This is a genomic window from Candidatus Planktophila versatilis, from assembly GCF_002288105.1.
In the GTDB taxonomy this organism is placed as follows: Bacteria; Actinomycetota; Actinomycetes; order Nanopelagicales; family Nanopelagicaceae; genus Planktophila; species Planktophila versatilis.
In genome coordinates this window covers 857,537-915,207 of record NZ_CP016774.1, presented here as the reverse complement: position 1 = coordinate 915,207, position 57,671 = coordinate 857,537, and the positions used below count along the sequence as shown (strand labels likewise).

General features: G+C 49.1%; 55 protein-coding genes, 2 tRNA genes and 1 pseudogene (2 of these 58 running past the window's edge). 51 read left to right on the top strand and 7 right to left on the bottom strand.

Translation table 11 applies throughout. The features are described 5' to 3' along the window. The 4 genes in view from ettA to A1sIA79_RS04650 are tightly spaced (at most 12 nt apart) and all read left to right on the top strand, a layout consistent with a single transcriptional unit that may run on beyond the window. Window positions 1-596: the end of an energy-dependent translational throttle protein EttA gene (gene ettA, locus A1sIA79_RS04665; protein ID WP_190277040.1), read on the top strand. It extends 1,072 nt beyond the left edge of the window; only the last 596 of its 1,668 coding nucleotides appear in the window; its start codon lies beyond the left edge, outside the window; its stop codon occupies window positions 594-596. After that, window positions 596-1,003 (top strand): acyl-CoA thioesterase, encoded by a 408-nt coding sequence (locus tag A1sIA79_RS04660; RefSeq protein WP_095675052.1) that lies wholly within the window; start codon window positions 596-598, stop codon window positions 1,001-1,003. The genes ettA and A1sIA79_RS04660 overlap by 1 nt, the downstream gene beginning before the upstream one ends. A 12-nt stretch (window positions 1,004-1,015) precedes the next feature. Next, entirely contained in the window at window positions 1,016-2,278 is a 1,263-nt protein-coding gene (locus tag A1sIA79_RS04655) for an MFS transporter (protein ID WP_095675051.1), read from the top strand. Next, the gene (locus A1sIA79_RS04650; protein ID WP_095675050.1) at window positions 2,278-2,664 is read left to right on the top strand and encodes a globin; all 387 of its coding nucleotides are present in this window, start codon (window positions 2,278-2,280) and stop codon (window positions 2,662-2,664) included. Before A1sIA79_RS04655 ends, A1sIA79_RS04650 begins: the two co-directional genes overlap by 1 nt. Here the strand turns inward: A1sIA79_RS04650 and A1sIA79_RS04645 are convergent. After that, window positions 2,661-3,206: a mechanosensitive ion channel family protein gene (locus A1sIA79_RS04645; RefSeq protein WP_095675049.1), complete on the bottom strand. Its 546-nt coding sequence runs from the start codon at window positions 3,204-3,206 to the stop codon at window positions 2,661-2,663. The genes A1sIA79_RS04650 and A1sIA79_RS04645 overlap by 4 nt on opposite strands. Before the next feature lie 118 nt (window positions 3,207-3,324). On the opposite strand from A1sIA79_RS04645, the gene A1sIA79_RS04640 reads away from it, so the two are divergent. Together A1sIA79_RS04640 and A1sIA79_RS04635 are read left to right on the top strand one after the other, a co-directional pair. Further along, a complete protein-coding gene (locus tag A1sIA79_RS04640; RefSeq protein WP_095675501.1) occupies window positions 3,325-3,840 on the top strand; it encodes an HNH endonuclease in 516 nt (171 codons plus the stop codon). Between the two features lie 9 nt (window positions 3,841-3,849). Further along, window positions 3,850-4,044 (top strand): hypothetical protein, encoded by a 195-nt coding sequence (locus tag A1sIA79_RS04635; RefSeq protein ID WP_095675048.1) that lies wholly within the window; start codon window positions 3,850-3,852, stop codon window positions 4,042-4,044. Here A1sIA79_RS04635 and pepN read toward each other — a convergent pair whose 3' ends face one another. Beyond that, window positions 4,045-6,582, bottom strand: coding sequence for an aminopeptidase N (pepN, locus tag A1sIA79_RS04630; RefSeq protein WP_095675047.1), 2,538 nt, complete (start codon window positions 6,580-6,582; stop codon window positions 4,045-4,047). Between the two features lie 79 nt (window positions 6,583-6,661). Between pepN and trmB the strand changes: the two genes are divergently transcribed. Beyond that, window positions 6,662-7,321 carry a tRNA (guanosine(46)-N7)-methyltransferase TrmB gene (trmB, locus tag A1sIA79_RS04625; RefSeq protein ID WP_095675046.1) on the top strand — a complete coding sequence of 220 codons (660 nt, stop codon included), beginning with the start codon at window positions 6,662-6,664 and terminating at the stop codon, window positions 7,319-7,321. Here the strand turns inward: trmB and A1sIA79_RS04620 are convergent. After that, a complete protein-coding gene (locus tag A1sIA79_RS04620; protein ID WP_095675500.1) occupies window positions 7,318-7,773 on the bottom strand; it encodes a ribose-5-phosphate isomerase in 456 nt (151 codons plus the stop codon). The two genes, trmB and A1sIA79_RS04620, sit on opposite strands and share 4 nt — an antisense overlap. 99 nt (window positions 7,774-7,872) lie before the next feature. Next, window positions 7,873-8,553 carry a hypothetical protein gene (locus A1sIA79_RS04615; RefSeq protein WP_190277039.1) on the bottom strand — a complete coding sequence of 227 codons (681 nt, stop codon included), beginning with the start codon at window positions 8,551-8,553 and terminating at the stop codon, window positions 7,873-7,875. 243 nt (window positions 8,554-8,796) lie between these two features. On the opposite strand from A1sIA79_RS04615, the gene A1sIA79_RS04610 reads away from it, so the two are divergent. After that, complete coding sequence (locus A1sIA79_RS04610) at window positions 8,797-9,789, top strand: collagen-like domain-containing protein (RefSeq protein WP_190277038.1); 993 nt, start codon at window positions 8,797-8,799, stop codon at window positions 9,787-9,789. 5 nt (window positions 9,790-9,794) lie between these two features. Here the strand turns inward: A1sIA79_RS04610 and A1sIA79_RS04605 are convergent. Beyond that, window positions 9,795-9,868, bottom strand: a tRNA-Gly gene (locus tag A1sIA79_RS04605). Between the two features lie 75 nt (window positions 9,869-9,943). Between A1sIA79_RS04605 and A1sIA79_RS04600 the strand changes: the two genes are divergently transcribed. The 24 genes from A1sIA79_RS04600 (at window position 9,944) to gatB (ending at window position 36,299) form a co-directional block, all read left to right on the top strand. Then, window positions 9,944-10,019 (top strand) — tRNA-Pro (locus tag A1sIA79_RS04600). A 48-nt stretch (window positions 10,020-10,067) separates the two neighbouring features. Then, window positions 10,068-11,363 (top strand): trigger factor, encoded by a 1,296-nt coding sequence (gene tig, locus A1sIA79_RS04595; protein ID WP_095675044.1) that lies wholly within the window; start codon window positions 10,068-10,070, stop codon window positions 11,361-11,363. Window positions 11,364-11,489: 126 nt separating this feature from the next. Further along, the gene (locus A1sIA79_RS04590) at window positions 11,490-12,107 is read left to right on the top strand and encodes an ATP-dependent Clp protease proteolytic subunit (RefSeq protein ID WP_190277093.1); all 618 of its coding nucleotides are present in this window, start codon (window positions 11,490-11,492) and stop codon (window positions 12,105-12,107) included. Next, window positions 12,107-12,727 (top strand): ATP-dependent Clp protease proteolytic subunit, encoded by a 621-nt coding sequence (locus A1sIA79_RS04585; RefSeq protein WP_095675043.1) that lies wholly within the window; start codon window positions 12,107-12,109, stop codon window positions 12,725-12,727. Before A1sIA79_RS04590 ends, A1sIA79_RS04585 begins: the two co-directional genes overlap by 1 nt. Window positions 12,728-12,763: 36 nt before the next feature. Then, on the top strand, window positions 12,764-14,023 hold the full coding sequence (locus A1sIA79_RS04580; RefSeq protein ID WP_095675042.1) for an MFS transporter: 1,260 nt from the start codon (window positions 12,764-12,766) through the stop codon (window positions 14,021-14,023). A gap of 42 nt (window positions 14,024-14,065) precedes the next feature. Then, window positions 14,066-15,364: an ATP-dependent Clp protease ATP-binding subunit ClpX gene (clpX, locus tag A1sIA79_RS04575; protein ID WP_095675041.1), complete on the top strand. Its 1,299-nt coding sequence runs from the start codon at window positions 14,066-14,068 to the stop codon at window positions 15,362-15,364. A 21-nt stretch (window positions 15,365-15,385) separates the two neighbouring features. Further along, on the top strand, window positions 15,386-17,965 hold the full coding sequence (locus A1sIA79_RS04570; protein ID WP_095675040.1) for a valine--tRNA ligase: 2,580 nt from the start codon (window positions 15,386-15,388) through the stop codon (window positions 17,963-17,965). Beyond that, on the top strand, window positions 17,966-19,324 hold the full coding sequence (locus A1sIA79_RS04565) for a bifunctional folylpolyglutamate synthase/dihydrofolate synthase (RefSeq protein ID WP_095675039.1): 1,359 nt from the start codon (window positions 17,966-17,968) through the stop codon (window positions 19,322-19,324). Next, a complete protein-coding gene (locus A1sIA79_RS04560) occupies window positions 19,324-19,659 on the top strand; it encodes a DUF4233 domain-containing protein (RefSeq protein ID WP_095675038.1) in 336 nt (111 codons plus the stop codon). Before A1sIA79_RS04565 ends, A1sIA79_RS04560 begins: the two co-directional genes overlap by 1 nt. 13 nt (window positions 19,660-19,672) lie before the next feature. Further along, a complete protein-coding gene (gene ndk, locus A1sIA79_RS04555; RefSeq protein WP_095675037.1) occupies window positions 19,673-20,095 on the top strand; it encodes a nucleoside-diphosphate kinase in 423 nt (140 codons plus the stop codon). Beyond that, window positions 20,096-21,127, top strand: a complete 1,032-nt coding sequence (locus A1sIA79_RS04550; protein WP_095675036.1) for a rod shape-determining protein — start codon at window positions 20,096-20,098, stop codon at window positions 21,125-21,127. Window positions 21,128-21,137: 10 nt separating this feature from the next. Beyond that, window positions 21,138-22,073: a rod shape-determining protein MreC gene (mreC, locus tag A1sIA79_RS04545; protein WP_095675035.1), complete on the top strand. Its 936-nt coding sequence runs from the start codon at window positions 21,138-21,140 to the stop codon at window positions 22,071-22,073. Continuing rightward, window positions 22,030-22,602: a rod shape-determining protein MreD gene (gene mreD, locus A1sIA79_RS04540; RefSeq protein WP_223298325.1), complete on the top strand. Its 573-nt coding sequence runs from the start codon at window positions 22,030-22,032 to the stop codon at window positions 22,600-22,602. The genes mreC and mreD overlap by 44 nt, the downstream gene beginning before the upstream one ends. After that, entirely contained in the window at window positions 22,599-24,734 is a 2,136-nt protein-coding gene (gene mrdA / locus A1sIA79_RS04535; protein ID WP_095675033.1) for a penicillin-binding protein 2, read from the top strand. Before mreD ends, mrdA begins: the two co-directional genes overlap by 4 nt. Next, window positions 24,731-25,891 carry a rod shape-determining protein RodA gene (gene rodA / locus A1sIA79_RS04530; RefSeq protein ID WP_095675032.1) on the top strand — a complete coding sequence of 387 codons (1,161 nt, stop codon included), beginning with the start codon at window positions 24,731-24,733 and terminating at the stop codon, window positions 25,889-25,891. Before mrdA ends, rodA begins: the two co-directional genes overlap by 4 nt. Before the next feature lie 202 nt (window positions 25,892-26,093). Beyond that, window positions 26,094-28,262, top strand: a complete 2,169-nt coding sequence (locus A1sIA79_RS04525; protein ID WP_095675031.1) for an Rne/Rng family ribonuclease — start codon at window positions 26,094-26,096, stop codon at window positions 28,260-28,262. Window positions 28,263-28,396: 134 nt separating this feature from the next. Then, window positions 28,397-28,711: a 50S ribosomal protein L21 gene (gene rplU, locus A1sIA79_RS04520; protein WP_095675030.1), complete on the top strand. Its 315-nt coding sequence runs from the start codon at window positions 28,397-28,399 to the stop codon at window positions 28,709-28,711. 19 nt (window positions 28,712-28,730) lie between these two features. Then, window positions 28,731-28,985 (top strand): 50S ribosomal protein L27, encoded by a 255-nt coding sequence (gene rpmA, locus A1sIA79_RS04515; protein WP_017954955.1) that lies wholly within the window; start codon window positions 28,731-28,733, stop codon window positions 28,983-28,985. 98 nt (window positions 28,986-29,083) lie between these two features. After that, a complete protein-coding gene (obgE, locus tag A1sIA79_RS04510; RefSeq protein WP_095675029.1) occupies window positions 29,084-30,598 on the top strand; it encodes a GTPase ObgE in 1,515 nt (504 codons plus the stop codon). After that, window positions 30,595-31,710 (top strand): glutamate 5-kinase, encoded by a 1,116-nt coding sequence (proB, locus tag A1sIA79_RS04505; protein WP_095675028.1) that lies wholly within the window; start codon window positions 30,595-30,597, stop codon window positions 31,708-31,710. The genes obgE and proB overlap by 4 nt, the downstream gene beginning before the upstream one ends. After that, complete coding sequence (locus tag A1sIA79_RS04500) at window positions 31,707-32,975, top strand: glutamate-5-semialdehyde dehydrogenase (RefSeq protein WP_095675027.1); 1,269 nt, start codon at window positions 31,707-31,709, stop codon at window positions 32,973-32,975. The genes proB and A1sIA79_RS04500 overlap by 4 nt, the downstream gene beginning before the upstream one ends. A 26-nt stretch (window positions 32,976-33,001) precedes the next feature. After that, the gene (gene gatC / locus A1sIA79_RS04495) at window positions 33,002-33,301 is read left to right on the top strand and encodes an Asp-tRNA(Asn)/Glu-tRNA(Gln) amidotransferase subunit GatC (RefSeq protein WP_095675026.1); all 300 of its coding nucleotides are present in this window, start codon (window positions 33,002-33,004) and stop codon (window positions 33,299-33,301) included. Beyond that, window positions 33,298-34,794, top strand: coding sequence for an Asp-tRNA(Asn)/Glu-tRNA(Gln) amidotransferase subunit GatA (gene gatA, locus A1sIA79_RS04490; RefSeq protein ID WP_095675025.1), 1,497 nt, complete (start codon window positions 33,298-33,300; stop codon window positions 34,792-34,794). The genes gatC and gatA overlap by 4 nt, the downstream gene beginning before the upstream one ends. Continuing rightward, window positions 34,794-36,299 (top strand): Asp-tRNA(Asn)/Glu-tRNA(Gln) amidotransferase subunit GatB, encoded by a 1,506-nt coding sequence (gatB, locus tag A1sIA79_RS04485; RefSeq protein ID WP_095675024.1) that lies wholly within the window; start codon window positions 34,794-34,796, stop codon window positions 36,297-36,299. Before gatA ends, gatB begins: the two co-directional genes overlap by 1 nt. A 7-nt stretch (window positions 36,300-36,306) precedes the next feature. Here the strand turns inward: gatB and A1sIA79_RS04480 are convergent, their stop codons facing one another. Continuing rightward, window positions 36,307-37,770, bottom strand: a complete 1,464-nt coding sequence (locus A1sIA79_RS04480; RefSeq protein ID WP_095675023.1) for an MFS transporter — start codon at window positions 37,768-37,770, stop codon at window positions 36,307-36,309. Between the two features lie 67 nt (window positions 37,771-37,837). Between A1sIA79_RS04480 and ilvD the strand changes: the two genes are divergently transcribed. The 9 genes and pseudogenes from ilvD to A1sIA79_RS04435 all read left to right on the top strand — a co-directional run bounded on the left by ilvD (window position 37,838) and on the right by A1sIA79_RS04435 (window position 48,442). Next, window positions 37,838-39,511 carry a dihydroxy-acid dehydratase gene (gene ilvD / locus A1sIA79_RS04475; RefSeq protein ID WP_095675022.1) on the top strand — a complete coding sequence of 558 codons (1,674 nt, stop codon included), beginning with the start codon at window positions 37,838-37,840 and terminating at the stop codon, window positions 39,509-39,511. Between the two features lie 229 nt (window positions 39,512-39,740). Beyond that, entirely contained in the window at window positions 39,741-41,504 is a 1,764-nt protein-coding gene (locus tag A1sIA79_RS04470; RefSeq protein WP_095675021.1) for an acetolactate synthase large subunit, read from the top strand. Then, a pseudogene (ilvN, locus tag A1sIA79_RS04465) lies at window positions 41,504-41,749 on the top strand (acetolactate synthase small subunit); the annotation flags it as partial. The gene A1sIA79_RS04470 and the pseudogene ilvN, both read left to right, overlap by 1 nt. Before the next feature lie 90 nt (window positions 41,750-41,839). Then, window positions 41,840-42,865 carry a ketol-acid reductoisomerase gene (gene ilvC / locus A1sIA79_RS04460; protein WP_190277037.1) on the top strand — a complete coding sequence of 342 codons (1,026 nt, stop codon included), beginning with the start codon at window positions 41,840-41,842 and terminating at the stop codon, window positions 42,863-42,865. Then, window positions 42,831-44,450, top strand: a complete 1,620-nt coding sequence (gene serA, locus A1sIA79_RS04455; protein ID WP_190277036.1) for a phosphoglycerate dehydrogenase — start codon at window positions 42,831-42,833, stop codon at window positions 44,448-44,450. Before ilvC ends, serA begins: the two co-directional genes overlap by 35 nt. Continuing rightward, window positions 44,450-45,490, top strand: a complete 1,041-nt coding sequence (locus A1sIA79_RS04450) for a 3-isopropylmalate dehydrogenase (protein WP_095675018.1) — start codon at window positions 44,450-44,452, stop codon at window positions 45,488-45,490. The genes serA and A1sIA79_RS04450 overlap by 1 nt, the downstream gene beginning before the upstream one ends. Then, complete coding sequence (locus A1sIA79_RS04445) at window positions 45,491-46,573, top strand: branched-chain amino acid aminotransferase (protein ID WP_095675017.1); 1,083 nt, start codon at window positions 45,491-45,493, stop codon at window positions 46,571-46,573. Beyond that, the gene (cimA, locus tag A1sIA79_RS04440; protein ID WP_095675016.1) at window positions 46,570-48,159 is read left to right on the top strand and encodes a citramalate synthase; all 1,590 of its coding nucleotides are present in this window, start codon (window positions 46,570-46,572) and stop codon (window positions 48,157-48,159) included. The genes A1sIA79_RS04445 and cimA overlap by 4 nt, the downstream gene beginning before the upstream one ends. 31 nt (window positions 48,160-48,190) lie before the next feature. After that, window positions 48,191-48,442, top strand: a complete 252-nt coding sequence (locus A1sIA79_RS04435; protein ID WP_190277035.1) for a helix-turn-helix domain-containing protein — start codon at window positions 48,191-48,193, stop codon at window positions 48,440-48,442. Between the two features lies 1 nt (window position 48,443). Here the strand turns inward: A1sIA79_RS04435 and A1sIA79_RS04430 are convergent, their stop codons facing one another. Next, window positions 48,444-48,683 (bottom strand): hypothetical protein, encoded by a 240-nt coding sequence (locus A1sIA79_RS04430; protein WP_125918788.1) that lies wholly within the window; start codon window positions 48,681-48,683, stop codon window positions 48,444-48,446. 81 nt (window positions 48,684-48,764) lie between these two features. On the opposite strand from A1sIA79_RS04430, the gene A1sIA79_RS04425 reads away from it, so the two are divergent. From A1sIA79_RS04425 to A1sIA79_RS04380, 10 genes are all read left to right on the top strand, one after another. Beyond that, window positions 48,765-49,676 carry a tyrosine recombinase XerC gene (locus tag A1sIA79_RS04425; RefSeq protein WP_095675013.1) on the top strand — a complete coding sequence of 304 codons (912 nt, stop codon included), beginning with the start codon at window positions 48,765-48,767 and terminating at the stop codon, window positions 49,674-49,676. A gap of 245 nt (window positions 49,677-49,921) precedes the next feature. Continuing rightward, on the top strand, window positions 49,922-50,716 hold the full coding sequence (gene rpsB / locus A1sIA79_RS04420; protein WP_095675012.1) for a 30S ribosomal protein S2: 795 nt from the start codon (window positions 49,922-49,924) through the stop codon (window positions 50,714-50,716). A 5-nt stretch (window positions 50,717-50,721) separates the two neighbouring features. Next, window positions 50,722-51,549 (top strand): translation elongation factor Ts, encoded by an 828-nt coding sequence (gene tsf / locus A1sIA79_RS04415; protein WP_095675011.1) that lies wholly within the window; start codon window positions 50,722-50,724, stop codon window positions 51,547-51,549. A gap of 46 nt (window positions 51,550-51,595) precedes the next feature. Continuing rightward, window positions 51,596-52,318 carry a UMP kinase gene (gene pyrH / locus A1sIA79_RS04410; RefSeq protein ID WP_095675010.1) on the top strand — a complete coding sequence of 241 codons (723 nt, stop codon included), beginning with the start codon at window positions 51,596-51,598 and terminating at the stop codon, window positions 52,316-52,318. Window positions 52,319-52,346: 28 nt separating this feature from the next. After that, window positions 52,347-52,910 (top strand): ribosome recycling factor, encoded by a 564-nt coding sequence (frr, locus tag A1sIA79_RS04405; protein WP_095675009.1) that lies wholly within the window; start codon window positions 52,347-52,349, stop codon window positions 52,908-52,910. Between the two features lie 23 nt (window positions 52,911-52,933). After that, window positions 52,934-53,794: a phosphatidate cytidylyltransferase gene (locus tag A1sIA79_RS04400; RefSeq protein ID WP_095675008.1), complete on the top strand. Its 861-nt coding sequence runs from the start codon at window positions 52,934-52,936 to the stop codon at window positions 53,792-53,794. After that, window positions 53,791-54,912, top strand: coding sequence for a dual-specificity RNA methyltransferase RlmN (gene rlmN, locus A1sIA79_RS04395; protein WP_095675007.1), 1,122 nt, complete (start codon window positions 53,791-53,793; stop codon window positions 54,910-54,912). The genes A1sIA79_RS04400 and rlmN overlap by 4 nt, the downstream gene beginning before the upstream one ends. Window positions 54,913-54,925: 13 nt before the next feature. Further along, window positions 54,926-55,396 carry a DinB family protein gene (locus A1sIA79_RS04390; RefSeq protein WP_095675006.1) on the top strand — a complete coding sequence of 157 codons (471 nt, stop codon included), beginning with the start codon at window positions 54,926-54,928 and terminating at the stop codon, window positions 55,394-55,396. Between the two features lie 3 nt (window positions 55,397-55,399). After that, entirely contained in the window at window positions 55,400-56,827 is a 1,428-nt protein-coding gene (locus A1sIA79_RS04385) for a gamma-aminobutyraldehyde dehydrogenase (RefSeq protein ID WP_095675005.1), read from the top strand. Between the two features lie 135 nt (window positions 56,828-56,962). Then, a protein-coding gene (locus A1sIA79_RS04380) for an ABC transporter substrate-binding protein (protein ID WP_095675497.1) crosses the window boundary here: on the top strand, window positions 56,963-57,671 show its 5' portion. The gene runs 458 nt beyond the window's last position; 709 of the gene's 1,167 nt are visible here — the first part of the coding sequence; its start codon is at window positions 56,963-56,965; the stop codon falls past the right edge of the window.

The window sequence follows — 57,671 nt, the reverse complement described above, 5'->3', positions numbered from 1 at the left end:
ACGGCGCCGGTAAGACAACGCTCTTTAAAACAATCTTAGGTCTGGAAGAGCCAGATTCAGGAGTAGTAAAAATTGGTGAGACGGTAAAGATTTCCTATGTTGATCAGTCCCGTGGTGGAATCGATCCAAAGAAATCACTCTTTGAAGTGGTCTCAGACGGTCTTGATTTCATGAAGGTGGGACAAGTTGAAATGCCATCGCGTGCATACGTTGCCGCCTTTGGATTTAAAGGTCCTGATCAACAGAAAGCTGCTGGTGTTTTATCTGGTGGAGAACGTAACCGATTAAACCTTGCTCTTACTTTGAAACAAGGGGGCAACTTATTGCTCCTGGATGAGCCAACGAACGATCTTGATGTGGAAACACTGGGCTCACTTGAGAACGCACTTCTGGAATTTCCTGGGTGCGCAGTTGTGATCTCTCACGATCGTTGGTTTCTTGACCGGGTAGCAACTCACATCTTGGCCTATGAAGGTGACTCAAAGTGGTTCTGGTTTGAAGGAAACTTCGAATCTTATGAAGAGAACAAGATTGCCCGTTTAGGTGCCGATGCTGCTCGTCCGCATCGCGCCACATACCGAAAGCTGACCCGCTAATGATTTATTCGGGGCAGCAATATGTGCGATGGGATGACATCGATGCCTTTGGCCATGTCAATAATGCAAAGTATCTGACCTACATTCAAGAAGTTCGTTATCAATGGGCCTACTACCAATACTCGACAAAAGGTGAGATGCCCACCCTGATGGAGATGGTTGTTGCCCGCAACGAGATTGATTACATCGTGCCTATCTACGAAGGTGGTCGTTTCTACGATCTCAAGCTATGGGTTGACTCCATTGGCACCACATCTTTTGTCGTCGGCTATGAATTGCTGGGCACCGATGGTGTGGTCCATGCCAAGATGAAGTCGGTGCAAGTGATGGTTTCGCTGGAGACAAAGAAGTCTCGTCCAATTTCGGAGCAAGAGCGCGAATTCCTTAATCGCTACCTCAAGGATTAGTAGGTTTAAATAATGCAAGAGCGAAAGATTCACCCCGGGTGGATTGCAGCAGTAGTCACCTTCTTCACCCTCGTTGCAACAGCTGGGTTTAGATCTGCACCCACTGTGCTCATTCTTCCCTTGGAAGAAGCTTTTGGCTGGTCCCGTTCGCAAATTTCGTTAGCGATATCAATTAACGTACTTCTCTTTGGTTTGGTAGCACCTTTTGCGGCGGCGCTGATGGAACGCTTTACTGTGCGCAAAGTTGTGATGACTGCACTTGCATTGGTAGCAGCGAGTTCCACCTCGACAATCTTTATGACTCAGCCATGGCACTTGTGGGCGCTGTGGGGCATCGGCGTGGGTGTGGGCTCTGGTTCCATGGCCTTGGTCTTTGCTGCAACGATTGCTAATCGTTGGTTTGTTGCCCGCAAAGGAATTGTGGTTGGGGCGCTGACCGCTGCCACAGCAACTGGTCAATTAGTTTTCCTTCCCATGCTCTCGCACTTTGCGATCACTTACGGCTGGAAGAGCATCTCCATCACTGTTGGCGCCGCATCTGCGCTCATGATTCCATTCATCTATCTCTTCCTGAAAGAGAAACCAGAAGCCTTAGGCATGAAGCCCTATGGAGCGCCGGAAGATTGGCAACCACCAGTTGCTAGTGAAATGCCGGCAGGTCGCTTAGCCATTGATACCTTGGTTAAATCAGTGAAAGATAGAAACTTCCTTATTCTCTTTGGCTCATTCTTTGTCTGCGGACTTTCCACCAACGGACTCATTGGCACACACTTCATTCCAGCAGCTCACGACCACGGTATGGGCACAACTGTCGCTGCTAGCTTGTTGGCACTAGTGGGCGTCTTCGATGTGATTGGAACAATTCTCTCTGGGTATCTGACAGATAAGTATGATCCCCGTAAATTGCTCTTCTTCTACTACGGCCTGCGCGGTCTCTCCCTCTTTTTATTACCATCTATTCTCTTTAGCACCATTCATCCATCCACATTGGTATTTGTAATCTTCTATGGCCTTGATTGGATTGCCACCGTTCCACCCACTCTTATTCTCTGTCGCATTGTCCTTGGTCCCCAGCGTTCCACTGTTGTCTATGGTTGGGTCTTTGTGGGTCACCAAGTGGGGGCATCAATTGCCGCCCTGGGTGCGGCGGTATTGCGGGTAAAACTTGGTGACTATGCACTCTCTTTCTACATCGCCGCCATCATGTGCATCATCAGTGCTTTTGCCGTATTGCAGATCGCCAAAGGAAAAACTTCGGCAGAGTTGAGAAGTTGATGGAGCGCGATACTACAAATTATTACGAGCTCTTTGGCGGGCAACCTTTCTTTGCCGACTTGGTCTCACAGTTCTATGCCCACGTTGCGGTCAATCCCGTGTTGCGCCCGATGTATCCAGAATCAGATATGAAGGGTGCGGCGCGTAGATTGCAGATGTTCTTAGAGCAGTACTGGGGCGGACCAAGCACTTATCAAGAAGAACGTGGTCATCCGCGTCTTCGCATGCGCCATGCCGGTTTTCATATTAACCAAGAGGCCCGTGATGCCTGGATTGGCTGCATGAAGTTGGCAGTTGATGGAACATCACTTGGCCAGGATGAAAAAGATAAATTGTGGAGATACCTAGAGGGAGCAGCAAATCATCTAGTTAATCAGCTGGATTAGCCCTGCTTAGATTTATTTCCCACCAATAAAATCTCGCCGTTTCGAACAAACCAGAGCACACCATCAGCATCGCGCACCTGGGTGATACGCAGGCCAACTTTTTCTACTCGTCCGGCAATATCTTGCACGCGAATATCATCGCCCACTCCATATTGATCTTCTACCAACATAAAGATTCCAGAGAGCACATCGCGCACTAGGGTCTGTGCGCCGAGTCCAATTGCCACACCAATCACACCGGCCGATGCAAGAACTGGCCCCAAACTAAATCCGAATTCACCCAAGATCATTCCGGTTGCAATGATCCAGATGGCGGCGTTATAGGTGGAGCTAAAGACGGTTCCGATTGTGCGGGCCCGTTCTGCCTGGCGTTTTGCCGTTCCTGGTCCTGGCTTTAAGTCAGCTGTTGCCAGGCGGCCAATGGCCCGGGAGATGGCTCGATGGCCGATGACATGGCCGAAGGCAGCGATGATAAAGATGACGAGGATGCGAAATGGGGCGCCGTTAAACCAATCCCAGATTGCCTGCGTGCGCTCGTTCATAGGCGTTAAGGGTAGTGAAATCTTTACTAAAACTTCACCACAAAATGCCCCCGTCTTGGAGAGTTTTAGTACAAAATTACCCAATCAGCGCGAGCCACGCGCTGGAACCGAGGTAGAGATGAACCGCTCATTAGTTCTCAACGCCACCTACGAACCGTTGGGTGTTGTCACTGATCGTCGTGCGCTCATTCTCGTTCTGAACAACCGCGCAACTATGGTTGAAGCTTCTGGAACCGTCTTGCACTTTGCACATGGTCAGATTGAGCTCCCATCAGTAATTCGCCTCAATAAGTTTGTGAAGATTCCTTATCGTCATGCAGTTCCACTTTCGCGTCGGGCAATCTTTGCGCGAGATGGTGGACGCTGCGTCTATTGCACAGCACCGGCAACTTCTATTGATCACGTCATTCCACGTTCTCGTGGCGGCGGTCACAATTGGGAGAATGTTGTGAGTGCTTGCCATAAGTGCAACCATGTCAAAGCAGATAAGCCACTAAAGGAACTTGGTTGGCGACTTCGCACGTTACCGCGCGAACCAGTGGGCGCTGCCTGGCGAATTCTCGGAACAGGTCGCACCGAAAATCGTTGGCTGCCATACCTAGAGCCATTTGGCGTCGCTGCCGCAACTGCATAGACTCTGCCAATGCTTTCTCAACTGCTCATGATTAACCAAGAGCCTGGTGCAATGCCGGGTGAAGGATTAACGGCCGTAGAAACTTTCACTTATTTTGTGGCAGCGCCAGTTGGATTGTTTCTTCTTATTTCACTTATTTCATGGGCGCTTACGGGCGAAAAGAAAAAGAGTAAGAGCACTTCTTCTATTACTCATATCGAGTAATTACTGATCGGCAGCCTGTGCTTTTAGCGCGCGCACCATGGCATCGCGTGATTCAAGAATCGTTCTGCGTAGCGAATGCGATGCATCTTTACCTGTGACATCTAGCCAGTGCTGGGCCTTTTTCACAGTTGCCTCGCTAATGACCCAGGACGGAAAAAGCAGAGTCGCTGTGGTTTCAGCAATTTCATAGCCTTTAGTCTCCCAGACTTTGAGCAGTACATCAAAATACTGATCAACGAAGTCGCTCAAGATTTCTGTATGAAGCGGATCGTTAAATCCTCGGCATTTAAAGGAATGAATCGTGTTCGATAAATCATCGGTAGTAATCGAGCTAAATGCCTTGGCTTTGGCATCTTTAGTTGGAATTTGCGCATAAGCCATCGCACCGTATTGCTTGCCGTGCGCTGTCTTATCTAGTGCCAATTCCTTTTCAATATCAGCAGGACCAAATACCCCGTGCTTGACGCCACAAATGAATAGGAACCAACGAAGTTCAGCATCGATGGTGAGCCCAGTGATTGAGCCGCCAAGAATGGCCTTGATGCGCTCTAGTTGCGCTGGAGTGATTGCAGTGTTGGCAAAGCCTTTTGCAAATTGCAGTTGATGATCGCTACCGGACTCAGCTACATCAAGAAATGATTCGATGGCAGTTGCCACTTGCAAGCGAAGTGCCGCACGGTGTGATGGATGGGCATATGCCCAGAGCGCAGTATCAATCTGACCCAAAGTGGCGCTGACAATCGAGATATCTGATTCATTTTTCAAAGCGGGCAGTGCGATAGCGATGTAATCAGTTGCTGAGAGCTCGCCATCACGACATGAATCCCAGAGCGATGCCCAGATAAGTCCACGGGCTAAGGAATCATCGAGTGAGCCTAGGTGGCTCTTCATCGTTGCAATGGAGCGTTCATCAAAGCGCAACTTTGCATAGCTCTGATCTTTATCGTTGATCAGAACTAGGTCAGCACATTTTTGGCCAGCAAATGCGGTGACTTCAGTCAGTGCGCCGGCAACATCGAGTTCCACACTTGTGCGCCGCACCAGCTTGCTGCCTTGAATATCAAAGAGACCCACATGCAATCTGTGGGGGCGAAGTTCAGTAGAGCCCACCGGCATGGTTGGCACTTCTTGTTTGATAGAAAGTGATGCGTAGGTATCGCCATTGAGTGCAATCACTGGGCGCAGTGTGTTCACACCTGCGGTGCGCAGCCAGGTTGCAACCCATGGAGTGAGGTCGCGCCCGGAGGCAGCTTCGAGTTGATCAATTAAATCTTTGAGAGTTGTATTACCAAAGGCGTGCTTAGCAAAGTAGCGGCGAAGTCCGGTAATGAAATTATCTCGGCCCACATGTGCCACAAGTTGTTGCAATACGGAAGCACCCTTGGCATATGAGATGCCATCGAAATTGGTGCGCACAGCGTCCAGATCTTCCATCTCGGTAGCAATTGGGTGCGTTGTGGTGAGCTGATCTACGCGATATGCCCAGTTCTTACGTAGTGAATTGAACTCAGTCCAGGCTTCGGTGTATTTAGTTGATTCACTGACCGATTGATAGGAAGCCCATTCGGCAAAAGATTCGTTGAGCCATAAGTCATTCCACCATTGCATAGTGACCAAGTCACCAAACCACATATGCGCCATCTCGTGGTGGATAGTTGTTGCCCTACTTACATAGTTTCGCTCTGTGACCTTAGATCTAAAGATCAGGACATCTTCATGGAAAGTAACACAGCCCACGTTCTCCATGGCGCCCCAGTTATATTCGGCGACCGCAATTTGGTCATACTTTCCAAATGGATAGGCGAGACCGAAAGTCTTCTCAAAGTAGGCAAAGCCCTGCTTGGTGACTTCAATTATGTTCGCTGCATCAACGTGCTTAAAAAATGATTTACGGGCATAGATGCCCAGTGGAATCGTCTTCTCACCTTTGTATTCATCGTGCACAGAGGTATAGGCACCGGCCACAATGGCGGTGACGTAGGTAGAGATCACTTGCGAAGTAGCAAACTGAGTGAATTTCTTCTTACTTCCTAGATCTTTTGTTGATTCGATTGCGTAGTTTGAAATTATTTCCCAGTGGTCAGGAGTGATGGTGCTGATCGCAAATGTCGCCTTCTGATCTGGTTGATCAAAGCAGGCATACATGCGGCGGGCATCGCCAGTTTCAAACTGGGTATAGAGATAAACCTCATCATCGGCTGGGTCGACAAATCGGTGCAGGCCTTCACCAGAATTGGAATACACACCATCATGTTCGATCTCAAGAATGTTCTCTGCCGCAAGGGCTGGAAGATAAATAGTCTCGCCATCAAAGCGTGGGTCAAAATCTGCGCCATTGAGCTTGGCACTTATTACCCGCGCACCCACGCAATCGATATAGGTAGTTGCACCTGGTTTAAGACCAGCAAATTTCACCGTGGTCTTTACCCGAAAGTTTTCCGCACCAGTAGTCAGATCTAAATCAATGGCATAGCTAGCAACCTTAATGATTGCCGAACGTTCGGTGGCTTCTACCTGCTTGATATTTGTGCCTGGCACGGGTGCTCCTTCAGTGCATGATGCAAGAGAGCATATCCAACCACCAACTCGGTGATTCGTCAGAGGTTAGGATTGTGCAATGGAACAAGATTCGGTACGCACATACCGCTTACGTGGGTCTCGCATCACCGCTCCACAGCAGAGCGCCCTGGATAAATACTGGGGGATTTATGGAATGCAGTACTCCGAAGATTTTATTGAAATCCCAGCCCTCTTTCCAGACTCGTCGAAAATAGTTCTCGAGATCGGCTTCGGCATGGGCGAGGCAACTGCCCTGATCGGCAGAGATTTTCCTGATACCGGTTTTATTGCAGTTGAAGTTCATAAGCCAGGCATTGGAAAATTGATGGCCCGAATTGAAGAACTTGCATTAAGCAATGTGAGAATTATTGAAGGCGATGCCCACCCGATCCTGAAAACCATGATTGCCGATAATTCAGTAGATGCGATTCATCTCTTCTTTCCTGATCCATGGCCGAAGAAGCGCCACAACAAGCGGCGCATTGTGAACAATGAATTCTTAAAACTTATTCACCCCAAGATTAAAGCAGGCGGCTATATCCATATTGCAACTGATTGGGTGCCCTATGCCGAATATATTCAAGAAGTTTTCACGCCCAGCACCTTATTTACCGGGGGAGTAGTAGCGCGCCCTGAATGGAGACCAGTCACGCGATTTGAGGGGCAAGGCATAACTAAAGATCATCAAGTAACTGATCTTCGATACTTTAAGGCTTAAATCTCACCTGTTACTTCGTAATTACTGATTTTATCAATTCTGCGCACATGGCGTTCATCGCCAGGAAACTTTGTTGCGATGAAGGTATCGATGAGCTGCTTTACAAAATCCGCATCATGAAGCCTTTGCCCTAAGGAAATCACATTTGCATTGTTATGTTCGCGGGCAAGTTTGGCGGTCTCGATGCTCCACACAAGTGCAGCACGCACGCCCTTGACTTTATTGGCCGCAATTTGCTCACCATTACCGGAACCACCGAGAACTATTCCCAGTGAGGTGGAATCTTTAGCCACAGCTTCGGCGCATGGGATGCAGAAATCTGGGTAATCATCGAGTGCGTCATATTCATAGGGCCCGTGGTCAGTCACATCGTGGCCATTAACAACGAGGTGTGTAATCAATTCGTTCTTGAAATCAAGGCCGGCGTGATCGCTGCCGATGTGAATGCGCATGCGCAATTTAAGCATGTGCGGGGGCGGGCATGTGAAAACCCCGCCACACTTTCGCATGGCGGGGTTTTTACCCAAGGAGGTACTACATATTTGAACTAGTTATGCGATTGCCGCAGTTGTTGCTCTTGGAGCTGGCATTCTTGGAGCCTTCTCAAAATCACCTTTTCCCTTGTGCCCAAATCCACCTTTAAAGCCACCCTTTGGTCCTGCGGTGCGAACTTCATTGATTTCTTCAGTTATGTGAGCGACGAGGCGATCTTTAAGGAATGTTGCCTGTGCGGCAGTTAATTTCCCAGCTGTGACCGCAGCATCGATTCTTTTGGTCTCATCTGCAACCAGTGCCGCAATCAACGCATCTTTCTTAGGCCCCGCGATTGTCGCAAGAGTTTCTCCTGCGGCAAGGCGCGACTTGATGGTTGCTGAGTCGATACCGATTGTTGTTGAGATCAGTGCAAGCTCTGCCATCTTTTCAGCCTTCAAAGGCTTAGCCAGTTCTGCTGCAGCACGGGCTGCAGCACGGGCTGCTTCTGCAGCTACCTTGGCTGCATCAGCCGCGGCAATGATTGCATCTGCCTGTGCTTGTGTGATTGTGCCCTTTGTGACAAGTGCGGAAAGTGTGGCGGCAAGGTCTATCCCTCGAGGACCCTTGACACCGTTAGCACTTGGATTGGTAATTGAGATACGTGTTGCTTTTGTTGAGGCTGTTGAAACACCAACAGTTCCTGCAGTAAGTGCAACAGTTGTAATAACAATTGTTGCAATCCTTTTCTTTGTTGACATTCGCATGCCCCCACTCTCTTGCTCTGTGCCAAAGCCCTCGCCTCGACTTGGTTGTACTAAAGCGTCCTAGGCTCAGAAAGATACTTGGATAGCCTGCGAGGCTCATGCGAGTTTTCATGTGAAATCTGTGAGTTTTTCCCCTACACGCACGCCCTTCCTGTGTGCTGGTAGGGGATTCTCCGATTCTGGCAAGCCTGGTGCCACTTCACACTGGGTGGACAACCTAGTGTGAAGGGGTCACCAGTGAGAGCATCACGAATAGCCGTCCTAGTTACTATTGCAATTCTTACAACATCCACATCAGTGATTTCAGCAAGTGCTGCCGGTAGAACAGCAGCCTCAATTCCAAACACAATTCTTAATGGCAAAGGTCTGCCAATTACTTCACTGGGCATCAATGGCGATTTTTATATTGATACCCGAAGTCTTCTCATTTATGGACCAAAAGCGAAAGGTAAATGGCCACTGCCACAGAACTTGCAAGGACCTATTGGCGCAACAGGTGTCACAGGTAGTGATGGAAAGAATGGATCCGATGCAAAAATTGGCACCAATAATGCAAATAGCGTTGGTTCAGTTGGGCCACAAGGTGAACGTGGACTAACAGGTGCAGCCGGACCTGCCGGACCTGCAGGTGCCGCAGGATCTTCTGGTTCAGGTGGAGGAACACCAGGTGCAACGGGAGCTGCAGGTGCAACGGGTGCAACCGGAGCATCAGGTGCTGCGGGAAGCATCGGCCCAAGTGGACCAACAGGTTCAACAGGTGCAACTGGTTTAACGGGAGCAGCTGGTGCACAAGGGGAAACAGGGACTGCTGGGTCTGCGGGTACGTCTGAGGTAAAAGTAATATCAATTGGCAACTTCACAATAAACACAAGCACCCCTCTTGGAGTGGCTTCGTCATCAGCCTTCGGAAGTCTTGCTATTAACTCGTCATACTTCTTTCAGATTTACTTGACGGGGGAAGCTTCAGCAACATATCTAGATTTTGCAGCCGGAGTTAGCTCAACAGGGGAGACTCCAACCTACAATTTTTCTGCGTCTCGCTCAAAGTTGGTAACTTTGGCTGGGAAAAGCACTGTGTATGGAGTCACAATAACTGGAACCATTAAGACAGCAGGCACAGTTTCATCTTTGACAGTAAATCTCATTGACGTAACTGGAGAGTCTTCCGCGGAATCGGGAGTTACTTTTTCGGGCCGGATTTTTCTCCAGAAGGTCGGAATCATTAACTAAAAACATGGAGCGGGTGACCGGGATCGAACCGGCATGGCCAGCTTGGAAGGCTGGGGCTCTACCATTGAGCTACACCCGCGAGTGGTGCGAAGGATGAGCGTACAGGGTGTGTAACTCAGAGTAAAAAATTACTCTAGACTCCGTTGTTGCGCCTCGGGGCGTAGCGTAGTGGCTAGCGCGCCTGCTTTGGGAGCAGGAGACCGGGAGTTCGAATCTCCCCGCCCCGACCAGAATTTCTTCACAGTATTACAGCTGTCATTAACTAATAGGAGCACTTCGTGAAAAGCACCGTTGAGACACTTTCTGCCACTCGCGTTCGTTTAGAAGTTGAAGTTCCTTATGCAGAGCTAACTAACCATGTTGCAGCTGCATATAAGAAGGTGGCAACACAGGTAAACATCCCAGGTTTTCGTAAGGGCAAAGTTCCGGCAGCGATGATTGATCAGCGCGTGGGACGTGGAACGGTTATTGATGAGGCGATTAATACCGCTCTGCCTGAGTTCTATGGCAAAGCTGCGCGTGAGCATGACGTGCTCGTTGTGGGACGCCCCACTGTTGATGTGAAGGAATTTGTCGATAACGACAAGCTCATCTTTACCGTTGAGGTAAATGTGCGCCCAGAAGTGACGCTTCCAGACTTTTCCAAGATCACTGTCACAGTAGATGATGTTGTTGTCGCAGATACTGATATCAATGAGCAGGTAGATGAGCTTCGCGCTCGCTTTGGAACCTTAAACACGGTTGAGCGTGCCACACAATCTGGTGACTTTGTCACTATCGATCTCACAGCCCGTATTGATGGCGCTGAAGTAGATGGTGGAAAAGCGAATGAGATTTCCTATGAAGTTGGCTCTAATCGCATGATTGACGGACTAGATGAAGCACTCGTTGGAATGAGCGCGGGGGATAACAAGACATTTACCACCCAACTCGTTGGTCAAAAAGATGACGAAAAGGGCGATGTTGAAATCGGTGTGAAGGCGGTAAAAGAGCGCGAGCTACCAGCAGCCGATGATGCATTTGCCAAACTTGCATCTGAATTCGATACTTTAGCTGAGCTGAAAGAGAATATCGCAGAGCGTTTATCACGAGTGAAGAAGATGGAACAAGGCGCGCAAGCACGCGACCTACTTCTAGAAAAGTTACTGGCAGATCTTGATATCCCAGTTCCAGATGAGATTGTGCTCGAAGAAGTGAATGAGCACCTTGCGGGTGAATCTCGGATGGAAGATGCCGAACACCGCGCTGAAGTAGATGGCCAGGTTCGCGCCTCAATTAAATCTGATTTCCTACTTGATGCCATAGTGAAGGTGGAAGAAGTTCAAGTCTCTGAAATCGAACTCACCGAATATCTCATTCGTATGTCACAGCGTTATGGAATGGGTCCGGAGCAATTTGCACAGGAGCTACAAAAAGCTGGACAAATTAGCCAGGTAGTTGCTGAGGTAACTCGCGCGAAGGCACTTGCATCAGTGTTGGGTCGTGTCTCAGTTGTCGACAAGTCCGGCCAAGTGATTGATCTTGAAGCCCTTCGCCCAGCACAAGGTCAGCCAGCAGCGCCCGAAGCCGAGTAACTCTTTAGCCGTAAGCGAACATCAGAGTTTTTAGCGCCTATCTCTCATATTTGGGAAGCAAATTGGCGCGGTAATTGTTAAGGTCAATACAAGGGAAAGTTATTGGAAGGATGAAACGTGGATGTTATTAACCCACAGGAGAACACGCCTGTAGCGCGCTCAGTTGGTTCAGAGCCATTTGGACTAGGCGATCAGATTTATAGTCGCTTACTCCGTGAGCGAATCATCTTTCTTGCTGGTGAAGTGCGCGATGAGATGGCCAACGCCATCTGCGCGCAGATGTTGTTACTAGCTGCTGAAGATTCTGAGAAAGACATTTACCTATACATCAACTCACCTGGTGGATCAGTAACTGCCGGTATGGCTGTTTATGACACGATGCATTACATCAAAAACGATGTTGCAACAGTTGCCATGGGAATGGCTGCCTCAATGGGTCAATTCCTTCTTACAGCTGGCGCACCTGGCAAGCGTTATGCAACACCAAACGCTCGAATCTTGATGCACCAACCGCTAGGTGGCATTGGCGGAACTGCAACAGATATTCGGATTCAGGCAGAGCAGATGGCTATTACCAAGCAGACGATGTCTGAACTCAATGCCAAGCACACCGGGCAACCGCTAGACAAGATTATTGCTGATTCAGATCGCGATAATTGGTTTAATGCCAAGGATGCACTTGCCTATGGATTTATCGATCACATCGCATCAAATGAAGGCCAAATCGCGGGAGGTAAGAAGTAATGAAGCACATTCAAGAAATTACGAACCGCTACGTTCTTCCAACAATTGAAGAGAAGACCGCCTATGGTTTTAAGCGCTTAGACCCATATACAAAGTTATTCGAAGAGCGCATCATCTTCCTTGGTCAGGCAATTGATGACACTGTGGCAAACGATGTGATGGCCCAGCTTCTGACTTTGGAGTCAATGGATCCAGATCGCGATATCTCGATCTACATTAACTCACCGGGTGGATCATTTACTGCACTCACCGCAATTTATGACACCATGCAATTTGTTCGCCCAGACATCACAACAATTTGTCTTGGCCAAGCAGCATCAGCTGCCGCAATCATCTTGGCTGGTGGCACAAAAGGTAAGCGCTATGGCCTAGAGCACTCACGTATCTTGATTCACCAACCTTCATCAGAAGGTGGCGGACAGGCATCAGATATTGAAATTCAAGCACGCGAAATTCTTCGCATGCGTGGATTACTCGAGACCATGCTTGCCAAGCACTCCAATAAGACTGTGGAAGAGATTGAGAAAGATATTGAGCGTGACAAGATTCTGACAGCTGCAGAGGCAGTGGAATACGGAATCATCGATAAGGTGATGGCTTCACGTAAGGCAAAGCCTTAAGCACACAATTTCACTAAAGGGGCGTCTGGTTCGAAAATGCTAAAGAAATATTTCGAACCCGGCGCTCTTTTCTCATACCCGGCATATCGCAACCTATGGATCTCAACGATCTTGACCATTCTTGCGATGTCAGCATTTCCAATCGCACTTGCCGTCACCATCCTTGATGCCGGTGGAACTATCACCACCTTGGGTTTGATTCTGGGTGCGCGAGTTCTCTCTGGCGTTCTCTTCTCTCCGGTAGGTGGCGTTGTTGTTGATCGATTACCTAGGAAAACAGTTCTAATTGCCGCCGATGGTTTTCGAGCAGTCATTGGTTCAGTAGTTGTCTTTATTGATCCTGCGCAGATTTCGATGTGGATCTTAGGTCTGATTGTTGTGTTGATGGGAATCTCTGATGGTTTTGGCGCACCGGCAGCGCAAGCACTCATGCCCAGCATCTTGCCTGATCATTTGTTGCCTGCTGGAAATGTGCTTCGCGGAATTGCTCTTCGCACATCACAGATTGCCGGTCCTGGTGTTGCCGGAGTACTGCTTGTCGCACTCGGAACTCATGCAACCTATGTTGCATGCTCCATCTTCTTTTTGGCAGGGGCCGCAATCCTGGCTCGTATTGATGAAGGTCCGATTGCGAAAAATGACAATGTGAAAAACCACTTCGTGCAAGATTTGCGAGAGGGTGTTCGAGTGGTCTGGTACTACAAGTGGATTGCCGCGATGATCGTGATGGCATCTGTGCAATTGATGCTGGTGATTGGCGTTGAGAATGTTCTGCTGCCTGTCATTACCAAGCGTGAATTTGGCGATGCCTCGGTATATGCCGCATCGGCGGCGCTCTTTAGTGTGGGGGGAGCGATATCCGCAGTCATCTTTATCAAGTGGAAGGTGAAAAATGAAGGGTTGGTCTCAGTCGTTGTGTGGGGGCTATTTATCTTCGCACCTCTTATTCTGGCATTTCCTTCTTCTGCGCCCTTAATTCTTTTTGCTTATCTGCTCGCCGGTTTTTCAGTGGGGCCGTGGGAAGCATTCTGGTCAACATCGGTGCAACGTGAAGTACCGGCTGAATATCAGGGACGAGTATTTAGTTTGGATTACATGGGCACGATGGGGCTAATGCCACTTGGCATGGCCTTAGTTGGCCCGCTGGTGAATATCTTTGGTGAGAAAGAGTTGCTCATCGGCGTCGCAGTCTTTCATCTGGCAATCTGCGCATTGGTACTTCTGGTGCCGGGAGTGAAAGAGATGAAGTCGAAATTGCCGCCATATTCACCTATAGGCGAACAAAGTCAGGCTTGATTTCACGCGCAATTTTTCACCATAAAAACTATCCTTACACCCATGTCCACCCGAATTGGCGAAGCTAACGACCTCCTCAAGTGCTCCTTCTGCGGCAAAACGCAGAAGCAGGTTAAGAAACTTATTGCAGGTCCAGGCGTTTATATCTGCGATGAATGTATTGAACTCTGTAACGAGATCATCGTTGAAGAACTCTCCGAGGCTTCCTCACTTGGTTTAAGTGAACTTCCTAAGCCACACGCCATCTTTGATTTCCTTGATCAATATGTGATTGGCCAAGATCGGGCAAAGAAGTCACTTTCGGTTGCTGTCTATAACCACTACAAGCGTGTGCAATCTGGAGATTCCCGCAATGAAGATGGAGTCGAGCTCGCGAAATCAAATATTCTCCTGCTTGGTCCTACAGGCTGCGGTAAGACACTGATGGCGCAAACTCTGGCACGTATGCTCAATGTCCCCTTTGCTATTGCAGATGCAACAGCGCTCACCGAGGCAGGTTATGTCGGGGAAGATGTTGAGAACATTTTGCTCAAGCTTTTACAGGCTGCCGATTACGATGTGAAAAAGGCTGAGACCGGAATCATCTATATCGATGAAATCGATAAGGTGGCTCGCAAATCTGAAAACCCATCTATTACTCGAGATGTTTCAGGTGAAGGTGTTCAGCAAGCGCTGCTTAAGATTTTAGAAGGAACAGTTGCCTCTGTTCCACCACAAGGTGGTCGCAAGCACCCACATCAAGAATTTATTCAGATTGATACCACAAACGTTCTCTTTATCGTCGGCGGTGCATTTGCTGGCCTCGATAAAATTATTGAATCACGCAGTGGTTCGGCCGGCGTTGGTTTCGGAGCTGAACTTCAGAGCGCGGAGGAGAAGAATCGCAGAGACATCTTTGCCGATGTCATGCCAGAAGACCTGCTCAAGTTTGGAATGATTCCTGAATTCATTGGTCGCCTGCCGGTTCTTACCAGCGTTGAAAATCTTGATAAGCCAGCTCTAATGCAGATTCTTACCGAGCCAAAGAATGCGCTGGTAAAGCAGTATCAGAAGCTCTTTGATCTAGATGATGTGGAACTCGAATTTTCAGAGGAAGCCCTGGAAGCGGTGGCCGACCTTGCACTCATTCGCGGGACTGGTGCACGTGGACTACGCGCCATCATGGAATCAGTATTACTTGGGGTCATGTATGAGATCCCGAGCCGCACAGATGTCGCCAAGGTAATCATCGAAAAGAGTTGCATCACAGATGGCGCTGCTCCGACCTTGCTGCCACGCACTGGCGATATTGCTAAGCGCGCTTCTCGTCGTGAGAAGAACACAGAGGAGAAAAGCGCGTAAAGGTAAACTAGACTGCGCTCCATGTCTTTAGAAAAGCGCGAGCTAGCACCGGCATTTACGCCGAGTGAAATCGAAGGCCCGCTCTATAAAAAGTGGTTAGACGCTGGCTACTTCACGGCCGATGCCAACTCATCTAAAGAACCATTTACCATCGTTATTCCACCACCGAATGTCACTGGCAATTTACATATCGGCCACGCACTCGATCAAACTCTGCAAGATTGCCTCACTCGCATGAAGCGCATGCAAGGTTTTGAAGCGCTCTGGCTTCCTGGAATGGACCATGCCGGAATTGCAACGCAGAATGTTGTGGAAAAACAATTAGCGACTAAGGGGCTTTCTCGTCATGATTTAGGTCGCGAAGATTTTGTGAAGAAAGTGTGGGAGTGGAAAGCTGAATCTGGCGGACAAATTCTTGGACAGATGAAGCGACTTGGCGATAGCGTGGATTGGTCTCGCGAAGCTTTCACAATGGATGAGAATCTTTCGCAGGCTGTTTTAACAATATTTAAGAAGTTATTTGATCAAGGGCTGATTTATCGGGCAGAGCGCATCATTAACTGGTGCCCACGTTGCCTCACAGCCCTTTCTGATATTGAAGTTGAACATCAAGATGATGCTGGCGAATTTGTCTCAGTTCGCTATGGCGATGGCGAGCAAAGCATTGTTGTTGCAACTACGCGCGCGGAAACAATGATGGGCGATGGCGCAGTGGCTGTGCACCCAGATGATCCTCGCTACAAACACCTGATTGGCACCGAAGTGATGCTGCCATTGGTTAATCGCATGATCCCCATCATCGCCGATGAATTAGTTGACCCTGACTTTGGTACTGGTGCGGTTAAGGTCACTGCAGCCCACGACCCGAATGACTTTGAAATGGCTCTTCGCCACAATGTTCCTTTTGTTGTCATCATGAACGAGCACGGTGTGATGGATGGCACGGGCACAGAATTCGATGGCATGGATCGCTTTGATGCGCGTGTGGCAGTTGTTGCAAAGCTGCGCGAGCTGGGACGGATTGTTGCCGAAAAGCGTCCTTACATTCACGCAGTTGGACATTGTTCACGCTGTGAAACAACAGTGGAGCCGCGTCTTTCAAAACAGTGGTTTGTAAAGGTGGAAACACTTGCGCAGGCAGCAGGCGATGCCGTCCGCGATGGTCGAGTAAGGATTGAACCAGAAGAGCTGGCACCTCGTTACTTTGATTGGGTCGATAATTTAAATGATTGGTGTATCTCGCGCCAGCTCTGGTGGGGTCATCGAATTCCAGTTTGGTATGGACCTAATGATGAAGTAGTTGTAGTTGGTCCTGGTGAAAAAGCGCCCGCTGGTTATACCCAAGATCCCGATGTCCTAGACACTTGGTTCTCATCCGCGCTCTGGCCTTTTTCAACTCTCGGCTGGCCGAATAACACAGCAGATGTGAAGAAGTTCTATCCAACGAGTGTTCTTGTTACTGGTTATGACATTTTATTCTTCTGGGTAGCACGCATGATGATGTTTGGGCTCTTTGCTATGGATGGCGTGCCACCTTTCCACACCATTGTTTTGCATGGACTTGTACGCGATCAATATGGCAAAAAGATGTCCAAATCTCGCGGCAATGTGGTCGACCCACTTGAATTTATTGATAAGTACGGGGCCGATGCGCTGCGCTTTACCTTGGCCCGCGGATCAAATCCCGGTAAAGATCAGGCTTTGGCCGAAGATTGGATTGCAGGTTCTCGTAACTTTGCCACCAAACTCTGGAATGCAACACGCTTTGCGATGATGAACGGGGCAACTGTTCAAGGTCCGTTGCCAGCGATGGAAAGCTTGTCAGAGATCGATAAGTGGGTGCTTTCGCGTTTAAGTGAAACAACTGCTGAATACACCGGCTTACTTGAACGCTATGAGTTCGCCCGTGCCTGCGAAGTTGTTTATCACTTTGCCTGGGATGACCTCTGCGACTGGTATCTGGAGCTCTCTAAAGAAGCATTTGCTTCTGGTAACGCGGCTGCATCCCAGCGCGTGCTCGGCCATGTGCTGGACACACTTTTCCGCTTGCTACACCCAGTGATGCCATTTATTACTGAAGAACTGTGGACCACATTTACGGGCGGTGAAACTCTTGTCACTGCGCAATGGCCAGTAGCAGATCCTGCCCACATCAATAAGAAGGCAGAAACACTTGTGGGCGAACTTCAGAAAGTCATTACCGAAGTTCGCCGCTTTCGTAATGACCAAGGTGTGAAACCAAGTGCGAAGATTCCGGGTCGATTTATTGCACCGGCTGATGTGTCTGCTTATGCAACTGCGATGGCATTCTTACTTAAGTTAGAACTTACTGAATTCACGCCAAGTGCCTCCGTTGAAATTGGCGCAATCAAAGTTGAACTCGATCTCTCTGGCACGGTAGATGTAGCAGCAGAGCGCACCCGCCTTACCAAAGACCTTGCCACGGCTCAGAAAGATCTCAAGACAGCGGAAGTGAAATTAAACAATGAAGGATTTATGGCGAAAGCCCCAGCAGATGTGGTGAAGGAAATTAAAGAAAGACTTGCCGTGACAACAAGTGATATTGAGCGGATCACAGCCCAGCTTGCAGCGCTCAAATAAATGAGTGAAATAACACCGCAGGACCAAGAGCTGCTCGACACAATCGAGAAAGCGCTGCTCACTCGCTGGCCGGAAACACAGATTGAGCCATCCCTGGAGAGGATTGCGGCACTTGTCGATGTTTTAGGGTCTCCGCAACTGACCTATCCCACAATTCACATTGGTGGCACTAACGGAAAGACCACCACATCGCGCATGATTGATTCACTTCTCTTTGAGATGGGGCTGCGCACGGGGCGATTTACTAGCCCGCACCTGGAGAGTTTTGTGGAGCGAATTGCAATTAACGGTGAACCAATAGATGCGCAAGCACTGATCTTTTCTTACAACGATATTGCCGCATACATTGAGATGATGGATTCGAAATTCGAACATCCCATTTCATACTTTGAAGCCCTCACCGCCCTTGCTTTCGCTGCTTTTGCCGAGCATCCAATCGATGTGGGTGTAATTGAAGTAGGCATGGGAGGCGAGTGGGATGCCACCAATGTGGTCCTGGCAGATGTTTCAGTTTTGATGCCGATCGACCTTGATCACACTGAGTATTTGGGTGAAACGCTGGCCGAGATTGCGCAGACGAAAGCGGGCATCATTAAAGAATCTGGTTTTATTGTTCTTGCCCAACAAGAGCCGGAAGCTGCCAAAGAGTTGCTCAAGCGAGCAGCATCGGTGGGCGCAGATGTTGTGCGCGAAGGCATTGAATATGCGGTGATGTCACGTTCGGTTGCAGTCGGCGGGCAGTTGTTAACTATTCGCGGGGCTCAAGATACGTATGAAGATATCTTTTTGCCTTTGCATGGCAAACACCAAGCATCAAATGCGGCGGCCGCACTTGTGGCAGTGGAGGCATTCTTTGGCGACCAAGAGTTAGATATCGAGGCGGTGCGCGCGGGATTTGCCGCTGTGACATCTCCTGGGCGCTGTGAAGTGCTCCACCGAGATCCGACCATCATTTTAGATGCGGCGCATAATCCGCATGGGGCTGCAGCGATTGCCGAGACAATTCAAAGTGAGTTTACCTTTGATGAGATTATTGGAGTAGTTGCGCCGATGGGTGATAAAGATATTCGGGGGATTCTGCTGGAACTTGAGCAGGTAATGGACTCCATCATCGTGACGACCAATAGTTCTGTGCGCTCAACCAATATTGATGAGCTAGAAAAGATGGCTATTGAAATCTTCGGACATGATCGCGTCTTTGCGCACGAGAAGTTAGCTGACGCCCTGGACAAGGCGATTAAGGATACGATCCGGCCGCTCAGTGATGAGACCATTGGAATTTTGGTTACTGGCTCTGTTGTCACAGCAGGGGATGCGCGTAGAATTCTGAGAAAGAAATTTGCAAAGGTAGATCAGTAATGCGCGTTCTAGGTTCGGCAGTATTGGTAATGGAATTTTTCATCATGGGTTTTGCCATGCTGCTTGCCAAAGATAACCACGAGGCATCGACAATTGTGGCTGGCGCAGTTATTGCGATACTTCTTCTTCTCACCCCAGGGCTATTAAAGAAACGAGCCGGGTGGATTCTTGGCTCTCTCTTGCAAATCTTGATGATCGGTTATGCCGTGGTGGTGCCATCGATGGCTATCGTGGGCCTGATTTTCGGGGGACTCTGGATTGCTGCCATCATTGTGGGTCGCAAGGGTGAGGCTGCTCGCGCTGCCCTGATGGCGACACGCACTCCTGACGCCTAATAGACTGACCCCTGTGAGCCTAGAAAAAACCCTCGTCCTGGTTAAGCCAGATGGTGTTGCGCGTGGATTAGTTGGCGAAGTAATCGCTCGGATTGAAGCTAAGGGATACACCATTGCAGCGATGCGGATGTTGCAAGCAGATCGAGCACTTCTTGAAAAGCATTACGCCGAACATCAAGGCAAACCATTTTTTGAACCACTCGTTGAGTTCATGATGTCAGGTCCCATCGTTGCCATCGTTGCGCAGGGAAATCGCGTCATTGAGGGTTTTAGATCATTGGCAGGTGTTACAGATCCAACAGTGGCAGCGCCCGGAACGATCCGTGGAGATCTTGCTCGCGATCAAGGAACTAAGGTTGTGCAAAATATTGTTCACGGCTCTGATTCACCCGAATCAGCTGCACGTGAAATAGCTATCTTCTTTGAGGGGAAATAAATGTCTAACAGAATGTCATTCATAGGCCGCGATATGGCCGTTGACCTAGGAACTGCAAACACCCTTGTTTATGTTCGAGGTCGTGGCATCGTTCTTAATGAGCCTTCAGTTGTTGCTGTTAACCAAGATACTGGCGGAATTTTAGCTGTTGGACTTGAAGCTAAGAAGATGATTGGTCGCACACCTGGCAACATCGTTGCCATTCGTCCACTTAAAGATGGTGTGATTGCAGACTTCGACACAACCGAGCGCATGCTCCGTTACTTTATTCAAAAAGTGCATCGTCGTAGTTATCTTGCTAAGCCACGTATAGTGGTCTGTGTTCCTTCAGGAATTACTGGCGTTGAACAGCGCGCTGTTAAAGATGCTGGCTATGCCGCAGGTGCTCGTAAGGTTTACATTATTGAAGAGCCGATGGCTGCTGCAATCGGTGCTGGTCTTCCCATCCACGAACCAACCGGAAATATGGTGGTAGATATAGGCGGTGGAACTACTGAAGTTGCCGTGATTTCACTGGGCGGAATCGTCACCGCGCTATCAATTCGTATTGGCGGCGATGAGCTTGATCAATCGATTATTAACTGGACCAAGCGCGAATACTCACTACTTTTGGGTGAGCGCACCGCCGAAGAGATCAAGATGGCTATCGGTTCGGCATACCCACTTCAGGGTGAAAATGATGCTGAAATTCGCGGTCGCGACCTGGCAACCGGACTTCCCAAGACCATCGTCGTTACAGCTGCTGAAATTCGCAAAGCACTAGAAGAGCCGGTCAATCAAATCATTAACGCAGTAAAGGCAACTCTTGATAAGTGCCCACCAGAGCTTTCCTCAGATCTCATGGATCGCGGCATCGTTCTGACAGGTGGCGGCGCACTTCTTAAGGGACTCGATGAGCGACTTCGCAAAGAGACTGGAATGCCAATTCATATTGCAGACCGTCCGCTGGATGCAGTCGTTGAAGGCTCCGGAAAATGCATTGAAGAGTTTGAAGCCCTTGAAAAGGTTTTGATCTCCGAGCCTCGTCGATAGGTAGTTAACTGTGCGCTACGGCGGCGACAACCGCGGTCGCTTACTCATCATCGTATTAATTGTTACTTCACTCTTCCTGATTACTTTGGATCTACGTGGCGTATCAGTAATTGGTGGCGTGCGCACAGGGACCCAGACCGCTCTCACTCCGGTGCAAAAATTTGGCTCTTGGGCGCTAACTCCATTTCGTAATTTTGCATCTGATGTCACTCACTTGGGGCGCACCCGCAACCAAATTGAGAAACTCAAGGCTGAAAATGAGACGCTGCGTAACACTCTGCTTAATCGAAAAACCGCCGATGCCCAATTGAAGCAATTAAAGAGCATTCTTAATCTTGCTGGTGGTGGTGGATATAAAGTTGTTAATGCAAAAGTTATTTCACAAGGCCCCACTACATCATTTACACAGACAATTACTATTGATGCCGGCACAAGTTCAGGAATTCGTAGCAACATGACGGTGATCTCTGGCTATGGTCTGGTTGGAGTTGTGAAGATTGCCTATCCAGATAGCTCTCTCGTTCAACTTGCATCAGATCCAGCATTTAGAATTGGTGCACGTATTGCAAAGTCAGAACAAATCGGAATCTTAAGCGGCCAAGGCTCTCGCACCGGTGTTTTGCAATTACTAGATAACACCACGACTGTGAAGGCGGGGGATGCACTCCTTGCTCGTGGAAGTGATAGCGGACGCCCCTTTGTTCCAGGAGTACCGATAGGCGAGGTGACTTCGGTTGATAACTCACCGGGCGCTGTCACCCAAACTGCCGAAGTAAGGTTCTATGCCAACTTCTCCACACTCGGAGTTGTGGCAGTTGTGACCGCAAAGCCGGAATCTGATCCTCGAGATGCATTGGTACCGCCCAAACCTGTCCCCACTCCACTTCCCACAGTGACTATTTATGCAACACCTTCTCCATCATCATCTACCAGCACAGAGCCATGATGGAACTATGACAATCCGTAGATATCTTCTTTCTATCCCAATCTTTCTCTTTATCTATGTATTGCAAGAAGCTTTTATTACTCAACTCAGATTGCCTCTTGGCGGTTTCTCACTCCTGCTCATCGCTACTCTTATCTGGGCAACGCTAAGCACGCCAGAAATTGGCGCTCTTACCGGTTTCGGTGCCGGCATCCTGATGGATCTCTCGCAAAGTTCGCCTGGCCCAATGGGTCACTGGACTCTTGTTCTGATTTTGGCCGGATATGGTGTTGCATTTTTAGGTTATGGCGATGACAACATTCGTTCTAATCCCATCAACATCGTTCTGATTACCACTGTCGGAGTCGTGGCTAGTCAATTTGTTTTCTTACTATTGGGGTTTCTACTCGGACAAGAGTTAGGAAGTATTTCTCACATCGCATTTCTACTGGCGGGATCAGCATTTTGGACTGCAATAGTCTCACCGCTAGTACTTAAAATTCTTGCCTACATACATGCAAATGTCTTTGGAACTAGATCACTCCTATGAACCAACGCTCACGCTTAAGTTTGTTAGTGATTCAAATATTTTTTGTCTCTCTCATGGTCGCACTCCTTGGCCGTCTCTTTTATCTTCAAGTTGCAGCAGGTCCGACCTATCGCGATGCCGCATTGAGTATTCAAAGCCGCGATGTTGCAACTCCGGCAAACCGTGGATTTATAGTTGATTCTTCCGGCGTTCCGCTGGCGCTGAGCAAGGTTGCCCTCGCTATTACTGTTGATCGCACCGTGATTGATAAGTTGCCTGATGAGGGCGTAGCAGTGCTACGAAAGCTCGTTAAGTTGTTAGGACTTCAATACTCTGATGTGTGGCAGCGCACGCGCCTCTGCGGTGAGTTACCCAAGGGAGTGCGTGCTGGTTGCTGGACAGGTTCACGTTTCCAACCTATCCCTATTACCAAATCTGCTGATCCAGCACTTGCGTTGCGCATTGTTGAAAGATCAGATCGTTATCCTGGAATTTCTGCCACACCTGTTGCCATTAGAAGTTACCCGCAAACACTGGGTGTCACCGGTAGTCATGTGCTGGGTTATGTCGGGCCACTGACAGAGGCAGATCTTGCTGGTGCTAATGGGCGCACCTACTTCCGTTCTGAATTTATTGGTAAGACCGGGCTTGAAATCGAATACGATGAATATCTACGTGGTGTTCCTGGAATAAAAACTTTTATCGTTGACCGCAAAGAAGCGGTGACGAATACGAGTCAGGATACGAAGCCGATTGCCGGCAATCACTTGGTGACAAGTTTAGATGTCAGACTTCAAGCTGCCAGTGAAAAAGCGCTGGAGGGAGCAGTAAAGCGTGCACGTTCGATGGGATATCGAGCAGATGGTGGAGCCGCAGTCGTTCTTGATGTTCGAAACGGTCAAGTTCTTGCGCTAGCTTCTTATCCATCTTTTGATCCCAATGCCTTTGAACGTGGACTGACAATCAAAGAAGCACAGGCGCTTTATAGCGAAGACAATGGTGTACCAGCACTGAACCGGGCGCTACAGGGACTCTATGCTCCGGCCTCTACCTTTAAAGCAGTTTCGGTAGTAGCATCAAAAGCTGCGGGATATGACTTGAATAAGAGTTATTCGTGTCCATCGGAAGTGCAAGTGGGAACTCGTGCTTTTCAAAACTTCGAAAGTAAGGCCCAAGGAACGATTTCGATGAAGAAGGCAATCGCAATTTCGTGTGACACTATCTGGTATCAAATTGCATACGATGAGTGGGTGCGAGATGGTGGTTTACGGCCTAAATCAAACCCGAATGACCACTTCTTTAACGCTGCCAAGGGCTTTCAGGTGGGGGTAAGAACAGGTGTAGATCTACCTTCTGAATCAGCTGGAAGACTTGCTGACCGCGAGTATAAGAAGACTTGGTATGAACAGAATAAAGCTTTTTACTGTAACTACAGAGATCGCGCAACAAAGGCGCAGCAAACGCCATTTCTGCTTCAGCTAGCGCAAGAAAATTGCGTAGACGGAGATAAAATCCGTGGTGGTGATGCGGTGAACTTCTCTATCGGTCAAGGCGATACTGTGATTACACCCATTAAGTTAGCTCAAATGTATGCAGCGATAGCTAACGGCGGAACAATCTGGCAACCCACCATCGCCAAAGCTGTGGTGAGTCAGCAAGGAGAGGTAATCCAAACATTTGAACCAATAGAGTTGGGCGACATCTCAGCCGATTCGCAAACCATCGCTTTCTTGCATGATGCACTCCAAGAGGTCACCCTGTCTGGAACCTCGGCCGGAATCTTTTCACGTTTTCCAGTGCCAACAGCAGGTAAGACTGGAACTGCGCAAGTATTTGGTAGGAACTCAAATGGAACACAGAAAGCTGATACCTCTTGGTATGCCTCTTTTGCACCAGCGAAGAAACCACGCTACGCAGTTGTCATGATGGTCAGCCAAGGTGGTTTTGGAGCCAGTACATCAGGTGTGGGTGTGCGAGAAATTTATGAGACTCTCTTCGGCGTACAAGGCAATATTGTTAAACCTGAACTAGCGTTATTTCCTAAAGGAAAACCACCGATTAAGTTGCCTCGTATCTCACCGGCCAAGAAACCGGCTGCATCTATATTGAACCCAGAAAAAGCGAAGAAGGAGATTGCGGTGACCAAGCCATGAGTACATTCCTTAATCGCAGCCGTTATCGCCGCACGCGAAGCCACTCCTTCTTTTCCGGCTTTGACCCAATTCTCAGCGCTGCAGTCGGTGGACTACTCATCATCGGAACGCTCTTGGTATATGCCGCAACCCGTGATTGGTATTCAGCTAACGGCCTTGATCCCGAGTACTACCTCAAGCGACATGTCATTAACATCGTTATTGGTTTGGCACTTGCCTGGGGGACAACAATCATTGATTACCGCCTGCTTCGCGCTTACACCCCATTTATCTGGGGCTTTGGTGTACTCGGTTTAATTCTTGTCCTTATTCCAGGAGTGGGCAGTGAAATTAATGGAGCTAAAGCGTGGATCCGTCTTCCGGCAGGTTTTCAGATTCAACCGGCTGAGATTGCCAAGATCTCAATCATTATTGGAATTTCCATGTTGTTATCTGAGCGCACACATAACTCAGATGAACCAAGCACAAACGATATTCTCAAAGCACTCGCAGTTGCCGCCCTTCCGATCCTGCTTATTTTGCGGCAGCCAGATATGGGGACGGTCTTCATTATTAGCGCATCAGTTGTCACAATCCTGGCCGTCTCAGGTGCTCCCATGAAGTGGATTGTCGGTCTGATATTGCTGGCAGTCATTGGTGGATTTGTTGCAACGAAGACTGGAATTATTAACGATTACCAAGTAAAGCGATTGCAATCCTTTGTTAACCCAAACGCTGACACGCAGGGCGCTGGCTACCAATTACGCCAAGCGCGCATCACGGTTGGCTCTGGTGGGCTGATCGGCACTGGTTTATTTAATGGTCCACAAACAAATGGACGATTTGTGCCAGAGCAACAGACAGACTTCATCTTTACCGTGGCCGGTGAAGAACTCGGCTTTGTTGGCTGCTCAGTGATAATTCTGCTGCTACTCACTATTCTCATGCGAGCATTTGGAATTGCTAGACGATCGACGGACCCCTACGGGACACTGGTCTGTACCGGAGTTATTGCCTGGTTTGCTTTTCAGATATTTGAAAATATTGGTATGACATTGGGCTTGATGCCCATGACCGGAGTTCCACTGCCCTTCCTGTCGTATGGTGGCTCAAGCATGTTTGCCAATCTCATCGGAATCGGGCTATTACAGAATGTTCACGCCCGCCAGCGCGGCTGATTCACGCTCAAAATAGGTTTTCTACCAACTTATCTGTCATAATTGGTCCAACAGTTCAGCGCGGCCAGCGATCTTTATCGCGCCTGCGGCGGACTACACAAAAGATTAAAAAATGAGTTTTGCTCAAGATGGCAACATTTTGGGCCACGAGATTGCGTATCGCTAATTGAAAAAGCAGGTACGCACTAAAGGATTTGGTGCCATGGCTATCGAGCCAAAATCACCGCGCAAACGTGCGGTTAAGAAATCAAGTAAGAAATCAAGTAAGAAATCATTAGGCGTTCCCACAGTTGATATAACTGCAGATGGAGCAGAAAGTGCAGCATCTGAGACAGAGGCTGCTCCTAAATCGCGTAAGAAAGCTGCCGCGATCCCAGTTCCTGTCTTTCAAGCTGCGCCGATCGACGCTGTTGCTCCTAAGCGCGCAACTAAAGCTGCCAAGAAGCAAGCACCGGCAAAAGAGAGTGCTGAACCAGTGGCAACGGATGCCGACTCTGAAGATTCAGATTCCCGCACCGGACGCAATCGCCGTCGCCGTCGCGGTGGCCGCGGTCGTCGCAAGCCACAAGTTGATGGTCAAACAACGGATGATTTAGATTCTGAAGAAGGCACAGATGATGAATCTGGCGATTCCGAGGATGGTTCGGCTGAAGGTGGCACGCATCGCCGTCGCCGTCGCCGTCGTGCAACGGGTGAAGGCATCACACCAGGTGAAGTCATTGATGAAGATGGTGTTGTCACTATCGTTAAAGTTCGCGAAGTTCGTGAAAAATCAGAGCGACCAGCACGTGAGCGCACAGAGCGTGGAACACGTAATCGCCGTGATCGCGATCGTGGGCGCAGTGAGTCTCGTGAATACCGCGAGCCATATCGCCGCCGTGGAACCATTATTACTGATGGCGAATTCTTAGCTCGTCGTGAAAATGTTGATCGCGAGATGGTGGTTCGCCAAATCGGAGATCGTATCCAGATTGCTGTTATTGAAGATAATGTGATGGTTGAGCACTATGTCAATAGAAATGCCAACGTCTCCTATGTGGGTAACGTCTATCTCGGTCGCGTGCAGAACGTGCTGCCATCGATGGAAGCAGCCTTCGTTGATATCGGTAAGGGACGCAATGCCGTTCTCTATGCTGGTGAAGTTAATTGGGATGCAGCCGGAATTTCTGAATCTGAACCTCGCAAGATTGAAATGGTCTTAAAGACAGGTCAACCTGTTCTTGTTCAGGTAACAAAAGATCCGATTGGTCAAAAGGGTGCACGCCTAACTAGCCAAATCTCACTTCCAGGACGATATGTTGTCTATGTTCCTGGCGGTGGCATGAGCGGAATCTCAAAGCGTCTTCCAGAATCAGAGCGCACTCGCCTTAAAGGGATTCTTAAGAATTTAATCCCTGATACTGCCGGCGTCATTGTGCGCACAGCTGCAGAAGGTGTCTCTGAAGTTGAACTCACCGCAGATGTGGAAAGACTGAAAGCGCAATGGGAAGATATTTTCCAGAAGTCAGAAAATCCAAACTTCCATGCACCGGCGCTTCTGCTCTCAGAGCCAGATCTTGCCGTGCGCGTTATCCGCGATATCTTCAATGAAGATTTCCGCAAGCTGATCATTCAGGGCAATGAAGCATGGGATGAAATCACTTCCTACCTAGGCTCCATCGCTCCAGAACTTGTGGCCAAGATTGAAAAGTATTCAGGCAGCGGAGATCTATTTGCTGATTACCGCGTCGAGGAGCAGTTAGCTAAGGCCTTTGATCGCAAGGTCTATCTGCCGTCAGGTGGTTCACTTGTTATCGATCGCACCGAAGCAATGGTTGTTATTGATGTGAACACAGGTAAGTTCATTGGTAAGGGTGGAAACCTGGAAGAGACAGTGACTAAGAACAACTTAGAAGCGGCAGAGGAGATTGCCCGTCAACTTCGTCTTCGTGACTTAGGTGGAATTGTTGTTATCGACTTCATCGATATGGTTCTTGAATCAAATCGTGATGCCGTGCTTCGTCGCCTCGTTGAATCACTGGGTCGCGATCGCACCAAGCATCAAGTTGCTGAAGTAACCTCACTAGGTCTGGTTCAAATGACTCGTAAGCGTGTGGGACAAGGTCTGATTGAAGCCTTCTCAACCACATGTGATTCATGTAATGGACGTGGAATTCATGTACATATGGATCCAGTGAAGATGAAGGCACCGATGCCACAAGTGAATTCACAGTCATCACATCATCCAGATGTTGAAGAAGATTCAGCAACGGATCATGAATTTCATGAAACGTTAAATGATGAGAGTCCAGCAGAAGAAGCTGAAGCAGTCGTTACCCCCAAGGGAAAGCGCCGCCGCAGGGCCGCTAGCTCCGGGGTCATCACCGCCTAGCCTCATAAATGAAGTGAATTTAGGGGTCAATTTGACCCATGGGGTATGAAATCCGTACCCTTAGCGTCTGCCTGAACGCGCTCTATGCGTGAATCAAGCTTGAAACTATTACACGAAGAACTGAGGCAATGAGCATGTACGCAATCGTTAAAGCTGGCGGACGCCAGGAGAAGGTAACTGTTGGCGAGACCATCACCGTTGATCGCATCGACGCTGCTGCTGGTTCATCAGTTTCTTTCCCAGCTCTGCTGGTCGTTGATGGCGCAAGTGTCACAACAGACCCAAAGGTTCTCTCAAGCATCAAGGTCACTGGCGAAGTGATTGACGAAGTAAAGGGTCCAAAAATCGACATCCTTCGTTACAAGAACAAGACAGGTCATCGCCGTCGTCAAGGTTTTCGTGCACAGCACACTCGCGTAAAGATCACCGCAATCAGCGGTGCTAAGTAAGGGTTAAGGGAGCAAATAAATGGCAAGTAAAAAGGGTGTTTCCTCAACTCGTAACGGTCGCGATTCAAACCCACAGTACCTCGGTATTAAGCGTTTCGGCGGTCAAGAAGTTAATGCAGGTGAGATTCTCGTTCGTCAGCGTGGAACACACTTCCACCCAGGCAAGAACGTAGGACGCGGTAAAGACGACACACTATTTGCTCTTGCAGCTGGTGCAGTTGAATTCGGTCGCGCTCGCGGTCGTCGCGTAGTGAATGTAGTCCCTGCAGTTTAATTAAGGTTTCTCTACAAAGAGCGGGCCGCATTTATCGCGGTCCGCTTTTTTATTTAACAAATATTTCAACAGATAACTGGAAGGGCAGGTGAGGTCAGATGGCAACATTTATCGATAGCGTCACTCTCTTTGCCACTGCCGGAAAAGGCGGCGACGGCTGCGTCTCTGTTAAGCGTGAAAAATTCAAGCCACTCGGTGGGCCAGATGGTGGTAATGGCGGACGCGGGGGAGACATCATTTTGGTTGTTGATTCATCTGTGACAACCCTGCTTGATTTCCACCACTCACCACATCGCAAAGCAACATCAGGTCACCAAGGTTTCGGTGATCGTAAAGATGGAGTATCAGGTGAAGATCTCATCATGGCTGTTCCTAATGGCACAGTTGTCTATGATGAAAATGGGACACAAATTGCAGATCTCGTTGGTATCGGCACAACATTTCTTGCTGCACGTGGAGGCCACGGCGGATTAGGAAACTTAGCTCTCTCTTCTTCTAAGCGCCGCGCACCAGGGTTTGCACTTCTTGGTGAGCCAGGTGAAGAACGCAGACTCACACTCGAACTTAAATCAGTTGCTGATATCGCACTCGTTGGTTTTCCTAGCGCCGGTAAATCCTCTCTCATCGCCGCCGTTTCTGCTGCGCGACCAAAGATTGCCGACTATCCATTTACTACTCTTGTGCCAAATCTTGGTGTTGTCCAAGCTGGTGATACCCGCTTTACCGTGGCAGATGTTCCAGGACTTATTCCAGGTGCATCACAAGGAAAAGGCCTTGGACTTCAATTCTTGCGCCACGTAGAGCGCTGCGTCGCACTTGTACACGTTCTTGATTGCGGCACTCTGGAGACAGATCGCAACCCGGTTGATGATTTAGATGCAATTGAAAATGAGCTCGCACTCTATGGCGGCCTGGAAGATCGCGTTCGTATTGTCGCACTCAATAAAATTGATTTACCTGATGGCAAAGCGATGGCCGATATGGTGCAGGAGCAGCTGAAAGAAAAAGGTTACGAGGTTTATCCAGTATCTGCAGCAAGCCGGGAAGGTTTACCTGAACTTATGTATGCCATGGCTCGACTTGTGCAACGAGAGCGAGCAGAGGCTGCAAAAGAAGAACGCACTCGCATCATCTTGCGCCCCGTTGCAGTCGATGATTCCGGGTTCTCTGTTCAACTCAATGGTGATGGATCCTTTAGCGTGCGCGGACAGAAAGTAGTTCGTTGGGTGCGCCAGACAAACTTTAAGAATGCCGAAGCTATTGGTTATCTCGCAGATCGCCTGGCGCAGTTAGGTGTAGAAAAAGAACTCTTTAAGAAGGGCGCAGTTGCCGGTTCTGAAGTGCGCATTGGTTCTGGTGATAACGAAGTTGTCTTTGAATGGGAGCCAACTATTGAAGCCGGCGCTGAGCAACTTGCTGGCTTCTTACATCGCCGCGGTGAAGATTCACGTCTTGAAGGTGCATGGGGCGCAGTTGAGCCTGAGGTAGATAAACTTTCAGATGACGAAATTGCCCGTCAATGGGAATATAACGTGGAAGAGCCAACAAATCCTGAAATAAAGTTATCATTAGCTCAACTAGAAGAGAGCGAAGAAGAAAGTCATGACAAGTGAACCGCGAGGCTTTAACCAGCGCTAAGCGCATCGTCATCAAAATCGGCTCGTCATCTCTCACCGGTGCTGCTGGGTCAGAGTTAGATCCACACGCTGTCGCCAAGATTGTTGACTTTGCTTACTCACTTAAAAAGCGCGGCGCCGATGTACTCCTTGTTTCATCTGGTGCGATTGCTGCCGGGTTGGCGCCATTGGGCTTAAAGGTGCGGCCAAAGGATTTAGCTACCCAACAAGCGGCGGCCTCGGTCGGACAAGGTTTACTTATTGCCCAGTACCACGAGAAGTTTTCTGCCCATGGTGTTATCTCTTCCCAGGTTCTGCTGACCACTGAAGATATTGTGCGCCGCTCGCACTATCAAAATGCGCAGCAAACGCTCACTAAATTGCTCTCACTGGGTGTGATTCCGATTGTCAATGAAAATGACACCGTTGGAACCCAGGAAATTAGATTTGGTGACAACGATCGGCTCGCAGCACTTGTTGCACTGCTTATCCATGCTGATTTACTCATTCTGGTCTCAGATATTGATGCGCTCTATGACGCACCACCAACACAGAGTGGTGCACAACCAATTCGATATGTCGCCACAATGTCAGATATTGAAACCATTGTCTTAGGTGGAGCAGGCTCTGCCGGTGTGGGCAGTGGCGGAATGGTGACAAAGGTAGAGGCAGCGCGTATTGCAACGAGCGCTGGAATTGCGATGCTCCTTACATCACTTGCTCATTGCGGCCATGCAATCGCGGGTGAAGATTATGGAACCTTCTTTGCCCCGCAGAGTTCGAAGGCGACCTCACGTTTACTTTGGCTAGCGCATGCTTCCACTCCGCAAGGCCGCCTTATTCTGGATGCCGGAGCAGTGAAGGCAATTCTTGAAAGAGGAGTGTCCTTACTTCCAGCTGGTGTCACAGCTGTTGAAGGAGAGTTCATTTCGGGTGACACCGTTGAGCTTGCTTCTGAAGCTGGCAAAGTTATTGCACGTGGTCTCGTTGCATTTGATTCATCTGAAATTCCACAAATGCTAGGGCGTTCAACAAAGGAACTTGCGGCATCACTGGGCGCGGAATACGAGCGCGAGCTTGTGCATAGAGATGATTTAGTACTCCTATGAGCGCCGAAGCAATCATTGCTGAGCTGGCAAAGAAAGCCCGTATCGCTGCGCGCACTTTGTCTACAGCCACAGGCGCCGAGCGAAAGTCGGCACTTGAAGTTATTGCGCAGGCAATTGAATCGCGGAGCGCCGAAATCTTGGCGGCAAATGAAATTGATATGCAGAATGCACGCAAAGAGCAGATGCATCCGCAGATGCAGGATCGGCTCTTACTTACCGCAGAACGCATTAAAGGTATTGCTGGGGGAGCGCGCCAAGTGGCAGCCCTTGCAGATCCACTAGGAATTACGCTTCGTGAAAGTACGCTTCCTAACGGCCTTCATCTACAACAAGTATCGGTTCCGTTCGGTGTTATCGGCATGGTCTATGAGGCACGTCCAAATGTCACTGTCGATGCTGCAGTTATCTTGCTGATGTCAGGAAATGCTGCGCTCTTGCGTGGTTCATCAACAGCGCGTAATAGCAATGAAATCTTGGTCAACGTCATGCGCGATGCTTTGCGCACGACAAAGATTTCACCTGAAGTCATTCAACTTGTTCCATCAGAAGATCGGGCAACTACTAAAGCCTTGCTCACAGCTCGTGGGAAAGTAGACCTTGTCATCCCTCGCGGCAGCGCTGCTCTGATTCGTATGGTCGTAGATGAATCAACGGTGCCAACAATTGAAACTGGCGCTGGCGTGTGTCACGTCTATATTGATGAATTTGCAGATATTCAAAAGGCGCTTCCAATTCTTATTAACTCAAAGACACACAGGCCAAGTGTCTGCAATGCAGCAGAGACCTTGCTGGTGCATAAGGCAATCGCTCCAACATTCTTGCCAATGGCGCTGAAAGCTCTTAGCGATGCTGGTGTCATTTTGCATACTGATGCCACTGCTCAGAAGGTGGCCGAGAAGTTCAACATTGCAGCAACTATTGCAACGGATGAGAACTGGTCGACTGAGTACGGAGTTCTGGAGATGAATGTGGGAGTCGTAGATTCAGTAGATGCTGCAGCTGATCACATTGCGCAATACGGAACTAACCACACTGAAGCTATTGTCACTGAAGATAAAGCCGCCGCCGCTCGGTTTATCGCCCTCTCTGATTGCGCTGCGGTGATGGTCAATACCTCAACCCGATTTACCGATGGCGAACAAATGGGATTTGGTGCAGAGATTGGCATTTCAAATCAGAAGTTGCATGCACGCGGTCCAATGGGGTTAGAGGCGATGACAACTACTACCTGGATTGTTACCGGCACTGGCCAGATTCGCTCTTAAACCAAACCTTTTATAGACTCCAGCACATGAGCAGCCTCTCCCGCGATGATGTCGCAAAACTTGCAGGCCTTGCCCGAATTGAAATGACAGAGGAAGAGCTAGTAAGCCTTGCTTCCCAATTTGGAATGATTCTCGATGCCGTTGCTCGAGTGCAAGAGGTAGACCTGACAGGTGTGAAAGCAACATCGCATCCGCAACTTCTTGAAAATATTGCACGTCCAGATGTTGTGCTCCCAAGTCTTTCGCCAACAGATGCGCTCTCTGGTGCTCCGGCACAAGAGGAGCAACGTTTTCGCGTTCCACAAATTCTTGGTGAGGCAGAATGATTCGCCAGAACGCAACCCAGATGGCCGCTGCTTTGGCAGATGGATCAACTACTGCTGTTGAATTAACCAAGGCGCACCTCGATCAGATTGCGGCCGTTGATGGTCAAGTGAAAGCATTTTTACATGTTGATGCCGAAGGCGCACTTGCCCAAGCAAAGACGGTAGATGAAAAACGTAAGAGTGGCGAAAAGCTTTCACCTCTTGCCGGAATTCCATTAGCGCTCAAAGACGTGTTGGCACAACGCGGAGTTCCTACAACTGCTGGCTCAAAGATTTTGCAAGGCTGGCGCCCGCCCTATGACTCAACAGTTGTGAGCAAACTTAAAGATGCGGGCTTAGTGATATTAGGTAAGACAAATATGGATGAGTTTGCGATGGGTTCATCGACTGAAAACTCTGGCTATGGCCCGACATTTAATCCGTGGGATTTAACTCGCACACCCGGTGGTTCATCCGGTGGATCAGCTGCTGCCGTCTCTGCCTTTCAAGCACCTCTTGCAGTGGGTTCAGATACTGGTGGATCTATTCGCCAACCGGCAGCTCTTACCGGACTTGTCGGAGTTCGCCCCACATATGGCGCAGTCTCTCGCTTTGGTTTGATTGCATACTCATCAAGCCTTGATCAAGCAGGGCCCTTTGGTCGCACCGTATTAGACACGGCGCTTCTCCATGAAGTAATGGCAGGACATGATCCAAAAGATGCAACAAGTATTAATGCACCCGTACCAGCAGTTGTTGCTGCGGCAAAGAGCGGTGATGTTAAAGGTATGAAGATTGGTGTGATCAAGCAGCTACAAGGTGCTGGATATCAGAAGGGAGTTCAAACACGTTTTGATGAATCATTACAGGTTTTAGCTTCTCTTGGTGCTGAAATTGTGGAAGTAGATTGTCCAAACTTTGAATACGCACTTGCTGCCTATTACTTAATCGCGCCTTCTGAGTGCTCTTCGAACTTGGCACGCTTTGATGCGATGCGCTACGGACTTCGCACAGGAGATGCAGCTGGTGCATCGGCCGAAGCTGTCATGAGCGCTACTCGCGATGCTGGTTTTGGCCGCGAAGTAAAGCGTCGCATCATTCTTGGAACATATGCACTCTCTTCTGGTTATTACGATGCTTACTACGGCAGTGCGCAGAAGATTCGCACCTTAATCATTCAAGATTACGCAAAGGCATTTACCAAAGCCGATGTTCTAGTCTCGCCAACAGCTCCCACAACTGCTTATAAAATTGGGGAAAAAGTTGATGATCCGATGGCTATGTATTTAGGTGATGTGGCAACCATTCCGGTTAACCTTGCCGGAATCTGTGGCATGTCACTGCCGGCAGGTTTAGCTGAAGAAGATAATTTGCCAGTTGGTTTTCAAATCATGGCACCTGCCATGCAAGATCAACGTCTCTATCAAGCAGGGGCAGCACTGGAAGCAGCGCTACTTTCAAAGTGGGGCGCACCGATTCTTTCCCAGGCACCAGTGTTGGCAGGGGGCAAATAATGGCGCTTCCAACATATGACGAAGTAGTTGCTAAATGGGATCCAGTACTGGGTCTTGAGGTTCACGTTGAACTCAATACTCATAGCAAGATGTTCTGTTCTTGTGCCACAGAGTTTGGCGCAGAGCCAAATACCCAAACATGTCCGGTCTGTTTAGCCCTTCCTGGCGCACTGCCGGTGGTGAACGAGAAAGCAATTGAGTCAACGATTCTGATTGGCCTGGCACTGAACTGCAAAATCGCGCCATATAGTCGCTTTGCGCGCAAGAATTACTTCTATCCAGATATGCCGAAGAACTTTCAGATTTCCCAGTATGACGAACCGATCTGCTTTGATGGCTATGTCGATGTTGAAATCGATACTGATGAAGGTCCGAAGCAATTCCGAATTGAAGTTGAACGCGTACATATGGAAGAAGACACTGGAAAGTCACTCCACGTTGGAGGTGCTACCGGTCGTATTCATGGCGCTGATTACTCACTACTTGATTACAACCGAGCCGGAATTCCACTAGTTGAAATTGTTACCAAGATTGTTCCCGGCACAGGTAAGTACGCACCAGAGGTGGCAAAGGCTTATGTGGCAGAACTCCGCGACATCCTGCGCGGTCTGAAAGTATCTGATGTGAAGATGGAGCAAGGCTCACTGCGATGTGATGCCAACGTTTCACTCAAACCAATTGGCTCTGATGTTTTAGGAACCAGATCTGAGACAAAGAACGTGAACTCACTTCGCTCGGTCGAGCGTGCCATCCGTGGTGAAATGATTCGTCACGCAGAGCTACTCAATGAAGGCAAGAAAGTTAAGCAAGAGACTCGTCACTTCCAAGAAGATACTGGCCTGACACGTTCTGGCCGCTCGAAAGAGCAAGCAGAGGATTACCGATACTTCCCAGATCCAGATTTACTTCCAGTCACACCGGCTGCCACCTGGATTGAAGAGCTTCGTGCAACCTTGCCAGAACGCCCATCACTACGTCGCAAGCGCATCAAAGAAGAGTGGAACGTGCCTGATAAAGAGATGCAGGCAATGATTAATGCTGATGTTTTAGATATTGTGGAAGCGACAGTATTACTCGGCGCAGATCCCACCAAGGCGCGCACGTGGTGGCTTGGTGAAATCTCGCGTATTGCAAATGATCAAAACATTGCAGTAACTGAACTGGCCATTACTCCAGCAGATGTTGCCGAACTTATCGCACTGGTGGCCGCAGGTGAACTCACCGACAAACTTGCCCGTCAAGTAGTTGAGGGCGTTATTGCTGGCGAAGGAAAACCAGCGCAAGTTGTGGCCAAGCGCGGAATTAAAGTTGTTAACGATGATGGTGCGCTCATGGCAGCCATTGAGAAAGTCTGCGCCGAACAAGCAGAGACTGCCGAGAAGGTACGCGGGGGACACTTACCTGCAGCTGGCGCCTTGATTGGCGCAGTCATGAAAGAGACAAAGGGCCAAGCAGATGCGGCGCGAGTTCGCGAGCTCCTACTTGGCCACTTAGGTCAAGGCTAGTAACTAGTTAGTGCGCGCCTGCGCCTTCAGTTTCAACGAGTGATTCTTTTCCAATATTGATAAAGAAGAAGAGCACAATCGCGCCCGCAAATAAGAGCGCGGCACTGACTTTAAATGCACTGGTGAATCCATGCGTCACAGCAAATGGTTGAACCATCTTTCCAAGTTCAGTATGTGTTGCTGCATAGGCAGTCGTTGCAGTTGCCGCAATGGTATTAAGTAGCGCAACTCCCAGTGATCCACCAATCTGCTGAGAGGTGTTCACCATGGCACTTGCAACACCGGTGTCACGACCAGATACGCCATGGAGTGAAGTTGATGTCAGCGGGATAAACACCAGTGCCATACCTGAGCTCATGATGAGAAGTGATGGAAGAACATGTGTGACATAGCCAGTTTCAGGTGTGATGCGGGTGAGCATCAAAAGCCCAATTCCAGCGAAGATAAGCCCTGGCACCATGAGCGGCTTTGGTCCAATCTTCGGTAGTAGTTGGGAAGCAACTCCAGCGAAGATGATGATGCCAACAGAGAATGGCAAGAATGCAAAGCCAGAATGAAGTGGTGTGTATCCAAGAATCACTTGTAGGTAGAGACCCAGGAATAGGAACATTGAAAATAGCCCGGCTCCCACAATAAGTGAACCAAGGTATGAACCACCACGGTTGCGCTCGGTAATAACGCGAAGAGGCATCAGCGGACTTGCCACCTTTGATTCAATAACGACAAAGGCCACAAGCAGTACAACTGCGGCGGCAAAAAATGTGAGCGTGAGGGAATCAGTCCAGCCTTCACGAGCTGCTTCATTAAATCCGTAAGTGAGTGCGAAGAGGCCGGCCGTTGCTGTCACAACGCCAGGAATGTCATATTTCTTATCGCCAGCAGCTTTTGATTCATGCACAAACTTGGCTGCCAAGATGGCTGCGAGGATAGCGATTGGAGTATTGACGCCAAGGCACCAACGCCATGATGTGTATTCAGTAAGAACGCCGCCGACGATAAGTCCAATAGCTGCGCCGCCGCCAGAGATCGCGCCAAAGACACCAAATGCTTTTGCCCGCTCTTTTGGAACGGTAAATGTCACAGAGATGATTGCAAGAGCGGCCGGTGCAAGCAGGGCGCCGAAGACACCTTGTAAAGCGCGGGATGCAAAGAGCAATCCTTGCGTTGAGGCAATACCGCCGAGTGCTGATGCACCGGCAAATCCAAGGAGTCCGATAATGAAGATCTTCTTACGTCCCATGAAGTCACCTATGCGACCTCCCAGAAGCAGCAGTGAACCAAATGCCAATGTGTATGCGGTGATAATCCACTGCTGATTGGCATCAGAGATTCCCAAGTCAACCTTGGCGCTTGGAATCGCAATATTCATAATTGAGCTATCGAGAATCAACATCAATTGGGATATGGCTACGACGAAAAGCGTGCGCCATCTGGTTGGGTCAAGGGTCGTATCGGTTTCTTGCTTTGACACAGGAGTGTCTCCTTTTAATTGTTTTTAGGCTTGTCTCAAATCGAGTTGATAAGGGTAGAATTCTCTCATGTCAAAGATGAAACCTCGCTCCGGACTTGTCACTGATGGATTAGAGCGCGCCCCAGCGCGTGGAATGTTACGTGCTGTTGGAATGGGTGATGAAGATTGGGTGAAACCTCAGATCGGTATCGCATCTTCCTGGAATGAAATCACCCCATGTAATCTTTCATTAGATCGCCTTGCTAAAGCTTCTCGTAAAGGAATCATCGATGCTGGTGGATTCCCAATGCAGTTTGGAACTATTTCAGTTTCAGATGGAATCTCCATGGGTCACGAAGGCATGCACTTCTCACTCGTTTCACGCGAGGTAATCGCTGATTCAGTAGAAACTGTGATGCAGGCAGAGCGCCTTGATGGAATGGTGACATTTGCTGGTTGCGATAAATCACTTCCTGGCATGATGATGGCTGCTGCTCGCCTAGATGTGGCATCAGTCTTTGTTTATGCCGGTTCCACTCTTCCTGGTCAGGTTGATGGAAAAGATGTCACGATTATCGATGCCTTTGAAGCAGTAGGTGCCTGTGCTCGTGGATTAATTACCCAAGATCGGGTAGACCAAATTGAAAAGGCCATCTGTCCTGGTGAGGGAGCTTGTGGTGGAATGTTTACCGCCAACACCATGGCAAGTATCGCTGAAGCAATTGGCCTTGCACTTCCAGGATCTGCGGCCCCTCCTGCGGTAGATCGTCGTCGCGATGCATTTGCCGAGCAATCTGGCGCTGCAGTAGTGAATTTGATTGCTAAAGGAATTACTACTCGCGATATCTTGACCAAGAAAGCTTTTGAAAATGCCATCACAATCTTGATGGCACTGGGTGGCTCAACCAATGCTGTATTGCACTTGCTTGCAATCGCCCACGAGGCTGAAGTTGACCTCACACTGGAAGATTTCCATCGCATTGGTTCCAAGGTTCCACTTATTGGAGATCTCAAGCCATTTGGAAAGTTTGTCATGACCGATATTGACCGTGTGGGCGGAATTCCCGTTGTCTTGCGCGTCTTACTCGATGCTGGTTATCTACATGGAGATTGTCTAACTGTTACCGGCAAGACCATGGCTGAGAATTTAGCTGATATCAAGCCGCCACTGGCTGACGGTGAAGTATTGCGTGGTATTGATAAGCCACTTTCGACAGATGTGGGAATCACAATTCTTGATGGCTCACTTGCTCCAGAAGGTGCGGTCAGTAAGACAGCCGGGATTGGGGTTGAAAAATTCGAAGGTCCTGCTCGGGTATTTGAACGCGAACAGTTGGCGATGGATGCTCTTGAAAACGGAACGATTAAAGAAGGTGATGTAGTTGTGATCCGTTATGAAGGTCCTAAGGGTGGACCGGGCATGCGCGAGATGTTGATGATTACCGGCGCAATCAAAGGTGCTGGTCTTGGTAAGAAAACACTCTTGCTTACCGACGGTCGATTCTCGGGCGGTTCCACCGGACTATGTGTGGGACACATTGCACCGGAAGCAGTTGATGGTGGACCGATTGCATTTATTAAAGATGGCGATCTGATTCGTATTGATATCGCTACTCGAAAACTAGATTTATTGGTAGATGCGGCAGAACTGGAAGCGCGCAAAGTGGGGTGGAAACCACTGCCTCATAAGTACACCCGTGGCGTTCTCGCTAAGTATTCAAAGCTTGTTGGGTCAGCATCTAAGGGCGCGGTCTGCGATTAACTGATGCCCGGCCAATGGCTGTCTCATAAATTGAGACCTGCATCTCACCTCTTGACTCACACGGCACCTGCGTTGGATAATAAGCGCATGCAATCAACACGTTCGTCAGTTCTGTCAGTGGTGGTGATTCGATAGCGCGTGCCTTCACGTCACACGCGCCCTCAGATATCTGAGGGTTTTTTCATTTAGCAAGATTGCGCACGATGAGATTAGGGAAAGGAGTACGAAGATGGCCACACATGTTCCAACAGCAAACGGCACCGCGATGACTGGAGCTACCGCTCTTGTGAAGAGCTTGGAAGCTGCTGGCGTTGAAGTGATGTTCGGACTTCCTGGTGGCGCCATTCTTCCTGCTTACGATCCAATTTATGATTCAACAATTCGCCACATTCTTGTGCGCCACGAGCAAGGCGCGGGCCATGCTGCAACTGGATACGCCCAAGTTTCTGGTCGCGCTGGTGTTTGTATTGCAACATCAGGACCAGGTGCGACAAACCTGGTAACGCCATTAATGGATGCTTCCATGGACTCAGTGCCACTTGTTGCAATCACCGGTCAGGTGCCATCTGCGGCAATCGGAACTGATGCTTTTCAAGAGGCAGATATCCGTGGCATCACAATGCCATTTACTAAACATAATTATTTAGTTACTGATCCTGCCGAAATTGCTGGAGCTATCGCCGAAGCCTTCCACATTGCAACAACAGGTCGTCCGGGCCCAGTTCTTGTCGATATTGCAAAAGATGCGCTGCAGAAGATGACAACTTTTAATTGGCCAACCTCAATTAATCTAGCTGGCTATAAGCCGCAGACAACACCGAACGCGCAGGCAATCACCGATGCGGCAGCGCTGATTGCACAATCTTCTAAGCCAGTCTTCTATGTGGGAGGCGGAGTAATCAAGGCAAATGCAGCTGCTGAACTTCGCGCACTTGTGGAACTTCTTGGTGCACCTGTTGTGACAACTTTGATGGCGCGCGGTGCTTTTCCAGATTCACATCCGTTGCATATGGGAATGCCTGGAATGCATGGAACAGTTGCGGCTGTTACTGCGCTACAAAAGGCTGACCTGCTTATTACATTAGGTGCTCGCTTTGATGATCGTGTCACTGGCAAGCTCTCCACCTTTGCGCCAAACGCCAAAATCCTCCATGCTGATATCGACCCTGCTGAAATTGGTAAGAACCGTCATGCTGATGTTGCCGTTGTGGGTGACATCAGAGAGACAATGGCGGCGCTTGTTCCGGCGTTGAAGGCAGCACTTGCTAAGAACAAGCCCGATCTCACCGCCTGGCTACGTCAGATGAATTCACTTAAATCAACTTATCCATTGGGCTTTGATATTCCAGATGATGGTTCACTTTCACCACAACTGGTTATCCAACGCCTTGGACAGATTTCTGGTACCGACACCATTTTCACCGCCGGTGTTGGTCAGCATCAGATGTGGGCATCGCAATTTATTTCTTACGAACATCCACGCACCTGGCTTAACTCAGGTGGCGCCGGAACTATGGGCTATGGCGTTCCTGCTGCCATGGGTGCAAAAGTTGCAGCACCTGATACAACTGTCTGGGCTATCGATGGCGACGGGTGTTTTCAAATGACTAATCAAGAGTTAGTAACGTGCGCGCTAAATAACATTCCAATCAAAGTTGCCATCATCAACAATGAATCACTCGGCATGGTCCGCCAGTGGCAGACCCTGTTCTATGACAGTCGTTACTCAAATACATCACTTGATTCAAAGCGCGTTCCCAACTTTCCAATGCTTGCCGAATCCATGGGTTGTGTGGGACTTGCCTGCGAACGCCCAGAAGATCTTGATAAGACAATTGAAAAAGCTATGTCAATTAATGATCAACCAGTTGTCGTCGATTTCCGCGTGCACCGTGATGCCATGGTCTGGCCGATGGTTGCCGCTGGCACATCAAATGACGAGATCATGATTGCTCGGGCTACCGCCCCCGACTGGGATTCACAGGAGCTCTAATGACTACAGCCTCCCGTCGCCAACACACGCTCGAAGTTCTGGTTGAAAACTCCCCTGGAGTTTTGGCTCGCGTGGCTGGACTATTCTCACGTCGTGCCTTCAATATTGATTCGCTCAATGTGGGTCCAACCCAAGACCCAACAATTTCCAAGATGGTTATCGTCGTTGGGGTGGAAGGTCACTCACTTGAGCAGGTCATCGCCCAGCTCGATAAGTTAATTAGCGTGATTTCAATTAAGGAAGTCTTGACCGGCAGTAAATCTGAAGTAATAAGTACCCAACCCGACTATCAAAACTAAGCAAGAAACTACTAAAGGAGAAATACCGTGGCAACGATGTATCACGAAGACGATGCAGATCTAGCAATCATCCAAGGTCGCAAGGTCGCGATCATCGGTTACGGCTCACAAGGCCACGCACATGCCTTAAACCTACGTGACTCAGGTGTCGATGTCCGCGTTGGTCTCAAAGAGGGCTCACCATCTCGTGCAAAGGCAGAGGCAGAAGGCTTGCGTGTTGTCAGCGTTGCCGAAGCGGTTAAGGAAGCAACTGTCATCATGCTCCTTGCACCAGATCACTTGCAGCGTCATATTTACACAGATTCAATCTTGCCTAACCTAAAAAAGGGCGATGCCCTCTTCTTTGGTCACGGATTTAATATTCGCTTCGGTTACATCAAGCCAACTGCAGAAGTAGATATCTGCATGGTTGCGCCAAAGGGACCAGGTCACTTAGTACGCCGCGAATATGCAGCCGGCCGCGGAGTTCCTGTCATCGTTGCAGTGGAACAAGATTCAACTGGTAGCGCTTGGCCGCTCACACTTTCTTATGCAAAGGCAATCGGTGGACTTCGCGCCGGTGGAATTCTTACAACCTTCACTGAAGAGACTGAGACAGATCTATTCGGTGAGCAGGCAGTTCTCTGTGGCGGTGCCTCACAGCTAGTGATGTATGGCTTTGAGACTCTTGTGGAAGCGGGATACCAACCAGAGGTTGCTTACTTTGAGTGCCTGCACGAACTTAAGCTCATCGTTGACCTTATGTATGAAGGTGGAATTGCAAAGCAGCGTTGGTCTGTGTCAGATACTGCTGAATTCGGTGACTATGTCTCAGGACCACGCGTTATTGATCCACGCGTGAAAGAGAATATGAAGACTATCCTGTCTGAAATTCAATCTGGTGCATTTGCAAAGCGCTTCATTGATGATCAAGAAGCAGGTGGAGTTGAATTCAAGGCGCTACGTGCCAAGGGTGAAACCCACATCATTGAAAATGTAGGACGCGAACTTCGCAAGATGTTTACCTGGATTAAGAGCTCAAATAAGGATGATTACAAAGAGGGAAGTGCAGCGCGTGGCTAAACCCGTTGTATTAATTGCTGAAGAACTCAGCGCTGCAACACTAGATGCCCTAGGACCTGACTTTGAAGTTCGCAATTGCGACGGTGCAAACCGCGCTGAACTTCTGGCAGCACTGGGCGCCGGAGTGGACGCGGTTCTGATTCGCTCTGCGACCAAGATGGATGCAGAGGCAATTGCTGGTGCAAAGGGTCTAAAAGTTATTGCTCGTGCAGGTGTGGGTCTTGATAACGTAGATATTCCAGCTGCAACTGCGGCCGGAGTAATGGTTGTTAATGCACCTACTTCAAACATAGTTTCAGCAGCAGAACTCGCAATTTCATTGTTGCTTGCTTCCGCTCGATTTATCTCACCAGCCCATGCGGCACTTCGCAATGGCAAGTGGGCGCGTTCAAAGTACACCGGAGCTGAGCTCTTCGAAAAGACTCTTGGTGTTGTTGGTTTCGGTCGTATTGGACAACTCGTGGCTCATCGCATGCAGGCATTTGGCATGAACATCATTGCATTCGATCCTTACTTGCAACCAGCGAAAGCAGCGCAATTAGGCGTTGAATTAGTAGAGCTCGATGAACTTCTTAAACGAAGTGATTTCATCACCATTCACCTTCCTAAGACAAAAGAGACTGCCAACCTCATCGGTGTGGAAGCGCTGAAGAAGGTTAAGAAGGAAGTTCGCATCATCAACGCTGCACGTGGTGGCGTACTTGATGAGAGCGCTCTCTATGATGCCATCGTTGAAGGTCGCGTTGCCGGTGCTGGACTTGATGTCTATGTGACCGAGCCATGTACTGATTCACCTTTGTTCCAACTTGATCAAGTGGTTGCAACCCCGCACCTAGGAGCTTCTACTGATGAAGCACAAGAGCGTGCCGGAATTGCCGTTGCCGTTTCAGTGCGTAAAGCACTTGCTGGTGAACTGGTTCCTGATGCGGTCAACGTTAAAGGTGGAGCTATTCACGATGAGATTCGTCCATCACTTCCACTTGTGGAGAAGATGGCGCAACTAGCAACTGCTATTGCTGGTGAAACCCCAGTCTCCATGGAGATCATCGTAAAAGGTGATATCTCCGGTCATGACTCTTCTATTCTTGCAATCAGCGCTCTGAAGGGAGCCCTCGTTGCATCAGGTGCTGAAGATGTTACCTACGTCAATGCACCAGGGTTGGCTGCAGAGCGTGGGGTTACTTCATCTGTCACAACAACACCTGATAGCCCGGAGTACCGCAGCATGATTTCACTGCGTGCAGCTCTTAATAACGGAAAATCACTTGTCGTTGATGGAACTCTGATGGGCATTCGCAAAGTAGAGAAAATCATTGCAATCGATGGCTTTGATCTTGATCTGCCACCGACTGAAAACCTACTTTTCTTGCGTTATGCAGATAAGCCGGGAGTAGTTGGTGCGGTGGGTAATGCACTAGGTAGTGCCAAGATTAATATTGCTGGCATGCAGGTTGCTCGTATAACTGCTGGCGGTAGCGCACTTATGGCACTGACCGTTGATTCTGCTGTCTCTGATGCGGTTGCTGAAAGTGTTAAAAAAGAGACAGGCGCCGAGATAGTCCGATCAGTTAGGTTGGTGAACTAATGTCACGCACAATTAATCTTGCAGTTATTGCCGGCGATGGAATCGGTACTGAAGTAGTCGCTGAAGGACTTAAAGTCCTTGATGTCATTGCTACTAAATACGACCTCACCATCCACAAGACTCACTATGACTTAGGTGCCGGATATTGGCATCGCACGGGCGAAGTACTCCCAGATTCTGTTCTGGCAGAGCTTGCTAAATCAGACGTCATCTTGCTTGGAGCCGTTGGAGATCCCACTGTTCCTAGCGGAATCCTTGAGCGCGGACTTCTGCTTAAACTCAGATTCGCATTTGATCATTACATCAACTTGCGTCCGGCAAAGTTAATGCCTGGCGTTACAGGTCCACTTGCTACCAAGGCCCCTATCGATTTCATCGTTGTGCGCGAAGGTACCGAAGGACCATATGCCGGTTCTGGTGGATTTCTTGCCGAAGGCACACCTTATGAGATTGCAACTGAAGAGTCACTTAATACTCGACGGGGTGCAGAGCGTGTTATTCGTGATGCTTTTGCCCGCGCCGCCAACCGTGAACGTAAGAAGCTCACACTTGTTCATAAGAACAACGTGCTCACTCGTTCTGGCAGTCTCTGGACTCGCACATTTAATGAAGTTGCTAAGGAATTTCCAACAGTAACTACCGATTATTTACACGTTGATGCTGCCTCTATGTTCTTTGTTACCAACCCAGAGCGCTTTGATGTCGTTGTCACAGATAATCTCTTCGGAGATATCTTAACCGATATCGCAGCCGCAATTTGTGGTGGTATCGGCCTTGCCGCCTCTGGCAATATCAACCCAACGGGTCAATTCCCATCCATGTTTGAACCTGTGCACGGATCAGCACCTGACATCGCAGGTAAGAATATCGCTGACCCAACAGCGACAGTGATGTCTATTTCAATGATGCTCGATCACTTAAAGCTCCATGATGCGGCGCGCGATGTTGAAAGAGCTGTCGCAAGTGATCTCGCATCACGTGGGACGACAAAGCGCAGCACCACTGAAGTGGGTTCAGCGTTAGCAGCATTGGTGAAGTAAATGAAGATCACTCTAAATCCACACGCTGTTCCTACCGCAGAGCGCGAAGAAAAAGTCGCCAACTGTGGTTTTGGAAAGTATTACACCGACCATATGGTCGTATGTGAGTGGACTGAAAGTGGGGGATGGCAAGAGCCAGAGCTCAAGCCTTACGGCCCGATTACACTCGATCCGGCAACTGCAGTCTTTCATTACGGACAGGAAATCTTTGAAGGCATGAAGGCTTATCGCCAACCTGATGGCGGCATCGCACTCTTTCGCCCGGAGGCAAATGCTCGACGCTTTGCTAAATCTGCCAACCGTCTTGCACTTCCGGAAATGCCAGAAGCGTTGTTCTTAGAGACAATTCAAACTCTGGTAAAGCAAGATGCTGGTTGGGTTCCAGGAAAAATCGGAGAAGCTCTTTATATTCGCCCATTTATGATTGCAACAGAAGTCGGACTTGGTGTGCGGCCAGCAAATAAGGCCACCTATCTGCTCATTGCCACTCCAGCAGGAGCATATTTTGATCCATCCAAGGCAGTCTCGGTCTGGATCTCAACTGAATATGTTCGGGCAGCTCAAGGTGGAACAGGTGAAGCAAAGTGTGGCGGAAACTACGCTGCCTCACTGATCGCTCAGAAAGCTGCCGCAAAAGAGGGATGCGATCAGGTTGTCTGGATCGATGCCAAAGAACGTAAATGGGTAGAAGAGATGGGCGGCATGAACCTCTACTTTGTTAAAGGTAAAGGCGCCGATGCAACTGTGATAACTCCTAAGTTAACCGGAACTTTGTTGCCTGGAATTACTCGTGACTCAATTCTTTCAGTAGCCAAAGACCTTGGTTACAAGACAGAGGAAGTCATGCTCTCTATCGATGACTGGCGTGAAGGTGTGACTTCCGGTGAGATCACCGAAATCTTTGCCTGTGGCACAGCAGCTGTTGTTTCACCTGTCGGTCAAGCTAAGTCTGCGATGGGCACCTGGGTAACTGGCGACGGTGAACCCGGCACCATCACGATGCAGATTCGTAATCATTTATTGGCAATCCAACATGGCACCACGGAAGATAAGCACGGTTGGATGCAAAAGGTTGCGCTGTGAGCATCAGCGATGCCTTTCATATCTATGACACCACCCTTCGAGATGGTGCACAGCAAGAAGGCTTAAACCTTTCAGTTCACGACAAGCTCACTATTGCGCGCCATCTTGATGATCTCGGTGTTGGATTTATCGAAGGCGGCTGGCCAGGTGCCAACCCAAAAGATACTGAATTCTTTGCTCTGGCCAAGAAAGAGCTAAAACTTAAGAACGCCACCTTTGTGGCATTTGGTGCCACCCGTCGCCCGAATGTGAAGGCAGCAGATGATGTATTACTTGGCGCACTTCGTGACTCAGGGGCGCCGGCCGTAACACTGGTGGCAAAGTCATATGACCGACATGTGGAGCTAGCGCTGAAAACAACGCTGGCTGAAAACTTAGAAATGATTCGCGATTCAGTGACGCACTTACGTCAAGAGGGCCAGCGAGTTTTTCTTGATGCCGAGCACTTCTTTGATGGCTATCGCGCTAATCGTGCTTATGCTCTAGAAGTAGTTCGAGTTGCAGCAGAAGCTGGCGCAGATGTGATTGCACTGTGTGATACCAACGGTGGAATGCTCCCTGATGAAATTGCAGATGTGGTGCACGATATTCTCGGTGCCTCCTCTGCTCGACTTGGTATCCATTGCCACAATGACACTGGCTGCGCAGTTGCTAATTCAATGGCAGCAGTCAAGGCCGGTGTGACACACGTGCAGGGAACACTCAATGGTTACGGTGAGCGCACAGGTAACGCTGACCTGGTCACAATCATTGCTAACTTTGAATTGAAGAAGAAGAAAGAAGTTCTGCCCCAGAACGCACTGCGTGAGGCATTTCGCATCTCCCATGCAGTTGCTGAAGTAACCAATATTTCGCCATCACCGCGCCAGCCATATACCGGTGTCTCAGCCTTTGCACATAAGGCCGGACTTCACGCATCTGCCATTAAAGTTGATCCGGCGCTATATCAACATGAAGATCCAGAATCTGTTGGAAACGATATGCGGATGTTGGTCTCTGATATGGCAGGTCGTGCTTCAGTTGAATTAAAGTCCATGGAACTCGGAGTTGATCTCAATGGCGACCGCGAACTCATCGGTCGCGTTGTTGAGCGCGTTAAAGAGATGGAAGCTCGCGGCTTCACCTTTGAAGCAGCCGATGCCTCATTTGAACTCTTGCTACGTGAAGAAGCAACCGGAAAGCGCCCATCATTTTTCACCATTGATCACTGGCTCACCACAACTGAACGCGGTGCCAATAATGTGATTCTGACAAAAGCAGAGGTAACAGTTACCGCCCAAGGCAAAGAAATCACATGTTCTGGTGTTGGTAATGGTCCGGTGAACGCATTTGATACTGCACTTCGCGCCGGACTCAATCAGCTTTACCCAGAACTTTCCGCACTTGAACTCACTGACTATAAAGTGCGCATCCTGGAAGGTCGCCTGGGCACGGGGGCAGTTACTCGCGTTCTGATTGAAACTTCAGATGGAAAGGGTGAGTGGAATACCGTGGGTGTGCACGAGAACGTGATTGCCGCCTCGGCTATGGCGCTAGAAGATGCCCTTACCTTTGGTCTACTACGCCAGGGTCGCAAGTCGGAGTAGAAATTTCGCCTACCTCCTGTACTTTTTACCCATGACCAAGATGCTCAGTCGCAGATACACCAAGACTGAGTCATCCGATTGGCTGGCCCAAAGACTTAAGAAACTAGATATTCGCAGCTATGAAGAATTTGCCAATCTGGTCGGACTCGATCGCGGAACTATCTCGCGCTACTTCCGACATGATCGCCGGCCATCAATTGATGTGATTGCACCCCTATGTGAGGTTCTAGAAGTTTCGCCTGAAACTTTATTGATTGTCTTGGGCGCGTTAGATAAGCGTTAGTTTACGAACGGCTTTCGATGAAGAAGTCGGTAGTGCCTTCAATCGGAATGAAACTTCGCTCTGATAGATCATCAGCCCATAAGGTGTAGAAAATCAGGTACTCGTCATCGGTGAGTAAATCTCCCATGAATGCCTTGATATCTTCATAGGAGAGTTCGGTATTAATCAGGAGTTCAACTGAGCCATTCTCGCTGCGAGAAATAGATGGAACAGAGACAGACTCAGAAACCCGGATTCGCACCTTCACACGGTAGTCCAAATGTTGCTTATCCGCATCGGTTTATGACGGGGATATCGTGACTACGGGAGATATTCTTAATCTATGTCACACTTCGAGAAAATCTTGGCGGAATACTCTGCCCATCTCGAAAAAGAGCGCACGCTTTCAGTGCACACAATTCGTGCTTATCTAGGGGATCTCACTAGTTTCACCCAAAGCCTTGCTAGCCAAGGCGTGGCAGATATTTCTGTGGTAACGATTGCAAATATTCGTTCATGGCTGGCAACCCAACAAGTAACTGGCGGTGCGCGCACAACTCTCTCACGCAGAGCGGTCTCAATCCGCCTCTTTACTAAGTGGGCTGCTAAGAAGGGCTACTTAAGTAAGGACATAGGGGCAACCCTTGCTACACCGAAGGGCCATCGCACCCTGCCAGATGTGCTTACCGTTGGTGATGCCAGCACTGCCATGGATTCACTTGCCACGCGCGTGGCCGAAGAAGAGAGCCCGCTATCTAAGCGTGATTGCGCCATCGTCGAAGTGCTCTATGCATCTGGGGCTCGAGTTTCAGAACTCTGTGGCCTAGACCTTGGCGATATCGATTATCAGCGCAACACAATACGAGTGATTGGTAAAGGCGATAAGCAGCGCATGATTCCGCTGGGTAATCCAGCAATGAAGGCGTTAGATGATTGGTTAAAAAATGGCAGAGAAGAAATTGCAAGAAGTGGCTCAGCCCAAGCTGTTTTCTTAGGTGCTCGCGGTGCGCGCATTGATCAGCGCACAGTTCGCACCGTTGTCTATGAAGCACTCTCTGCTTTAGAAGGTGTTGAGCGAATGGGACCACATGCACTTCGTCATTCAGCTGCAACACATCTACTAGAAGGAGGGGCTGACCTTCGCACCGTGCAAGAGATATTGGGCCATGCATCCCTTGCCACTACCCAGATCTATACCCATGTATCGACGGAAAGATTGCAGAAAGCCTTTAAGCAGGCTCATCCTCGGGCGTAATCGTTGAATTGGGCGTGGATTTTGCACCCCTTGGCGGCAGGTAAGATTTGCCCCGCACCAGTTGCGAAACTGGTGACATCTCAGCATCTATGTATGAACTGACTTTTCAGGGAATACAAGCCACTTCGGTCCTAGTCGAAAGACATGGTCGGCGTTGTAGGTGCGACGGTCTTAGCAAATAGTTAAGACATTAACCGAGCAGGTTCTTGTGCTGTGCACAAAAACCTAAGAAGGAGCGTGCCGTCATGGCAGTTGTAACAATGCGCGAACTCCTCGACAGCGGAGTCCACTTCGGACACCAGACTCGTCGTTGGAATCCAAAGATGAAGCGTTTTATTTTCACCGAACGCAATGGCATCTACATCATCGACATCCAGCAATCACTTGCACTTATCGACTCAGCTTATGCATTCGTTAAGGACACTGTTGCTAAGGGTGGCCACGTCCTATTCGTAGGAACAAAGAAGCAGGCTCACAAGCCAATCATTGATCAAGCAGCTCGCGTTGGCATGCCAACTGTTACAGAGCGCTGGTTAGGTGGAATGCTCACAAACTTCCCAACTGTCTACAAGCGTATTCAGCGCCTGAAAGAACTGGAAGCACTTGAGACAGCAAATGACCTCTTGCTCACAAAGAAAGAACTTCTTGTTCTTCGCCGTGAGCGCGAAAAACTATTTAAGAACCTCGACGGTATTCGTCACATGACTAAGTTGCCTTCAGCAATCTGGGTTGTCGATACCAAGAAGGAGCACCTAGCGGTTGCTGAAGCTAAGAAGCTCGGCATTCCTGTCATTGCCATCCTTGATACCAACTGTGATCCAGATGAAGTTGATTTCAAGATTCCAGGTAACGATGATGCTATTCGCTCCATCGAGCTACTTACTCGCGTGATCACTGATGCAATTGTTGAGGGCCTTAAGGCTCGCACCGCAGCTGCGCCAGCTCCAGTTGCAACTGCAGAGGCTGCAGCAGCAGCGGCTCTTGAAACAGAGATCCTGCAAGCATCAGCACCAGCAACCGATGCACCAGTGGAGGCATAAGTAAATTGGCTAACTATTCAGCAAATGATGTAAAGCGCCTTCGCGAAGCAACTGCAGCAGGAATGCTCGATTGCAAGAAGGCACTTGATGAAGCAGACGGTGATTATGACAAGGCTGTTGAAATCATTCGAGTTAAGGGACAAAAGGGCGTTACCAAGCGCGAAGGTCGTTTAACTTCAAATGGTTTAGTCGTAGCAAAGGTTTCAGGTGACGTTGGCGTCATGCTAGAGCTGAACTGCGAGACAGACTTCGTGGCAAAGGGCGAGCGTTTTATCGCACTTGGCGATGAAATGATCGAGCACCTACTTTCTGCTAAGTCAGCAGATGTGGCAACATTCCTGGCATCAACGATGGCTAACGGCAAGACCGTGCAGTCTGTGATTGATGAAGGAAATGCCACACTGGGTGAGAAAATTGAAATTCGCAACGTTGCGGTAATTCAAGGTCCAGTTGGACTTTATCTTCACAAGACAAGTCCAGATTTGCCACCACAGGTTGGCGTTCTAGTCTCACTTGCGAAGGAAGCAGCAGAAGTAGGTAAAGATGTGGCACAGCACATCGCAGCATTTGCACCACGTTTTGTTAATCGCGAAGATGTTCCAGCGGACCTCATTGATACCGAGCGTCGACTAGCTGAGGAGACAGCTCGCGCAGAAGGTAAGCCTGAGGCTTCACTGTCAAAGATTATTGAGGGGCGCGTTACCGGTTTTGTGAAGGAAGTTTCACTTATCGAGCAGGCTTTTGCTAAGGATGCCAAGAAGACTGTGAAGCAGATCCTCGATGAGGCAGGAACCGCCGTCAAGGCATTCCACCGTTTCCGCGTAGGTCAGTAAACTAAATCCCAAGGATTTAAAACGAAGTAGAGCGAGGGGAGCACCAATGCCAGGTACAAGAGGAACGTATCAGCGGGTGCTCCTTAAGCTTTCCGGCGAAGTTTTCGGAGGCAATAAGGGCATCGGTGTTGATCCCGATGTCTTAGCAGATGTGGCAAAACAGATTGCAGATGTAGTTCGCAGTGGAGTTCAAATCGCCATTGTTGTCGGTGGCGGTAATTTCTTCCGGGGCGCCGAACTATCTGAGCGTGGCATGGAGCGCTCTCGCGCTGACTACATGGGAATGCTCGGCACAGTGATGAACTGTTTAGCACTGCAAGACTTCCTTGAAAAAGAGGGCGTTGATACTCGCGTTCAAACCGCTATTGCGATGGGTCAAGTTGCTGAGCCATATGTTCCACGCCGTGCTATTCGCCACTTGGAAAAGGGTCGCGTTGTGATCTTTGGTGCTGGTGCCGGAATGCCGTTCTTTACAACAGATACCGTTGCCGCCCAGCGCGCACTTGAAATTGGAGCAGGCGCGCTCCTGCTCGCTAAATCTGGCGTCGATGGCGTTTATAACGCAGATCCACGGAAAGATAAGAGCGCCACAATGTTTGACACAATTTCTTATGATGAAGTCTTGCAGAAGTCACTGGCAGTAGCCGATGCTGCAGCTTTTAGCTTATGTCGCGAGAACCACCTACCTATCGTGGTCTTTGACTTGATGACCAATGGAAATATTGGCCGCGCAGTACGTGGTGAAAAGATTGGAACTCTCGTTTCTTAGAACGAGAGATACATAAGGAGCACAGACCATGGCAGATGTAACCAGCGCACTTCATGAAGCGACCGAGAAGATGAATAAGGCTGTGGAAGTTGCCAAAGATGACTTTGGCGCTATTCGCACCGGCCGTGCTCACCCTGCCATGTTTAACAAGATCATGGTCGATTACTACGGTACCTACACTCCACTTTCACAGCTTGCCTCTATTCAGATCCCGGAGCCACGGATGGCAATCATCTCTCCCTTTGATAAGGGCGCAAGTGCCTCAATTGAAAAAGCAATCCGGGAATCAGATTTGGGCGTCAACCCAGCTTCCGATGGCGCAGTGATTCGAGTGAGCTTTCCGCAGTTAACGGAGGAGCGCCGTAAGGATTACATCAAGGTGGCAAAGACTAAGGCGGAGGATTCAAAGATTTCCGTGCGCAATATCCGCCGCACTGCAAAAGAATTGATGGAGAAGTTAGAAAAAGATGGCGATATTGGAAAAGATGATTTAAGTCGTGGTGAGAAAGAGCTTGAGAAGATCACATCAGATCATGTGGCCAAGATTGATGAGCTTTTAAAGCATAAGGAGGCTGAGCTTCTAGAAGTCTAAGACTTCCTTGGGGCTCACTTACCGTGTCTGATTTACATTCGATTAACGAGGCTATTAATAAGCGCGCTGGTCGAAAACTTCTGCCCTCCATCCTGGTCAGCCTGGGAATCCTTCTCCTTGTCTGGTTATCACTTTCAACCTTCCGAGTTCTATTTGCTGTTCTAGTTACTGGCGCAGTCATTCTTGGAATCCGTGAGATCAATCGCGCCTTTACCGCCGTAGATATTCACATTCCACTCTGGTCCTTAACTACCGCCTCGATTGCACTGTGTGCATCAACCTGGCTTGGGGGAGTCTCTGGTTTAGCTGTTGCAACCGCAATCTCCTTCCCAGCATTACTAGTTCTCTTGCTACCGCGTGGAACTGAAAACTTCGTCAAGACTGCTTCAGCTTCAGCACTGGCTCTTATCTATCTACCATTTTTGGCTGGATTCTTGATTCTGCTGGCTCGCCCCTATAACGGACTTGAGCGCGTAATGACCTTCGTCATTCTGGTTTCGTGCAACGACACCTTTGCTTATCTGACCGGAGTTCTGATTGGTAAGCACCCCCTTGCACCAAAGATCAGCCCGAAGAAGACTATTGAAGGTCTTGTTGGCTCTCTGATCTTTACGGTAATCGGTGGTTCACTCGCTTTTCATTACATTATGGATTCTGATTGGTGGTTAGGTGCAGCAGCTGGCGTGCTCACCGTCTTTACCGCAACGGCCGGAGATCTCATTGAATCTGCACTGAAGCGAGATGTTGCCATTAAAGATATGGGAACTCTTCTGCCTGGACATGGGGGAGTTATGGATCGCCTAGATTCAGTTCTCTTTGCCGCACCTGCCTTGTGGCTCGCACTTGAAATTGTGCGACGTGCGCAAGATTCAGGTCTGTTATGACAACTAATTCAGAGTTGAAGTTAGTCTTTGATGAACCAGTACAACGCAAGAAGGCTCCTAAACATTTAGCTGATCTGGCACCGGCTGATAGAAAAGCATGGGCGAAGGAACTTGGTTTCCAACCATTTCGCGCAGCCCAAGTTGCAACTCATTACTTCTCTCATTTATCTCACACACCCGATGATTGGTCTGATATCCCGGCAGCCGAGCGCCAAGTAATTGCTGATGCACTCACGCCAAAGATGATTGAGCTAGTCACCACTCGCACGACAGACGGCGGAATGACTCGGAAAGACTTGTGGAAGTTACACGATGGAGTTCTCGTTGAGTCAGTCTTGATGCGTTACACAGATCGCACAACAGTCTGCATTTCATCCCAAGCAGGATGTGGCATGAACTGTCCATTTTGCGCCACGGGCCAAGCTGGTCTTACCCGCAATTTATCGGCGGCAGAAATTACCGACCAAATAGTTGCAGCAGCTCGTGCCTGTGCCAATGGTGAGCTGCCAGGAGGACCCACAAGACTTTCCAATATTGTCTTTATGGGAATGGGTGAACCACTTGCTAACTACAACGCCGTGGTGCGCACGCTGCGTAACATCACTGACCCCAACCCTGATGGCCTTGGCATCTCTGCTCGTTCAGTAGTTGTCTCTACCGTTGGCCTTGTACCAGGAATCGAAAAGCTGACGGATGAAGGGATTAATTGCACCTTAGCTGTTTCACTTCACACACCTGATGATGAACTCCGCGATTCACTCGTTCCGATTAATAATCGTTTTAATGTTCGCGAAGTACTTGCAGCAGCCGATGCCTATGAGAAGAAGACGGGCCGCCGCTACTCGATTGAGTACGCACTGATTCGAGATATCAACGATCAATCTTGGCGTTCAGATTTATTGGGAAGATTGCTGAAGAATCGCAATGCTCACGTGAATTTGATTCCGCTGAATCCAACCCCCGGATCTAAGTGGACCGCTTCAAGGCGGGAAGATGAAGCAGAATTTGTGCGAATTCTTGAGTCTTACGGTGTTCCGGTAACGGTGAGAGATACTCGTGGCCGAGAAATTGATGGAGCTTGTGGTCAGTTGGCCGCTAGCGAGAAGGAGAAGATTTAACTAGTATCCCGATATGGATATGAAGGAAGCAGCAGCGGCCTATGAGGCAGCCAGTCAGTATTTTCTTAACTTAGCGCGGGCGCTAACTCCAGAATTGTTGGATGTGCACGCAGAAAATGAATGGTCTGCTCGCCAATGTATTCACCACATGGCAGATTCGGAAGCCCAGTCTTATGCCCGCTTGCGCAGGCTCATTGCCGAGCCAGAAGGCTCGATTATTCAAGGCTATGACGAGGGTGCCTGGGCTAATGAAGCAAAGCTTGGTTATGTTGACGCACCGGTTGCAAACGCAATTGCTGTTTATGCCGCAGTGCGGGCAAGTTCACTAGATTTAGTGAAGCGCTTAGAGATGAGTGATTTAGAGAAGTTTGGCGAGCATAGCGAATCAGGTAAATTCACTGTGGCCAGATGGCTAGAGGCATATACCAAGCATCCATATGATCATGGTGATCAGATGGTTAGGGCAACGAAGGGTCAGGCATAAGAAGTGAAGAAGTTACAGAATTTCATCAATGGAAAATCAGTTGAAAGTGCATCCGGTGAAGTCACAACCCTGATTAACCCGGCTACTGCCCAGCCTTTTGCCACCGCTCCTAAATCAAATGCTGCCGATATTGATAAGGCAATGAAAGCGGCAAGTGCCGCCTTTGTTGATTGGCGAGATTCCACACCATCTGAGCGCCAGAAAGCGTTGCTTAAAATTGCCGATGCCATTGAATCTAGAGCTGATGAGTTTGTTGCCATTGAATCAGAGAACTGCGGCAAGCCTGTGGGGCTTACCGCATCGGAGGAAGTTCCACCGATGGTGGATCAGATTCGCTTCTTTGCCGGTGCTGCTCGTAATTTAGAAGGTAAATCTGCCGGTGAATATATGAAGGGGATGACCTCCTTTATTCGCCGCGAGCCGGTGGGAGTCTGCGCCCAAGTAACGCCGTGGAATTACCCCATGATGATGGCAGTGTGGAAATGGGCACCAGCTATTGCAGCTGGAAATACCGTTGTATTGAAGCCAAGTGATACAACTCCTGCATCGACAGTCTTTATGGCACAGATTATGAGTGAGTTCTTACCTGATGGCGTGATCAATGTGGTCACTGGTGAACGTGAAACTGGTGCGCTACTAGTTGATCACCCAACTCCTGCCATGGTCTCTATTACAGGATCTGTTCGCGCAGGTATGGAAGTTGCAGCAGGTGCTGCCAAATCACTTAAGCGTGTTCATCTAGAACTCGGTGGCAAAGCACCCGTTGTTGTCTTTAACGATGCCGACTTAGCAGCTGCGGCCGAAGGAATTGCGATTGCCGGATTTTTTAACGCCGGACAAGATTGCACTGCAGCTACTCGCGTGCTCGTGCAAGCTGGGGTTTATGAGGAGATGGTGAAGTTATTAGCCGATCAAGCAACCAATCAGATTGCTATGGGTATGCCTTCAGAAGATGTCTTAGTGGGGCCGGTTAATAATAAGAACCAGTTTGACCGGGTCAGTGGCTTTATCACTCGCGTGCCATCACATGCTCGGGTTGTGGCAGGGGGAGCGCCCACTAATTTAGCTGGCTACTTCATCGCACCTACTGTGATTGCTGACCTCAAGCAGAGCGATGAGTTGATTCAATCTGAAATCTTTGGGCCGGTAATTACCATTCAGAAGTTTGCCGATGAAGCTGAGGCGGTGGCGATGGCCAATGGCGTTGATTACGGCCTGGCATCTTCGGTCTGGACTAAAGACCATGGGCGAGCAATGCGGATGGCTAAGGCCTTTGACTTCGGATGTGTCTGGATTAATACCCACATCCCACTGGTGGCGGAGATGCCACATGGTGGTTTCAAGCGCAGTGGATATGGCAAGGATCTCTCCAGCTATGGCTTTGAGGATTACACCCGCATCAAGCATGTGATGAGCAACCTCAACGCGTAAGCATCTGGGGCATAAATCGGGTGAGAAAATCACCAAAAATTAACCGATTTATATTTGGCCTAGGGGGCAAAGAGTTACATAATGGGCCCTGCTCAACCGTCCCTTATTCCGGCAATTAAAAAAGGAGCCTTAACCATGGCTAAAAAACCGCTCTCTCCAGAAGCACGTTCAATCATTAATTCTAAAGTTTCGCGTCGCGCCGTTTTAGCTGGCGCTGGCGCAGTAGCTGGTGCAAGTGCGCTCGCTGCATGTGGTTCCGGTGGTGGATCTTCTGAGAACGCCATTCGTTGGGGCAACTGGCCGCTCTACCTTGATGTTGATGACTCAGGTAAGAATTATCCAACGCTGCAGGCATTCATTAAGGACAGTGGCATTGATGTTAAGTATTTGGAAGATTACAACGATAATGATGAGTTCTTTGGAAAAGTTCAAGCTCAGCTTAAGTTGAATAAAGATATTGGCTATGACCTAGTCTGCCCAACAGATTGGATGGCTGGCCGCTGGATTCGTCTGGGCTATGCGCAGAAATTTGATTCCGCAAATATTCCAAATAAGAGCAATATCGTCGACACACTTGCCGCACCTTCTTATGATGCAAACCGCGATTACTCACTGACCTGGCAAGGCATCATGGGCGGTTTTGGTTGGAACACCACCAAGAATCCAAAGGGCATTCGCACACTCGATGATCTCTTCTCCCCAGCTAATAAGGGAAAGATTGTGGTTCTCTCTGAAATGCGTGACACCATCGGAATTATCTTGATGGCCCAAGGTGTCAACCTACAGACAGTGACCGAAGCACAGTTTATGAATGGCGTTGACTTCCTAGCGCAGAAGATTGCCG

Excerpts from the sequence above, each read along its gene's own strand:
- A1sIA79_RS04660 (WP_095675052.1), top strand. The coding sequence starts at position 596 with ATGATTTATTCGGGGCAGCAATATGTGCGATGGGATGACATCGATGCC.
- A1sIA79_RS04655 (WP_095675051.1), top strand. The coding sequence starts at position 1,016 with ATGCAAGAGCGAAAGATTCACCCCGGGTGGATTGCAGCAGTAGTCACC.
- A1sIA79_RS04650 (WP_095675050.1), top strand. The coding sequence starts at position 2,278 with ATGGAGCGCGATACTACAAATTATTACGAGCTCTTTGGCGGGCAACCT.
- A1sIA79_RS04645 (WP_095675049.1), bottom strand. The coding sequence starts at position 3,206 with ATGAACGAGCGCACGCAGGCAATCTGGGATTGGTTTAACGGCGCCCCA.
- A1sIA79_RS04640 (WP_095675501.1), top strand. The coding sequence starts at position 3,325 with ATGAACCGCTCATTAGTTCTCAACGCCACCTACGAACCGTTGGGTGTT.
- A1sIA79_RS04635 (WP_095675048.1), top strand. The coding sequence starts at position 3,850 with ATGCTTTCTCAACTGCTCATGATTAACCAAGAGCCTGGTGCAATGCCG.
- trmB (WP_095675046.1), top strand. The coding sequence starts at position 6,662 with ATGGAACAAGATTCGGTACGCACATACCGCTTACGTGGGTCTCGCATC.
- A1sIA79_RS04620 (WP_095675500.1), bottom strand. The coding sequence starts at position 7,773 with ATGCGCATTCACATCGGCAGCGATCACGCCGGCCTTGATTTCAAGAAC.
- A1sIA79_RS04615 (WP_190277039.1), bottom strand. The coding sequence starts at position 8,553 with ATGTCAACAAAGAAAAGGATTGCAACAATTGTTATTACAACTGTTGCA.
- A1sIA79_RS04585 (WP_095675043.1), top strand. The coding sequence starts at position 12,107 with ATGAAGCACATTCAAGAAATTACGAACCGCTACGTTCTTCCAACAATT.
- A1sIA79_RS04580 (WP_095675042.1), top strand. The coding sequence starts at position 12,764 with ATGCTAAAGAAATATTTCGAACCCGGCGCTCTTTTCTCATACCCGGCA.
- clpX (WP_095675041.1), top strand. The coding sequence starts at position 14,066 with ATGTCCACCCGAATTGGCGAAGCTAACGACCTCCTCAAGTGCTCCTTC.
- A1sIA79_RS04570 (WP_095675040.1), top strand. The coding sequence starts at position 15,386 with ATGTCTTTAGAAAAGCGCGAGCTAGCACCGGCATTTACGCCGAGTGAA.
- A1sIA79_RS04565 (WP_095675039.1), top strand. The coding sequence starts at position 17,966 with ATGAGTGAAATAACACCGCAGGACCAAGAGCTGCTCGACACAATCGAG.
- A1sIA79_RS04560 (WP_095675038.1), top strand. The coding sequence starts at position 19,324 with ATGCGCGTTCTAGGTTCGGCAGTATTGGTAATGGAATTTTTCATCATG.
- A1sIA79_RS04550 (WP_095675036.1), top strand. The coding sequence starts at position 20,096 with ATGTCTAACAGAATGTCATTCATAGGCCGCGATATGGCCGTTGACCTA.
- mreD (WP_223298325.1), top strand. The coding sequence starts at position 22,030 with ATGCAACACCTTCTCCATCATCATCTACCAGCACAGAGCCATGATGGA.
- mrdA (WP_095675033.1), top strand. The coding sequence starts at position 22,599 with ATGAACCAACGCTCACGCTTAAGTTTGTTAGTGATTCAAATATTTTTT.
- rodA (WP_095675032.1), top strand. The coding sequence starts at position 24,731 with ATGAGTACATTCCTTAATCGCAGCCGTTATCGCCGCACGCGAAGCCAC.
- A1sIA79_RS04525 (WP_095675031.1), top strand. The coding sequence starts at position 26,094 with ATGGCTATCGAGCCAAAATCACCGCGCAAACGTGCGGTTAAGAAATCA.
- rplU (WP_095675030.1), top strand. The coding sequence starts at position 28,397 with ATGTACGCAATCGTTAAAGCTGGCGGACGCCAGGAGAAGGTAACTGTT.
- rpmA (WP_017954955.1), top strand. The coding sequence starts at position 28,731 with ATGGCAAGTAAAAAGGGTGTTTCCTCAACTCGTAACGGTCGCGATTCA.
- obgE (WP_095675029.1), top strand. The coding sequence starts at position 29,084 with ATGGCAACATTTATCGATAGCGTCACTCTCTTTGCCACTGCCGGAAAA.
- A1sIA79_RS04500 (WP_095675027.1), top strand. The coding sequence starts at position 31,707 with ATGAGCGCCGAAGCAATCATTGCTGAGCTGGCAAAGAAAGCCCGTATC.
- gatC (WP_095675026.1), top strand. The coding sequence starts at position 33,002 with ATGAGCAGCCTCTCCCGCGATGATGTCGCAAAACTTGCAGGCCTTGCC.
- gatA (WP_095675025.1), top strand. The coding sequence starts at position 33,298 with ATGATTCGCCAGAACGCAACCCAGATGGCCGCTGCTTTGGCAGATGGA.
- gatB (WP_095675024.1), top strand. The coding sequence starts at position 34,794 with ATGGCGCTTCCAACATATGACGAAGTAGTTGCTAAATGGGATCCAGTA.
- ilvD (WP_095675022.1), top strand. The coding sequence starts at position 37,838 with ATGTCAAAGATGAAACCTCGCTCCGGACTTGTCACTGATGGATTAGAG.
- A1sIA79_RS04470 (WP_095675021.1), top strand. The coding sequence starts at position 39,741 with ATGGCCACACATGTTCCAACAGCAAACGGCACCGCGATGACTGGAGCT.
- ilvC (WP_190277037.1), top strand. The coding sequence starts at position 41,840 with ATGTATCACGAAGACGATGCAGATCTAGCAATCATCCAAGGTCGCAAG.
- serA (WP_190277036.1), top strand. The coding sequence starts at position 42,831 with ATGATTACAAAGAGGGAAGTGCAGCGCGTGGCTAAACCCGTTGTATTA.
- A1sIA79_RS04450 (WP_095675018.1), top strand. The coding sequence starts at position 44,450 with ATGTCACGCACAATTAATCTTGCAGTTATTGCCGGCGATGGAATCGGT.
- A1sIA79_RS04445 (WP_095675017.1), top strand. The coding sequence starts at position 45,491 with ATGAAGATCACTCTAAATCCACACGCTGTTCCTACCGCAGAGCGCGAA.
- A1sIA79_RS04435 (WP_190277035.1), top strand. The coding sequence starts at position 48,191 with ATGACCAAGATGCTCAGTCGCAGATACACCAAGACTGAGTCATCCGAT.
- A1sIA79_RS04425 (WP_095675013.1), top strand. The coding sequence starts at position 48,765 with ATGTCACACTTCGAGAAAATCTTGGCGGAATACTCTGCCCATCTCGAA.
- rpsB (WP_095675012.1), top strand. The coding sequence starts at position 49,922 with ATGGCAGTTGTAACAATGCGCGAACTCCTCGACAGCGGAGTCCACTTC.
- pyrH (WP_095675010.1), top strand. The coding sequence starts at position 51,596 with ATGCCAGGTACAAGAGGAACGTATCAGCGGGTGCTCCTTAAGCTTTCC.
- frr (WP_095675009.1), top strand. The coding sequence starts at position 52,347 with ATGGCAGATGTAACCAGCGCACTTCATGAAGCGACCGAGAAGATGAAT.
- rlmN (WP_095675007.1), top strand. The coding sequence starts at position 53,791 with ATGACAACTAATTCAGAGTTGAAGTTAGTCTTTGATGAACCAGTACAA.
- A1sIA79_RS04390 (WP_095675006.1), top strand. The coding sequence starts at position 54,926 with ATGGATATGAAGGAAGCAGCAGCGGCCTATGAGGCAGCCAGTCAGTAT.